Raw genomic sequence first — 57,671 nt, forward strand, 5'->3', positions numbered from 1 at the left:
GCTGACGATAATAAAAGTATAAATTTACGTCTAATGCAGGCTTTATTGTTTCAAGATAGCGGAGATGTGAATGCTAGCATTCAAGCTTACTCAAACATTTTTAAAGATACAAATCAAAAAGCTTATTTAAAAGAGGCGATCAAACTCGCCTTTGCTACAAAAAATGAAAATTTAGACGCTTTGATAAGTGAAGGCGAAAAAAGCTTAAAAGACGATAGCGATTTTATCCGTATAAAGGTGGCAAATTTAGTAAATCTTTCAAAGCTAAATGAGGCTAAAAGTTTAATGCAAGAGCTTGCTACAAAAGAGCCAAATGCTCAAAATTTACTCATGCTTGGCACTATTTGTATGATGCAAAATGAAACAACGACTGCGCTAAAATACTTTGAAGAGGCATACTCGCTAAAGCAAGAAGAAGAAAATTTGCTCCGTATCGTTGATATTTTGATAAATCGCATGGATAAGATAAAAGACGCTACAAAATATCTTGAGAAATTTAGAGATGAACAAGGCTGCACGCTAAAGACTTGCGAGCTTTTGGCTGAAATTTACTCCCAGCAAAGAAATTTCCCAAAGGTGATCGAACTCTTTGAAGAGCTTTATGAGCTAAATCACGATACTTCGTATATTGATAAGATCGTGCAGTTTTTTATCTATGATAAAAATTACAAAGCAGCAATTGAAATTTTAAAAAAATATAGCTACAACGATATAGCGCTTATGGATCTTTATGCGGCGACTAGTAATTTTGGTGACGCATACATACTTGCTGTTAAAATTTATAATGATAGCAGGGATTTAAATTTTTTAGCAAAAGCCGCGATTTACGAATACGAGATGAATAAAGACAACTTGAACGAACAAAAAATGGCTGAAATTTTAGATAAATTTGAAGCTAGCGTGCCAAAGCTAGAAAATGATATGTTTTTTAACTATTATGGCTACTTGCTGATAGATCATGATATTGATCCTAGAAAGGGTATAGAGCTTGTGCAAAAGGCACTTGCTATCTCTCCTGAGTCGCCTTATTATGAGGATTCGCTAGCGTGGGGATATTTTAAGCTTGGTGAGTGCAAAAAGGCAAAAAGCATTATGCAGCACGCAATGAAAGATGTTGATTTTAGGACTTCAAAAGAGGCAAAAGAGCATTTGCACCTAATAGAGCGCTGTATAATAAATCTAAATAAAAGGCTTAAAAAATGATACTTGATGAGATAATAAAAAAAACTAAAGATGATCTTGAAAAAAGAAAAGCAGACTTCCCTGAGGAGTGGCTTGGCCGCTCGCTCGCGTACAATCCATACGTGCCAAGAGATGTTTTAAATGCTCTTAGAGCAAGTCAAAATGAGCCTATAAAAATCATAGCCGAGATCAAAAAAGCAAGCCCTAGTAAGGGCGTGATAAGAGAGGATTTTGAGCCTATAAAAATCGCTCAGGAATACGAGCCATACGCAAATGCTTTTAGTATCTTGACTGAGCCACATTGGTTTAAAGGCGACATCGAGTACATCACGCAGGTTCGTCGCTACGCATCAAGGCCGATCCTTAGAAAAGATTTTATCGTTGACAAGTATCAAATTCTAGAAGCTCTTGTTTATGGGGCGGATTTTATCTTGCTCATCGCAAAAGCATTAACTCAAAACGAGCTAAAAGAGCTTTTAGACTACGCTCATCATTTAGGGCTTGAAGTTTTGGTTGAAACTCACGACGCGAGTGATGTGAAAAAGGCTATCTTTGCAGGAGCAAATATAATAGGCATAAATCACAGAAATTTAGATGATTTTACGATGGATATGAGCCTTTGTGAGAAGCTCATACCACTTTTGCCAAATGGCAAGATAATAGTCGCTGAAAGTGGTCTTTACGAGCATGAACAGCTTAGAGAGCTAAGCAAAATAGGCGTAGATGCTTTCTTGATAGGAGAGCATTTTATGAGACAAGATAATATAAAAAATGCCGTCAAAAAGATAAAGGAGGGCGAGTGATGCAGCACCTTTGTGCCCCTTGGAGAAGCGAATACTTTAGCGCTAAAAAAGATAGCTGTGTTTTTTGTGATGTTATAAACTCAGATGATGATGATAAAAATGGTGTGCTTTTTCGAGCTAAACATTGTTTTGGGATTATGAATTTATATCCGTACTCTCCAGGTCATTTTATGATAATACCAAATCAGCATACCGACAAGATCGAAGAGCTTGATGAGCAGACTTGGTTTGAGATGAGTAAATTTGTAAGGCTTGGAGTTGAAATTTTAAAAAAAGAGCTTTATGCTAATGGCGTAAATATAGGTATGAATTTAGGCAAGGCTGCAGGAGCTGGCATAGCTGAGCACGTGCATTATCACCTTGTGCCAAGGTGGAGCGGGGATACAAATTTTATAACCACCATCTCTGATGTGAGAGTAAATGGCACGCCATTTCATCCACTTTTTGAGAAACTAAAAAAGGCATTTAGTGCCGTTATTTGAGCTTGATGTAGAGCAGTGGCTAGAGAAAAGAAGCTCTTTTGAAATTTTAATAGACGCAAGATCGCCACATGAATTTTTATATTCACACATAAAAGATGCCATAAATTTATATGCTTTAAATGACGCGGAACATAAAGAGGTAGGCACGATCTATAAAAGCGATAGATCCCTAGCAAAGAGTCTTGGTGCAAAGTATATCTGCAAAAATTTACAAAATATCATTGATGAGGTTTATAAAAGAGCCAAGGTTGGTTCAGCTATTGGCATCTACTGCGCTAAAGGTGGGCTTAGATCAAATTCTGTTGGCTATGTGCTTAGCATGATAGGATATAGAGTTTTTAGACTTAGTGGTGGCTATAAAGCTTATAGAAATCACGTTTTAGAATTTCTAAATCGACCTTTGAGCACAAAATTTATCACTCTTTTTGGAAATACTGGCTGCTACAAAAGTAAGCTCATAAGGGCTTTAAGTCCATCAATAGACCTTGAAGCTATGGCAAATCACCTAGGCTCTGTCTTTGGAGCGATAAACGGCGCGCAGCCAAGCCAAAAAAGCTTTGAAGATGCGTTATTTGAAAAGCTCATCACGCTAAAAGATAAAATTTGCTTTATTGAGGGTGAGAGTAGAAGGATAGGCTCATTAAGCTTGCCAAAAAGTCTTTATGAGGCGATGCGTAGTGGCATAAATGTCGAAGTAAGTGCAAGTTTAGAAAAAAGAATTTCTTGTATAGTAGATGACTATAAAAGTGTGGATAAAGCCTTTTTTGACGAGTGTATGAAGAAAATTTCACCATTTATCGATAAAAAAGTTAGAGATGAAGCTGTGGCTAAATTTAATGAAAATGACATTGCTAAAGTAGCTGAAATTTTACTCACAAAATACTACGATAAAGTCTATAAGAAAAATGAAAATATTAATGTTTTCATAAATTCTGATAACTTTGACGAAGCCGTTAAAAAGCTAAATGATATAAAAAATGAAGCAAAATTTTAGGCTTATTTTAATTAAAAAATTAAGCCTAAAATTTATACAAATGAGTTTTAGCTCTTAAAATTTTATAGCCTTTGCTCATTTAAATTTATTAATTTTACTAAAAATAGTGTGTTTAATTTTATGTAAAATATTTTGTATTATTTTCCTAAAATAGTTAAAAATTTTTCAATAAAATCAAAGCAATACCTAAAATTCGCTAGAAAGTTAAAATGGATTTAAAATGCTTTGGGATATAATCTGCGATAAATTTATCAAAAGGCTAAAGTGATGATAAAACAGATTTCTGGTTCACAGATGATAAGCGAGGCCTTGCACGAAGAGGGCGTTGAGATAGTTTTTGGCTATCCTGGCGGTGCAGCTTTAAATATCTACGACGAAACATACAAGCAGACTTATTTTAAACACGTTTTGGTTCGCCACGAGCAAGCAGCCGTTCACGCGGCCGATGGATACGCTAGAGTTAGTGGTAAAGTTGGCGTTGCTTTTGTGACAAGCGGCCCTGGCTTTACAAACGCGGTCACTGGTCTTGCCACAGCTTATAGCGACAGCATCCCAGTTGTGCTTATAAGCGGTCAAGTACCAACATTTATGATCGGCACAGATGCTTTTCAAGAGATCGATGCGGTCGGCATTTCACGCCCCTGTGTTAAGCATAACTTTTTAGTTAATAGCGTTGAAGAGCTACCTCGCATCATAAAAGAGGCGTTTTATATCGCAAGATCAGGCCGCCCAGGACCAGTTCATATCGATATCCCAAAAAATATCACATCAAGACTTGGAGATTTTGTATATCCAAAAGAAATTTCTATTCCAAGTTACAAACCGACCTATAAGGGCAACTCAAAACAGATAAAAAAAGCAGCAGTTGCGATAAATGAAGCTAAAAGGCCGCTTCTATACATCGGTGGTGGTGCGATAGCATCAAATGCAAGCGAGATCATCCGTAAATTTATGAAAAAAACTGGTATTCCAGCGGTTGAGACGCTGATGGCTCTTGGCGTGCTTGACGCAAAAGATGAGCTAAATTTAGGCATGGCAGGCATGCATGGTAGCTACGCTTCGAATATGGCACTTAGCGAGTGCGACCTTCTCATCTCGCTTGGAGCTAGATTTTGTGACAGGATCACTGGCAGGACAGACGAGTTTGCCAAACATGCAAAGATTATCCACATCGATATCGATCCAAGCTCTATATCAAAGATCATAAATGCTCACTATCCAATCGTTGGTGATCTTACAAACGTGCTAACCGAGCTTTATGACGAAGTCAATGCAAAGCCTGAAAACTACGCACCTTGGAGAGAAATTTTAGATAGATATTCTAAACTAAATCCACTTGGCTACACAGATAGCGACAAGGTCTTAAAACCACAATGGGTCATCAAAGAGACCGCAAAGATAGCAGGAGCTGATGCGATAATCTCAACAGACGTCGGTCAGCACCAAATGTGGGTGGCGCAGTTTTATCCGTTTAACCGAGCAAGACAGCTTGTTACAAGTGGCGGACTTGGCACAATGGGATTTGGCCTCCCTGCAGCGATCGGCGCAAAATGTGCAAAACCAGAAAATCTTGTTATAAATTTTACAGGTGATGGCTCGATACTTATGAATATCCAAGAGTTAATGACGGCTCATGAGATAAATATGCCTGTTATAAACATCATTTTAAACAACAACTTCTTAGGCATGGTTCGTCAGTGGCAGACATTTTTCTATGAAAAACGCTACTCATCGACTGATCTTAGCTTGCAGCCTGATTTTGTAAAGATCGCTGAAGGATTTGGCGGAGTTGGCTTTGTTTGCAAGAGTAAGGATGAGTTTAGAAAGGCTTTAAAAGAAGCGATCGATAGCAAAAAATCAGCGATGATCGATGTTAGGATCGACCGCTTTGAGGACGTACTTCCTATGGTTCCAGCTGGAGCTGCGATTTATAATATGATATTAAAGAGCAAGGAAGAAAAATGAGCAGTATAAGAAGAACGATATCAGTTATAGTTTTAAATGAACATGGTGTTTTGGCTAGAATTTCTGGGCTTTTTGCGGGCAGAGGCTACAACATCGACACGCTAACCGTTGCTCCAATACCTGAGAGCAACTTCTCAAGGCTAAGTATCGTAACAAGCGGTGACGAGAGAGTTTTAGAGCAGATCGTAAAACAGCTTCATAAGCTCATACCAACGTATAAAGTCATAGAAAGTGGCGAATTTGTCGAAAAAGAGATGGCTCTTGTGAAAATTCCGCTTGGTGAAAATTTTGCTGGTCTTGAGGCGATACTAAAGTCGTACAACGGTATCGTCACAAATACAAACGAAAACTACATCGTTGTCATGGTGGCTGACGATGCGAGTAGGATCGAGAGCTTTTTAAAATCGATAAAGAAATTTAACCCAGTTGACGTCGTACGCGGCGGATCTGTGATAATGGATATATGATGAAACTAAGTGAAATAGCCTCAAAAGTAGATGCTACTTTTAGTGGAGAAGATATAGAAATTTTTGCTCTAAATTCTTTAAAAAATGCAAATAAAGCCGAGCTAACATATTGTGACGGCGAGAAAAATGCAAAATTTATAAGCAACTCAAATGCTGGAGCCATATTGGTGACAAAATCGCTTTTAGACTTGGTGCCACTTGGCATGGTCGCACTTGTCTGCGATAATCCGCACCTTGCATTTGCCTTGCTTAGTAAAGATTATGCTAAGCCACTTTTTTGTGAGCCAAAGCCATCAAATATCGCCAAGAGTGCAAAGATAATGCCAAATGTCTACATAGGCTCAAATGTGAGCATTGGTGAAAATACGATAGTCATGGCTGGAGCATTTTTGGGCGATAACGTAACTATCGGTAAAAACTGCATCATCCATCCAAATGTCGTCATCTACAACGACTGCGTCATCGGCAATGAGTGCCATCTGCTGGCAAACTGCGTTATAGGCAGCGATGGCTTTGGCTATGCACATACAAAAACTGGCGAGCATGTAAAAATTTATCACAATGGCAATGTTGTTTTAGGTGATTTTGTCGAGATCGGTGCTTGTACGACGATAGATCGTGGTGTTTTTGAAAGCACAATGATCGCAAGCTACACAAAGATAGACAATCTCGTTCAAATAGGCCATAACTGCGAGCTTGGAAATGGCTGCCTAATAGTCTCACAAACTGGACTTGCTGGCTCAACAGTGCTAGGCAGAAACGTCGTAATGGGCGGACAAAGCGGCTCAGCTGGTCATGTAAAAGTGGGTGACTTCGCGCAGATCGCTGCACGTGGAGGCGTTAGCAAAGATCTGCCTGGTGGCAAAAAATACGCTGGAGCTTATCCGATAATGGAGCTTTCAGATCAGTTTAAACTCCAAGCAAAAATTTTGAGATTTTTTAAGAAAAATTGATTGTAAGCTTTTGCGAGCTTAAAATCGCAAAAGCTTTTTATCTCGTAGCCTAAAAATGCTAATTCTATTTTAAAACGAGTTAGGTTTAAAATTTATATGTTAAGTTTGGCAAAATACAAATTAGCTATTTTATTTTAAATTTCTATTTATTTGGCTTTGTTCTCTTTTATTACTCTAGCCGTTTCTATCGCGATTTCTAGCTCTTCATTTGTTGGGATGATAAGTGTTTTTATCTTAGCGTCATCCCCGTCTATGCATCTTTCGCCTCGCATGTCTTGGAAATTTAGATCGTGATTTATGTGAATGCCAAGATGTTTTAATTCATCACAAATTTTTTGCCTTGTATTTGGTGCGTTTTCGCCAATACCGCCGGTAAATATGAGCGCATCAACGCGTCCTAAAATGGCGTAGTATGAGCCGATATATTTTTTTACTCGGTAGCAAAACATCTCAAAAGCAAGCTTTGCTCGCTCATCGTTTTGCATTTTAGCCACAACCTCTCTCATGTCGCTTGAGCCACAAATCCCAAAAAGTCCGCTTTTTTTATTTAAAAAGTTATCGATCTCGTTCCACTTTAAAACGCCGATATTTAGCAAGTAAATGACCACAGCTGGGTCCATATCGCCGCTTCTTGTACCCATTATGAGTCCTTCAAGCGGGCTAAGACCCATTGAGGTATCGATACTTTTGCCATTTTGTACCGCACAGGCTGAGGCGCCGTTACCTAGATGAAGTGAGATAGCGTTAAATTTATCAAATTCTATGCCAAGCATTTTGGCTGCTTGCTTGCAAACATATCTGTGTGATGTGCCATGAAAGCCGTATTTTCTGATGTGATGAGTCTTGCAAACGTCATAAGGTAGAGCGTAGCGGTAGGCGTACTCTGGCATACTTTGATGAAATACCGTGTCAAAAACGACCACGTGAGGTACATTTTTGCTCTCTTTCATCGCGTTTTTAATGCCAGCAAGATGCCCTGGATTGTGAAGTGGGGCAAGAGGGCTTATCTCCTCGATCTTTTTGATGACGCTTTCATCAACGATCATTGAGCTAAAAAAGCTCTCGCCACCGTGAACTATCCTATGTCCGATACCATCAAGCTCGCTTAGATCGTGCAATGTGTGTGAAGTGACAAAAAGCTCATTCATCGCCTCAAGTCCGTCATGGTGGTCTTTTATGAAGCGTTTTATCTCATAGGTTTCGCTATTTGCTTTTAGTACCGCTCTTGAGCTAGAGCTACCGATTTGCTCGACTAGACCGCTTGCTAGACTGGTTTTGGTATCCATTGCAAAAAGTTGAAATTTTATTGAGCTACTACCCGAGTTTAAAACCAAAATTCTCATATTATTCTCCTGCTTGTATGGCACTTATTAAGATAGTATTTACCACGTCTTCAACGAGGCAACCGCGGCTTAGGTCATTAACCGGCTTTTTTAACCCTTGAAGTATCGGACCCACAGCTAGAGCGTTTGCGCTTCGCTGAACTGCCTTGTAGCAGATGTTTCCGCAGTTTAAATTTGGAAAGATAAAGACATTTGCATGCCCAGCTACCTCTGAGTTTGGCATCTTTTTACTAGCCACGCTTAGATCAACTGCTGCATCAAACTGAATGGGTGCTGCGATCTTTAAATTTGCATCAAGCTCGCTCGCCTTTTTGGCAGCTTCTTTTACAAAATTCACATCAGCCCCGCTACCACTATCAGCCGTAGAGTAGCTTAGCATAGCGATCTTTGGACTAATACCAAAGGCACTTGCCGTTTGAGCACTGCTTAGAGTAATACTAGCTAGCTCATCTGCGCTTGGATTTGGCGTGACGGCGCAGTCGGCAAAGAGTAAAATTTCCTCTTCAAGCGCCATAAAAAATGCCCCACTTACCACACTTACATTTGGCTTTGTTTTTATGATCTGCAAAGCTGGGCGGATCGTATCAGCCGTACTCATCGTAGCGCCACTTACCAAGGCATCGGCTAAGCCTTCATGAATTAGCATCGTAGCAAAGTAAATTTTATCTTTTGCAAGCGCATTTGCCTTGGCTTCGTCCACGCCTTTATGCTTTCTAAGTTCATAAATTTTCTTTGCAAATTTATCTGTCAGCTCGTTTTGTGCTGGGTCGACCACTTTGGCTTTGCTTAAATTTAGCCCCAAAGTGGCCGCTTTTTTTGAAATTTCATCTTCAAGTCCTAGCAATATGATATTTGCCGCGTCTTTTTCTAGTACGATGTGAGCCGCTTTTAAAATTCTCTCATCGTCGCTCTCTGGTAAAACGACGGTCTTGTTTGCCGCTTTAGCTCTTTTTAGAAGCAAGCTTTGAAATTTAAATGGTGTGATGATGTCAGCTTTGTAGCTCAAAATTTCATCAAATTTATCGGTGATTAGAAGCTTTGAGTTTAGATTTAGTGCTTTTAGCTCGCTTGCGTTTTCGTCAAAGACTGGAGCGTTTAAATTTCTAGCTAGCTTTAAATTTAGCTCGCTTTTGCCAAAGACACTAAAGCTCTCACAGCCAAGAACTATGACAAAGTCGCTTTTGGCTTTTAACTCTTCAAATTTATCTATAAATTTTAGAAAAAACTCTTTTTCGTTTGAATTTATTAAGTTATTTTTATCGTTTTCATCTGGGATTATCTTAAAAATCTCAACTTTTTTGAATTTTGTAGCTATAATTTCTTGCAGATGTGCTAAATTTTTGTCTGTAAAAACGTAACAACTTTTCATTTGCGACCTTTTTAGGAACTTAAATTGCTTAATTTTAGCACAAAGATACTTATTTTAAGGCATTTTTTATGAATCATAAAACGATTTGGCTCGTCTTATCTGCGGGCATTATTTGCACTGGCTGCACACCAAGTGCTGATCCTCATATCAATATGAAACCCCCGGTTTATGTCGAGCAACTCCCTTCAAAAGATAGTGGAACCGGACAAAGCAATGCTGGCAGCCTCTTTGGAAAGGGCGAAAATCCGCTATTTTCAGATAGAAAAGCGATGAATGTAAATGACATCGTGACTATCGTTATCTCAGAAAATGCAAGTCAAACTTCAACTGGAAGTAAAAGTACAAATAAAGATAGCACTATCTCGCTTGGTGGCGGTGTTTTCACAGCTGGGGCTGCACCGCTTTCAACTGTGGCTGATAATCTAAACAAATACGGTGACATCGGCTTTAAAGCAGGTGGTGGCAATAAATTTACAGGAAGTGGCACGAGCAATAGAAGCGAGAAATTTACCGCAACCATTTCAGCCAGGATCATAAAAATACTAAATAACGGCAATTACTTTATCGAGGGTAGCCGCGAGCTACTTATAAATGGTGAAAAGCAGATCATGCAAGTAAGTGGTGTCATCAGACCTTACGACATCTCACAAAACAACGAAATCGACTCAAAATACATAGCTGATGCCAAAATTTTGTATAAAACCGAGGGCGAGCTAGACAAATCTACCAAAAAACCTTGGGGTACAAGACTTATGGAGGCTATCTGGCCATTTTAATGCAACTTTAAAAGCCTAAAATTTAATCAATTTGGGCTTTTAAAAATTTATATCTCAAAAATTTATCTCGCCTTAAATATGCTAATTTTTTAAAAATCATTAAAAATTATAGTTGATATTTACTTTCAGAATAATATGCTTAAAATATTGAAAATTCATCAAAACAAAATAAAATTTTTCAAAATATTATTTTTTATATTTTGAAAATATATCGCAAAAAAGGGATTTTAAATTTTTTAGTTAAAATTTATTTAATTATAAATATTAATTTTATAAAATAATTTTTTACTTATTTAAACAAAGATATTATTAACAAAAGTAAAATTTTCAAGCAAAGGAGCTTATATGAATAATGACTTGCGTCAAAAGATAGATAGACGCTTAAGTGAGCTTAGTGCGTTACCTAAGATGAAAAGCAACTCAAGTATTGCGCAGCTTTTAAAAGAGAAGGGCTTTACGAGGCGTGATTTTATGAAGTGGGCTGGTGCGATGACAGCTTTTATGGCTCTACCAAGTGCGATGACACCGATGGTTGCTCGTGCTGCTGAGCTTAGCGATAGGCTTCCTGTGATATGGCTTCATATGGCAGAATGCACAGGCTGTAGCGAAAGCTTACTAAGAACCGATGCTCCAAGCATAGATAGTCTTATATTTGACTACATAAGCCTTGAATACCACGAAACTATCATGGCAGCTTCTGGTTGGCAGGCTGAAGAAAATTTAGAAAGCGCGATCGAAAAATACAAAGGTAGATACATCCTGCTAGTTGAGGGCGGTATCCCAACTGGTGCGACTGAAAATTTCTTAACTGTTGGACCTCATGGCACAACAGGTAAAACTCATGCTATAAATGCTTCAAAAGATGCAGCTGCTATCTTTGCGATCGGCACCTGTTCTAGCTTTGGTGGCATTCAAGCTGCAAGGCCAAACCCATCAAATTCAGTGGGACTTTCAAAGGTAACTGATAAACCAGTTATTAATGTTGCGGGCTGTCCACCAAGTGAGAAAAATATCGTTGGCAACGTGCTTCACTTCTTGCTTTTTGGCACACTTCCAGCACTTGATGTTTATAATAGACCAAAATGGGCTTATGGCTTAAGAATTCACGATCTTTGCGAAAGACGTGGTCACTTTGACGCTGGCGAGTTTGTCCAAAACTTCGGCGATGAAGGCGCAAAAAATGGCTACTGCTTATACAAAGTAGGTTGCAAAGGTCCATATACATTTAATAACTGCTCACGCGAGAGATTTAACCAACACACATCATGGCCAGTTCAAGCAGGTCACGGCTGTATAGGCTGCTCAGAGCCAGACTTCTGGGATACGATGGGACCATTTGAAGAGCCTATGGCAGATAGACTCTTTGATACTGTTTTAGGTCTTGGAGCTGATAATGTCAGCGATAAAGTTGGCATTGGAATTTTAGCTCTTACAGGCATTGGCATAGCAGCTCACGCTGTTATAGCTTCTATGAGTAAAGATAAAGAATAAGGCGAAAAAATGAGTGAAAAAAGAATAGTAATAGACCCTATAACACGTATCGAGGGACACTTAAGAATAGAAGTTGTCGTAGATGAAAATAATGTCGTAAAAGAGGCTTACTCTGGCTCAACTCTTTGGCGTGGCTTAGAGCAGATCGTAAAAGGCAGAGACCCAAGAGATGCTGGCTTTTTCATGCAAAGAATTTGTGGCGTTTGTACATACTCACACTACCGAGCAGGCATCATCGCGGTTGAAAATGCTCTTGGCATCAAGCCTCCGCTAAATGCAGAGCTAACTAGAACGCTTATGAACGCAGCTTTATATCTTCATGATCACATTGTGCACTTTTATCAACTTCACGGCATGGACTGGGCAGATGTGGTCTCTGCACTAAGCGCAGATGTGCATAAAGCTAGCGAAGAGGCGTTTAAATATACTGATCTTCCGTTTGCCACGGGAGCTGACAAGCTAAAAGAGGTAAAAGAGAGGGTTGAAGCCTTTGTTAAAAAGGGCAACCTTGGACCATTTGCTAACGCATACTGGGGACATAGCACATATAAATTTACGCCAGAGCAAAATTTAATCGTCCTCTCTCACTACTTAGAGTGCTTAAGGATTCAAAGAACAGCGGCTCAGATGATGGCTATCTTTGGTGCGAAAAACCCACATCCACAAAGCCTAACAGTAGGTGGTGTGACCTGCGTGATGGACCTTATGGATCCAGCTAGAATGGGCGAATATATGAGCAAATTTGCCGAGATTAAAGAATTTGTAGATAGAGCTTACTATCCAGATATCTTGATGGCAGCTAAAGCTTATGGTAATGAGCCAAGCGTTCTAAACGATGTTGGTGTGGCAAATTTACTTTGCTACGATGAGTTTTTAATAGGCAAAAATGATCATCTATTTAAAGGTGGCTATATCTTAAATGGCGATCTTAATAAGGTTTATGATATCGATGAAAATAAAATCACCGAAGAAGCTACTAGGTCTTGGTATAAAAACGACAAAGCGCTTCATCCATACGACGGTGAGACTGAGGCAAACTACACAGGTCTTATTGACGGTGAGAGCATAGATGCCGAGGGTAAACTAGCTCACAGTAAGCTTTTTGATACAAAAGGCAAATATAGCTGGATCAAAGCACCAAGATATGATGGCTTGCCTATGCAAGTAGGACCGATTGCTAGCATCGTCATAAACTACGCTAAAGGCAACGAGAGAGTTAAAAAGGTGGTTGATGAGTTTTTAGCAAAGAGTGGCTTGCCACTAAGCGCAGTTTTCTCAACTCTAGGCAGAACCGCTACTCGTATGCTTGAGGCAAAAGTAGTCGCAGAGCACACAATGGACGCATTTAATGCCTTGGTAGAAAATTTAAAATCAGATCAAGAGACTTGCGCAAAATATGTAATCGATAACAAAAAAGAGTACAAAGGAAATTTTCAAGGCAATGCTCCAAGAGGTGCGCTTAGCCACTGGTGCCGCATAAAAGATGGTGTTATCACAAACTGGCAAGCAGTCGTGCCAAGCACATGGAACGCCTCTCCAAAAGACGCACAAAATCAAATGGGAAGCTACGAAGCGTGCTTAGTTGGTTTAAAGATCGCTGATCTTTCAAAGCCACTTGAGATAATACGAAAAATTCACTCTTATGATCCTTGTATCGCATGCGCTGTGCATGTTATGGATACAAAGGGAAATGATTTGAGTACTTATAAGATAAATCCAAATTTGTAAGGAGAGAATATGTCACATAAAAATGCTGACAGGATCAGCGAATACGAATTCTCCATCGGCGTTAGGCTGACACACTGGATTAGATTTGCAGCGATCACACTTTTGGTTGTGAGCGGCTACTACATCTCATACGTTTTTGTGAGTCCAGAGATCACGAGCGAGCCTACAAATTTTATGCAAGCAAAGTGGCGTATGGCTCACCAGATCGCTGGCTTTGTGCTAATAGCGGCGTTTATCTTTAAATTTTATCTATTTGTCTTTGATAAACATAGTAAAAAAGAGTGGATGAGTGTGGTTGATTTTCTAAATCCAAAAATTTGGATCGCACAGATTAAGTATTATCTTTTTATGGGGCCACATCCGCATTTAAGGGGCGTTTATAATCCTTTGCAGTTTGCCTCATACTTTTTCTTTTATCTTATTTTGACTCTTATTTGCCTAAGCGGTCTTGTGCTTTATGTTCATGTTTATCATGAGGGACTTGGCGGAGCGCTTTATGAGCCAGCGAGATTTTTTGAAGAGCTTATAGGCGGACTAGCAAATGTCAGAACGATACATAGAATTTGCATGTGGGTCATTATGATTTTTGTGCCTATTCATGTTTATATGGCGGTATTTAACGCTGTTAAAGGCAAAAATGGAGCGATGGACGCTATCGTTAGTGGCTATAAATTTGTAAAAGAACACTGATGAGAGTGCTGGTTCTTGGTATCGGCAACGTGATGTTTGCCGATGAGGGCATAGGTGTTCATTTTGTAAATTTGATGGCTAAAAACTATAAATTTACAAGTTCTAAAAATGAGCTTACTCTAATGGACGGGGGCACTTTAGCCCTCGCTCTAACTCACATCATAAGCGAATTTGACTATCTTATCGTCGTTGATTGCATTAGCGCAAATGGTGCAAGCGTAGGCGATGTTTATTTTTTCGACTTTCTAAACGTACCAAATTTTATCAGCTGGGACGGCTCGGCTCACGAGATAGAGATGCTTCAGACCCTTCATCTAATGGAGCTTGCAGGCGATAGGCCTACGACTAAAATTTTAGGCATCGTGCCTAGTCGCATAGAATCATCGAATTTTAGCCTCTCAGATGAGGTTATAAACGCTTCTACAATTTTAGAAAAAACGCTGCTTGATCGCTTAAAAGAGCTTGATTTTAAGTGTGAAAAGGTGGCAAATTTTACACTAAATGATATCGTTGATGAATATGCTAAAAAAGGTTTAAAATGATACTTGCTTTTAAATTTACTTGCTACAAGGACGCTTCGTTTCTAGCGCCATTTTTACGCTTGCTTGCTGGCGATCTAGCTCATAGTCTAAAGTGCAAAGATGATGAAATTTGTCTAAAGGTAAGTGGAGACGCCAGTGAGCTTGAGAGCGTGGCAAATAAAGCAAGTACGCTCTTGCCTTTTAGTCTTTTTATAAAGCACAGTGAGGTCTTGGCTGTAAGTGAGCTTGATGAAGATAGCAAGATAAATGAGATAAAATTTGGCGGCCTAACTCCGACTCAAGCGAGCGCTTTTTTGGCTAGCGAAAAGGCTATCTTAAATGAAAGTGGCGTGCTATGTGAGAGTAAATTTGATGGTGAGATAACGCTTGATAATTTTAATGAAAAGCTCAAAGCTTGCCTAAATTTATTAAAAAACGGCAAGGGCGTTTGCGTAGAACAAGATAAAAATTTATATGAAATTTCTCTTGGGGTAAAATTTGATTCAAATTTCTTAATGCCTGTAAATTTAAAGCAGCTACCAAAAATTTTTATCGCCGATGATAGAGCTTTGACATTTTTAGCTAGCTTTGAAAAGCCACTTTTGGCTCTAAAGACGACAGCCATTTATAGGCAAAATCACGAGGACGCACCGCTATTTTTTGACGTGATGGCACCAAATGACCTTTTTCTTTACGCCCTTTGCGAGCAGCTAAATAAAGAAAATTATAGCTTTTTAAGCATTAAAGTAAAGGAGCAAAAAAATGCTCTTTCAAGGCTTACTTTGCTTGAAAGTAGCGCAGTTTTAAGCCCATTTTTCTATGCAAAAAACGAGGAATTTGAGCTTAGTAATTTTAGCGATATAGCTTTGGGGCTAAAATTTAGCAAATTTAGCGATGATGAAATTTGCCTGCTTTCAAAATCAAGCAAAACGCAGCTTCTATTTTTACCAAAATTTAGCAGCTTTGAAGAAATTTATGAGCTTATAAGAGCCGATGAGGGCGGCAAAAGGCTACTTGAAAACTTCAGTAAAGAGCATACTTTACCAAGTGGTAAATTTAGCTCAAATGCTAGCTTTTTCTCGCTATTTTGCATAGCTGGGCGTATACTTGGCTTAGGCGATGACTTTAAAAAAGCAGGGGAGAATTTGCTTCTTATGGCAGCTGATTTTAGTGGTCAAAAGGGCGTTAGGATCGATTACAAGATGAAAGATGACTTTGGTTTAGACGGGGTTAAGTTTGTAAAAAGTATCATTTCATTCATCCTTGCTGGCGCTGGAGAGAAGAATATCAGCTTTGGTTGCACCGAGTCTTTGGCACACTTTTTGAGCGATTTTAGCTATGAAAAACGAGATAAATTTAATATCAAAAATATTATTTTAAGCGGGGATTTATTTTATAATAAGGTAGTTAGCAACTTGATAAAAAAACACCTAAACCCAAATATAAAAACAAATTTTGACCCCGGATTTGGCGTTGAGATCAAGCTTTAGATATGAGATCAAAGGTTTAGTTCAAGGCGTTGGTTTTAGACCTTTTGTCTATACTTTGGCGCATAAATTTGCCCTTGTTGGTGAAATTTACAACGACGATGAGGGTGTGAAGCTAAATTTTAGCGGCGAAGAGGCTAGCTTTTTGGCTTTTGAAAAAGAGCTTTATGAGAAGTTGCCAGCCCTTGCTAGGATCGATGAGCTAAAGAAATTTAAGATAGATAAAATTTATGAAAAGCTTGAGATCATCGCTTCAAAGTCGGCAACCAAACAAGCGCCTATCTTGCCTGATTACGCACTTTGCGATGACTGCTTGCGTGAGTTTTATGACCCCACAAATCCACGCTACAAATACCCTTTTATAAACTGCACCAACTGCGGGCCGAGATTTTCTATCATCAAAGCATTGCCCTACGACAGGATAAATACGACGATGAACGAGTTTAAAATGTGTGAATTTTGCGGTGGCGAGTATAAAGACCCGCTTAATCGCCGCTACCACGCAGAGCCTATCTCTTGCCCAAACTGCGGGCCAAAGCTATATTTGAAAGATAAATTTGGTAAAGTCTTGGCTAGTGGGAACGAAGCGGCCAAAGAGGCGGCTACGCTCATAAATGAGGGCAAAATTTTAGCCATTAAAGGGCTTGGCGGCTTTCATTTGGTTTGTGACGCGACAAATGAAGCCGCAGTTTACGAGCTAAGAGCTAGAAAGCACCGCCCAAGCAAGCCCTTTGCTCTGATGAGTAAAAATTTAGAGAATGCTAGAGAGATAGCACAAATTTCAGAGGCGGAGGCGAAGCTACTTAGTTCAAATTTAAAGCCGATCGTCTTGCTTGAAGCAAAAAATGGCTCAAATATCGCAAAAAGTGTCGCTCCAAATTTAAACAAGCTTGGCGTCATGCTCGCATTTAGTGGCATACATCTTTTGCTTTTTGACTATCTTGAGCACGACATCATCGCAACTAGCGCAAACATCTCAGGCGAGGTTGTGATAAAAGACGAGAGCGAGCTAAGAGAAAAGCTAGGTGACGTCATAGACTTTTACCTTGATCACGACCGAGAAATTTACTCGCCAAGTGACGATAGCATCGCATTTTGCGTTGGCGATGAAGTGGTTTTTACAAGAACGAGCCGTGGGCTAAATCCAAATTTTATCCATACAAATTTCAAGCAAAAAGGGACATTTTTAGCTCTTGGTGCGGAGCTAAAAAGCTCATTTTGTATCTACAAAGGCGGACTTTTGATGATTAGCCCATATATCGGCGACCTAAAAAACGTGGCGACTTTTGATAGATTTAAAGATATTTTTACCCTTTTTGAAAAGACCTACAACCTAAAAATCGACAAGGTCATAGCCGATCTTCATCCAAATTTTTTAAATACAAAATGGGCAAAGGATCAGTGCTTTGAGCTAGTTCATTTGCAGCACCACTATGCGCATTTGCTAAGTGTGATCTTTGAAAATGATCTAGCAGATAAAAAGTACCTTGGCTTTTGCTTTGATGGCACTGGATACGGGGAGGATGGCAAAATTTGGGGTGGCGAGGTCTTTAGGCTAGATAAAAAGAGTTACGAGCGAGTTTATCATTTTGATAAATTTAGCCTATTTGGGGGCGAAAACAGCATCAAAAATATTTATCTAATCGCATATTCTATTATTTTAAAATACTCTCTTGAGGACGAAGCTAGTAAATTTTTAGTAAATTTTGATGAAAAAATGCTTGCAAATTTTAAAAAAATGGAGCAAAAAGGATTAAACTTAATAAAGACTAGCTCAGTTGGTAGGATATTTGACGCATTTGGAGCGATTATTTGTAGACTTTTTCACTCAAGTTTTGAAGGTGAGAGTGGTATGAGGCTTGAAGCCCTTTATGATAAAAATTTAGATGCGTGTTATAAATTTAGCCTAGATGATGGAGTGATCGGCTTTAAAGAAGCTTTTAAAAGTGCTTTAAAAGATGAGCCAAGAGTGGCTGCAACGGCATTTATAAATGGCTTGGCTGATATTATTTTTGAAATTTCAAAAAAAGAAAAAATGGAAATTTTACTAAGCGGCGGAGTTTTTCAAAATAAGACTCTACTCGAACTTATTTACAAAAAATTTACTAAAGCAAATTTGAAATTTTATATCAATAAAAAATTCTGTAGCAACGATTCTAACGTAAATTTAGGGCAAATTTATTATTATTTATCCACATTTTCTAATAAGTGATGTATAATGATTATAAACGGTAATCAAACGAGAAAGGAGCAGAAAATGGATAGTGTTATACGTTTTAGTGTTTCTTTACCTAGTCAGTTACTTGACGAACTAGATAAAAAGGTTAGCGAACAAGGCTACGCTTCTAGGAGCGAATTTACGAGGGATTTGATACGCGAAAAGATCGTAAGTGATAGCTGGAAGGACGCTAGTGAGGAGTTGATCGGGGTTTTGACGCTCATTTATATGCATCATCACAACGATTTGGTGAATAAAAAGATGGATATAGAGCATAGCTCTGATGTGAAAATCATCTGCACAAACCATGTTCATGTCGATCACCATAACTGCTTAGAAACGATTTCAATAAGAGGCGAGGCTGGCAAAATTGAACGCTTTGCTGAAAGGATCGCCGGCTTAAAGGGTGTAAAATTTTCTAAACTCACAAGGGCAGCTATTCCTAGGTTTTAGTTTTTTAAGGGTCTTTATGGGTTTTAGGAATTTTTGGGATTTTTTTATAGGTGAAGCTAGCGGTGGTATCTTTCTTATCGCTGCTGCTTTAGTGGCATTTATCTTTGAAAATATTTTTTTAAGCAGTTTTTATAACTCATTTTTACAAATCGATACAAGGCTAAATTTTGGTAAATCGCCGATACAAAAGCCCCTTATCCTTTTGGTAAATGATAGTTTGATGGCCGTTTTTTTCTTTTTACTTGGGTTTAGACTTAAGCGAGAAATTTTTAAAGCAGAGCTTAGGAGTCTGGCCCAAGCTACCTTGCTAAAAATTTTTATCATCGGTAGCATTTTAGCTTCTGTATTTTTTTATATTTTAAATCACAATTATATTTTTTGTTGAAAGACTAAGGCAGTGTCAATGGACATAAATACGGCATTTAAGACACTGGTTAGAAATTTGGTGTTTTGTATATCTTATAAAAGAGAGTGTGAATAATGAACTTTTTAAATAGAATTTTTCTAACAAAAGAGCTGGATCGGTGGCAAAGTGACGGAATAGTCGATAAAGAGACCGCTATAAAAATAGCAAATTTATATGACATCGACCCTGACGCTCATAGTGACAAGATAAGTTTTGTCCTAAAGCTCGTAGCATATCTTTTTTTTGCGCTAGCCTTTTTTACGCTCGTTGGTGCAAACTGGGAAGAGATACCAAGACTAGGACGTTTAGCACTTGTGTTATTTGTACTTGGGCTTGTAAATTTTGGTGGAATTTACTATCTCACAAAGGGAAAGGAAAATCTATCAACAGCGATGTTTTTTCTTGGAAATTTCTGCTTTGGTGCGGCGATTGCGCTTATTGCCCAAATTTATAACATTAGCGATGAGCCAAGCGGTGGTATTTTACTTTGGAGTATCGGGGCGTTTGCGGTTTCTTTTGCTAGCAAAAAAGGTGTGTTGGTAGCCCAAAGCCTTATCTTTGCGACAGTTTGGTTTTTTATGATAGCTTATCAGGGCGACTTTGGCTTTGGCTTTATCATTTTTATAGCACTTGGCGCATATACGCTTTACAAAGACGATTCAAAATGGCTTGCTTTTGTGCTTTTTATAGATATTTTTATATACATCATTTCATTTTGCGGCTACATTAGTGGTTTTAGAGCGATATTTGATTATGGATTTTTGTTTGGACTTCCGATGGTTGCGATCGTATCGCTATCTTATGCACTTTTACTTATTAGCATTTCGCCGCTACTAGATAAATTTAGAGTAGGGCTTGGCGCATTTACAAAAGAATTTGGTAAAAATTTTGGCGTTTTTGTGTTGTTATTTTGTCTATTTTTATTTGAAGAAAGAAATTTATTTGAGCTTTACGATGAAGAGCTTTGGTTTGTGAAGTCATTTTTTAAAAGCAATTTTGGCTTTGTCTTTATTTTATTTAGCGTTGCTTATTTTGCACTGTTTTTTAAAGAAAAAAACAAGAGCGGTTTGCTGCTTGGGGCACTGCTCGTGTCGTTGCCATTTGTCTTTAGCTACGGTCCTGGCTACGCAAATATATTTTTTTCGCTCGCAAATATCATAACAGCTGCGGTCCTTATCAAAAAGGGTGAGTTAAAACTTGGTCTTTGTATGATATTTTTGGTTGCAGCCGTGAGGTATTTCCAACTCATAGGTGATTATATCGGTGCTACGGCGCTATTTATTGTGTTTGCTTTCATAGTGCTAGTTATCGCTAGAAAAGGACGTAAAAAATGAAGATAAAAGTATTAATAGTAGCTGTAGTTTTTCAAATTTTGCTTATTGGCATTATGCTTGGCTACGCACTTATGCCACTTTATTTTGGACAAGAGGTAAGAGTAAGGGTAAATCTTTACGATCCAAGAGATCTTTTTCGCGGAAACTATGTTGATTTAAACTATGAATTTTCAAATTTTCATTCAAGAAATTTTGACGAAAATGATAAAGATGACCGCTATATCGACCAATATGATGAGAGAGTAAGAGATGGGGCTAGAGTTTATGCTGTTTTAAAACCAGATGTTAATGGCACTTACGGCTTTGCAAAATTTAGTGCAAGCAAGCCAGAAAATGGAGTATTTTTAGCTGGTAGATATGATGGCTACTCACTCGTAAAATACGGCATAGAGCACTTTTATATGTCACCTGATAGTGCAGCTAGTACCGAAGATGAAATGAGAGAAGAGGATGTTGAAGCGTATGCTGTTTTGATGGTGATGGATAATGGCAAAGCTAGACTAAAGGATCTAATAATCCAAAAGAATGCCCAAAAAAATAGTAAAAAACTACTCGGTGATGAAAATTTTGATAAGTTGGATGAGATTAGACAAAAAGAGTAAAGCAAATTTAGTAAAAATGCTTGAAAATTTCATTTATATTTTTAAATTTAAATAAAAATTTAAATAAATTAATTAATTTTGATCTATTTGCAAAAAACTCCTAAATTTTAATTTTATTTTTAAATTTAAGAGTTAAAATCTCCATAAATTAATAAAAAAGGATGAAAAAATGTGTAAAGATTGCGGTTGTTCAATGGGTAATCACGCCCACGTTCACACTCACGCTGATGGTACTACTCACTCGCACTCACACACTCATGATGGGCATACAGATCACGCTCATGACGCGCACGAACATAGCCACGAGGCTCACGCACACCCTGTGCTAAACGAGAGTAAAACCATAGACGTGATAGAGAAAATTCTCTCCGAAAACGACAAAGAGGCTGCTCACAACAGAGCTCATCTTGATGAGAAAAAGATACTTTGTGTAAATTTAATGAGTAGCCCAGGCGCTGGCAAGACTACGCTTTTAGAGGCTACGATAAAGGCTGGTAAATTTAAAATAGGCGTTGTTGAGGGCGATTTGGAGACAAATCAAGATGCTGATCGCATAGTAAAAGCTGGTGCAAAGGCTCATCAGATAAGCACAGGTCAGACCTGTCACTTGGACGCATTTATGGTGCATGAAGGGCTTCATCATTTGCCGCTAAACGAGCTTGATCTAGTCTTTATAGAAAATGTTGGAAATTTAGTTTGCCCTGCAAGCTACGACGTTGGCTCGCATTTTAACGCTGTGCTTCTTTCGGTGCCAGAGGGTGATGATAAGGTGAGTAAGTACCCAGTGATGTTTAGGGCTGCTGACGTGCTTCTCATCACAAAAGCTTCGCTTGTGCCGCACTTTGACTTTGACATCGAGCGAGTGAAAAGCGACGCTAGAAAGCTAAATCCAAAGGTTGACATCTTTGTGATAGATAGCAAAACTGGTGAGGGCATTGATAAGTGGATAAGTTATTTGGAATTTAAAAAAGAGCTAAGATAATGTGCCTCTCGATCCCTTCAAAAGTAATAGAAATAGATGAAAACAACGTTGCTACCGTTGAGACTCTGGGTGTTACTAGAAAGGTAAGCCTAGATCTCATCTCTGAAGAGGTAAAAGTTGGCGAATATGTGCTGATCCACGTTGGTTACGCTATGCAAAAGATCGATACGCAGTTTGCGCTTGAGAGTTTAGAGGTCTATCAAAAGATCGCTGATGATATGAACGCGGGGAAAATTTAATGGATCTTATCAATGACTTTCGCGATAAAAATTTAATCCTAGCCCTTTCAAAACTGATACAAAAAGAGAGCGTAAAACCACTAAATATCATGGAAATTTGCGGCGGCCACACGCATAGCATTATGAAATTTGCACTGCCAAGCTTGGTTGGAGAGCATATAAATTTCGTCCATGGCCCAGGCTGTCCAGTCTGCGTGATGCCAAAGAGCCGCATAGATGAGGCCTGTAAGCTTGCTAGTATGGATAATGTGATCTTTTGCACGCTAGCTGACATGCTAAGAGTGCCTGGCTCAAAGACAAGCTTGCAAAAGCTTCGCGGAGAAGGGCACGACATAAGAGCACTTTACACGCCACTTGATGCGCTAAATATAGCTAAGCAAAATCCAGACAAAAAGGTTATATTTTTTGCCATTGGCTTTGAGACAACGACGCCAATGAGCGCAAATTTGGTTGAAAAAGTGGTGCAAGGGGGCATTAAAAATTTATACTTTCATATAAATCACGTAACCGTCCCAGCACCAGTTAGAGCCATAATGAGCGATGAAAACGTGAGGATAGATGCATTTTTAGGCCCAAGCCATGTGAGTGTCATCACTGGAAGTAAAATTTACAAAGAGCTAGCGAGCGAATTTAAAAGACCGATCGCCATTAGTGGTTTTGAGCCGCTTGACATCATGGCAAGTGTGCTAAATTTAGTCCGTCAGCAAAATGAAGGAACATATGAGGTTTATAACGAGTACGCAAGGGCTGTCAAAGAAGAGGGCAACGTCAAGGCAAAAGAGCTCATAGCTAAGTACTTTGAGCCGTGCGACTTTGTTTGGAGAGGCCTTGGCGAGATAGCGCGAAGCGGCATGAAGCTAAAAGATGAGTTTGCCTATCTTGACGCTAGAGTGCAGTTTGACTGCAGTGTAGAGAGCGCTGGAGAGAGCAAGGCTTGCATTTGTGGGCAAATTTTAAGAGGGCTAGCAAAGCCAACAGAGTGCAAAGTCTTTGGCAAGGTTTGCAACCCGCAAAATCCGATAGGATCGTGCATGGTCTCAAGCGAGGGCGCTTGTGCGGCATATTTTAAATATGCAAGAGTTGGTTAAGGAATTTAATGAAAAAGATAATGCTAAGCCACGGCGGCGGCGGCGAGGAGATGAACTCGCTCATAAACGAGACGATATTTAAAATTTTTGATAACGAAATTTTAAGGCAGAGCAATGACTCGGCGATATTAAATTTAAACGGCAAGATCGCATTTAGCTCTGATAGCTTTGTGGTAACTCCCATTTTTTTTAACGGTGGCGACATCGGCAAGATCGCGGCTTGCGGCACGATAAACGACCTAGCGATGGTTGGAGCAAGCGCTAAATACTTAAGCTGCTCGCTCATCATTGAAGAGGGGCTAAGTATAGAGGAGCTTGAGCGCGTGCTTGGCTCGCTTGCAAAAACTTGCAAAGAGAGCGGCGTGAGCGTGGTTTGCGGCGATACAAAGGTCGTGCCAAAGGGCAAATGCGATAAAATTTTCATAAACACAGCAGGCATCGGCGAGATAGTTTGCGAAGGTGTGGAGCTTAAAAATTTAGAAGCAGGGGCAAAAATCTTAATCTCTGGAGATGTTGGCAGACACGGTGGAGTGGTGCTAGCAGCAAGAGAGGAATTTGAGCTTGGGCTTGATCTAAAAAGTGACTGCAAGAGCCTAAAAGAGGTTGCTTTAAGGCTATTTAGCGCTGGCATAAAGCCGCAAACTATGCGCGATGCGACAAGGGGCGGACTAAGTGCGGTGCTAAACGAGTGGGCTAAATTTAGTAAATTTGACATCTTAGTTTTTGAAGAAAATATCAAGGTCGCAGACGAAGTGATGGGTGTTTGTGAGCTATTTGGGTTTGAACCTTATGAGCTCGCAAATGAGGGTACTTTTGTGATGGCGGTTGATGAGAGCCAGGCCGAGGACGCGCTTAAAATTTTAAGAGAATTTGATAAAAATGCGATGATAATAGGCGAAGTAATGGAAGCTAAAAATGAGCGTGTCATCATCGAAAATGCCTATAAATCAAGAAGATTTCTCGAGCCGCCAAAGGGCGAGCTACTACCAAGGATCTGCTAATGCACGAGCTTAGTATCGTTCAAAATTTAGTTAGCCTTTGCGAGAAAAATGCCGCCAAAGAAAATGCCAAAGAGATAAGCAAGATTGAGATAAAGGTCGGCCGTTTAAGCGGGGTGGAGCCTCATTATTTGCAGAGCGCTTTTGATGTTTATAAGGCTGGTACGATCTGCGAAAACGCCGAGCTTGTCATAAATTTACAAGGTATTGTTGTAGAGTGTTTGGATTGCGGATTTGGCGGAGAGCTTAATGAAAATGACTTCACCTGTCCAAAGTGCAAAAGCCAAAATTTAAAGGTAACTGACGGCGAGGATATGTATCTGATGCGCCTTGAGATGAAGTAAATTTTACATATTTTTATATGTAAAATTTTATGTTTTTTGTCAAAATATTTTAATAACACTAGTATCAAAAAATAGCTATCAAAGCCTTGATCTTTAGCTTTTGATATCTTTTGACTAGTTAAATTTAAGCATTGTGCGCTTGCGAGCTGAGGATAATAAAAATAATCAAAAATGAGCGCCACTCTTGGCTTTAGAAGCAGCCAATAATTTTTCTATAATTTCTGTGTGTTGCAGATTTAAACTACTCAAATATCAAAAACGGAGCCTGAATCACGTTTCTTATTATCTTTAGTGGCGAGAGCAGGGCGTCTTGCAGGATCTGCGTCGAGTACTCAGGCTTATCGGTAGTGCCTCGTATGGCGATGACAGTTGAGAGCGAGCGGTCCTTGCCAAGGATTATTTGATTTACCAGTGGAATTTTATCAATGATACTGCTAGCGTCTTTTAGTAGCTTTAGCTCAAGGTCGATATTTATCTTTTTGCTCTTTAGATCGATCGTACCACGTCCACCGATATCAGCGCTTGTGCCTATCATTTCAATCGCTAAAAACTCGATCACGTCGCCCTTTCTGGTAAGTAAAATTTTGCCGTTTTTAACAGTAAAGCCTTTGTCGTTAAAGTCAGGCGTTTTAAAGCTAAGAAGCGATGGTACCGAGTTTAAAAAGCTTAAGAGCCTTTGATAAAAGATGTAGTCTTTTAGATACGTGCCAAAAAATCTCACCTCAGCCTTGAAATTTTTAGAGCTCTCCCCAAGCATTTTTAGGCGAAATTTACCGCCCTCAAAGCTCTTTATGCCAAAAAGGTCGTTGATAAATTCTCCGCTTATGTCGGTTGCGTCTAAATTTATACTTTTTTCATCATTAAAATAGCCAACTCTTCCTTGCTGCGCCAGCCCATTTAGCGAGGTGCTTTTGCCCTTTTTTTCGGCACTAAAGCTGGTAAATGGCAAAGTTTTGTTTAGATCCCTTAAAATGATATCGCCATTCTTTGCCAAAAGCTCAAGCGGCGTGCTTTGCTCGCTGGTTTTGTTATCGTCAAGTACTAGCAAATTTAGATCTTTAGTTTTTACGTTTATGGCTTTTTCTTTTATGTCTAGGCTTAGCTTTTTACTTGCACTATCTACCTTCACACCAGCTTTTGAGACCAAAATTTTAAGATCATCGTTTTCATATTTTGAGCCATTTTTATCTAAAAACGGCAAATCAAAGTTTGTTCCTTTGGCAAAAATTTCAAGATCAGTAAAATCCTTGCTTTTTATGCTAAGCTCATCAAAACTACGCACGCCGTTTTGCTTTAAAACAGGCGAGTTCTCTATGAAAAACTTACTATTTTTTGTTGATATTTTACTTTCGCTGCCAAAGCTCATATCAAGCCCAAATGGCTCTATCTTAAGCAAAGTTTCACCAGCCTTACTAAAGTCTAAAAATGCGCTAAATGGCTCATTTTTAAAGGTTAAAATTTCATCATTTTTCTCTTTTAGATCAAAGCTTTCTATTGTGCCTTTTATCTCGCCAGTACTTTTTTGTAAATTTATATCAGCCTTGGCATTTGCTTTAAAAAACTCAAGCCCAAAGCCAGTAGCATCGATGCTTAAATTTATCGTATTTATAAGCTTTACGAGAGCATTTTTAGTATTAAATTTACTTCCAGCAATCTCTAAAACTGTATCACTTAGCTTAAATTCTCCATTTGCAATGACGCTTTTTTCGTCAAAATTTTCTAAGTTTTTCTCGTCTAGTTTTATTAAAATTTTTAAGCTAGCATCCATTTTTCCGCTAAGCTGCCTTACTGGCACGATGATCTTATAGGCTTTTAATATCTCATTTATAGTTTCATCATAGATCGATTTTGTCTTTATAAAAAGCTCTAAATTTGCACTTTTTTCATCAAAGATATTATTTATCACAACGCTTGAGCCATCAAGTTTTTTGCCCTTGTAAATAGGCGAGAAAAGATCAAATTTAAGCTTTGAGTTTTTAAGCGTGATATTTGCCTCGCCTACATTTACGGCCGGCAAGTCTTTTTCAAATTTAATAAGCAAATTTTTAGTATTTGCGGTGGCATTTAGATCATTTAGATAAAAGTCATTTTTAGCTAGATCAGCCTTGCCATTTATCTCTTTTAGCTCGTAATCATCAGCAACGATGTATCCATATATCCAGTTTTTAACTTCACCATTTAGCTCTATGCGTCTATCAAGCTCATCAATGAAGTTTTTAATGCTTCCAGCCTCGACATCATAAGCCTTGTAAGTTAAAAATGTATCTTTTAGGGCAAAATTTAGCTTACCGTGCAGCTCATGAGAGGTGAAATTTCCTTCAAATTTATAGTCATTTTTATCAAAATCTGCACTCCCTTCGCCACTAATGCTGACGTTAAAATCCTTAAAGCTTAAATTTCTAACGCTAAAAAGATCTATTCCGTCTTGCTGTTCGTTTTGGAATTTGATATCTACATTTAAATAAGGACTATCAACAAAAAATATATCATCTAAAAATAGAATTTTTAGTTTAAAATCATCTCCTATTTGCACATTTTCAAGTGAAATTTCTTGAAAAATCGTATCTATAAAATCTACGCTTTTACTAAGGTTTAAAAGGCGCTCATCGCTGCTTTTTTGCTTGCTCTCTTTCTTAAAATTTGGAAGCCTTATCTGCTTTGCTCTTGCAATTATTTTTTTATCTAATTTTATATATAATTGCTCCAATTTTACGCCGTAAAACTCGAAATCGTTAATTTTTATGCCGTATTTTAAAAGTAAGATAAATGAAAGAATCAAGATGATAAAAAATTTTATGAAAAAGCCATATTTAGACATTTTTTTTGATATCGTAGCCATCATTTTCCTAAGTGTTTTTGTCTATTTGGCACGCCCTATAAACACAAGCAAGGTCGTTTTTATACCAAAGGGAAGTGTGGGCGAGATTATATCTTATTTAGCTAATCGCAACTTTAACTTAAGCGTGATAGACAAATACGCCATACTTTTTATCGGCTCTCCGCAATCTGGCTGGATAGAGATCGGTCAAGACAAAATTTCAAGGGTTGATTTTTTAAAAAAACTTGCAAAATCAAAAGCAGCTTTAACCGAGATAACGCTAATACCAGGCGAGACGACTATCGTTTTTTTAAACCAGATCGCCGCCCAGCTAGGACTTGATCCAGTTAAGCTAAATAGCGAATATAACGCCCTTGCTCCAGTGAGTGATGGCTTTTTGATGCCAAATACATATAAAATTCCAATAGGTATCAGCGAAAGGCACCTTGCTTTTTATCTTGTAAATTCATCAAGAAAGGCTCAAAGTGATATTAGCAATAAAATTTTTGGCGAATACAACGAGAAAAAATGGTTTAAAATTTTAACGATCGCCTCGATCATTCAAAAAGAAGCGGCGAATGATGCTGAGATGCCACTAGTTGCTTCAGTCATTTATAACCGCCTAAATAAAGGCATGAGGCTGCAAATGGACGGCACATTAAACTATGGAATTTATTCACACGATGTGATCACGGCTGAGCGCATAAGAAGTGATATGAGCGAGTTTAATACCTATCTAAACGACGGCATTCCGCCAAGTCCAGTCTGCTCGGTCTCGATAAGTGCGATCAAGGCGGCGATAAACCCTGCAAAGAGCGATTATTTATACTTTGTGCTTGACAAAAAGGCAAAAAAACACATTTTTTCAAAAACCTTAAGCGAACACAACCAAAATATAGGAAAATAGAGCTAGAATTTGCGGCAAATGCCTAAAATACAACGAGATTTAATAAAGAAAGTGATAAATTTTAAAAAACTAAAAGGGCTAAAATGAGTGACATTATCTGGACAAAAACTGACGAAGCACCGCTTTTTGCAAGCTACTCTCTCTTTCCTATCGTAAAGAGCTTTTTATCACGTGCCGGCATTAGCATAACTAGGGCTGATATTAGCTTGGCTGGGAGAATTTTATCTCTTTTTAGCAAAGAGCTTGGGCTAAACAAGGCTGACGAGCTAGAGCTTTTGGGCGAACTGACTGCGCACAAAGAGGCAAATATCATAAAACTGCCAAACATCTCAGCCACGCTCGTTCAGCTAAAAGCAGCCATTGAGGAGCTTAGAAGCAAGGGCATAAACGTGCCGTTTTACCCAGATGAGATCATCACAGACTACGACGAAGAGATCGCTAAAAAATACCAAAAAGTGCTAGGAAGCGCGGTAAATCCAGTGCTTAGACAAGGAAACTCAGATAGAAGAGCCTTGCCACCGGTTAAAGAATTTGCCAAAAAATATCCTCATAGCAACGGTGACTGGGATAAGGCAAATAAGACAAAAATTTGCTACATGCAAAAGGGCGATTTTTATGAGAATGAGCGCTCAATTATCGCTAATAAAGATGAGAAATTTTATGTAAATTTCATAAGTGCGGATGGCAAAAAAGAGCTTTTAAAAGAGCTTGCCGTACAAAGTGGCGAAATAGTTGATGCTACATATTTAAGCGTAAACGAGCTAGATAAATTTTATGAAAGCTGCTTTGATGAGGCAAAAAAAGAGAATTTGACCTTGAGTCTGCACCTAAAATGCACGATGATGAAAGTTAGCGATCCAGTCATCTTTGCTCACGCGATAAAAAGCTATTTTAAAGAGGTTTTTGAACTATTTGGTGAGGAGTTTAAAGCTCACGGCGTGGAGGCTAAAAACGGTTTAAAAGATATGTTTTCTAAAATTTCAACTCTTAAAAACAAAGATGAAATTTTGGCTAAATTTGATGAAATTTTGAGCAAAAAGGCAAAAATTTGGGTGTTAAATGAAAATGCCAGTAATTTTGACATACCAAATGACGTCATAATAGACGCCTCCGTACCAGCACTCATTAGAAACTCTGGCAAGGTAAAAGATAGAAGCGGCGAGCTAAATTTCTCGCTTTGCATGATCCCAGATAGGACCTACGCTAGGGTTTATGAGGCTTGCGTAGCGGACTTTAAAGAGCATAGCGCGCTTGATGTGAGCAGCATAGGCAGTGTAGCAAATGTGGGGCTCATGGCTAAAAAGGCCGAGGAGTACGGCAGCCACGATAAGACTTTTATAGCAAAAGAGGACGGAGAATTTGTTGTTTGTAACGAGGCGGGAGAGAGTGTCTTTAAATTTAGCGTCAAAAAGGGCGACATTTTTAGGATGACGCAGACAAAAGATGATGCGATAAATGCGTGGTTTGAGCTTGCTTTAAAAAGAGGCGAAATTTCAAAAGATGAGCTTATATTTTGGCTAGATAGTAGCCGTGCTCACGATAGAAATTTGATAGCTAAATTTGAAAGATTTAAAGAGAAATTTGCTAGGGCTGGTGTAAAATTTGAAATTTTAAACTACGAGCAAGCAACTACAAAAACGCTTGGGGCAATAAGAGCTGGCAAAAACGTTATAAGCGTAACTGGTAACGTTTTAAGAGATTATTTAACCGATCTTTTCCCGATATTTGAGCTAGGTGGCAGCTCAAAAATGCTCTCAGTTGTGCCGCTACTTGCTGGTGGAGCGATGTTTGAGACGGGCGCTGGCGGAACTGCTCCAACGCTTGCAAAAGAGCTAAAAGAGAAAAACCATCTACTTTGGGATAGTCTCGGCGAGTTTTTAGCGCTTAGTGCTTCGCTTGAACATCTAGCGTTTGCTAAGCAAAAAAAAGAGGCAAAAGAGCTAGGTGATGCGCTAAATAGAGCGGTTGCTAGCTATCTAGATGAAAACAAAACGCCAAATGCCACTCTTGACACCAGGGAGTCACACTTTTATCTGGCACTATTTTGGGCAAGAGAAATGGCAAAAAGTGGCGGGATTTTAAGCAAAATTTTTGAAAATTTAGTAGACGAGCTAGAGAAAAATGAGAGCAAAATTTTAAAAGAGATAAGACAAAATGATGGTGCTAGCGTGGAATTTGGCGGATATTATTTGCCAGATGAAGTGAGGGCAAATGAGGTCATGAGACCAAGTAAAATTTTAAATCAAATAATAGGATGAGAAAATGAAAATAAGTATAGTTGGAGCTGGAAACGTCGGTGCAAGCATAGCTTATGCGCTTTGCATGAGGGAAGTTTGCGATGAGATCGCGCTTGTGGATATATTTGGTGACGTGGCACGCGCAAAGGCTATCGATCTAGCGCAGTCAAGTTGCGTTTTTAACGCAAAAACTATCGTTTGTGGTGGCGATGATTTTATGCTAATAGAGGGCAGTGATATCGTAGTGGTAACTGCTGGAAGTCCAAGAAAAGAGGGTCAAACAAGAGAGGACTTGCTCCTTAAAAATGCCGTAGTCGTAAAACAAACAGCTCAAAATATCGCAAAATTTGCACCAAATGCGGTGATAATCGTCGTGACAAATCCGCTTGATGTGATGGTCTGGACGGCTCATAAATTTAGTGGTTTTAGCAAAAATAAAGTGATCGGCATGGCTGGTGAACTAGATGGGGCAAGATGCAGATATGAGCTAGCGCTTCTAAAAGATAAAGATGCAAAAGAGCTAAAGACAAAGATAATTGGCGCTCACAACGACGAGATGATCGTATCTGCTAGTAATATCAGCGAAAATTTAAACGAAAATGAGCTAGCAATTCTTAAAAAAGAGACAAGCACAGGTGGCGCAAAGATCGTTAAGCTTCTTGGCACTTCAGCTTACTACGCACCAGCGGCTGCAGTTGTGAAAATGTGTGAAGCGATCATGGGCAAGAGTGATGAAATTTTAAGTGCTAGCGTGCTTCTTGATGATGAACTAAGTTGCGGCAGGCTAGTAAGGCTTGGACGCGAGGGCTTAAAAGAAATTTTAGAGCTAAATATAAATGAAAGTGAGCAAGAGCAGCTAAGTAAAAGCGAAGCTGATATTAGAAAAAACATTAAATTTTTAAAAGAAAATTTGGATTAGGAATATAGATGATAATAAAAGAAAATGTCCCAGTTTGGGTCGATGAGAGCAGGTGTAAGGCCTGTGATGTCTGCGTGAGCTACTGCCCAGCAGGCGTGCTAGGTATGAGGCTTGAGCCAAAGGCGGTGCTTGGTAAGATGATAGAGGTCGTCTATGCTGACTCATGTATAGGCTGTCGCGACTGCGAGCTTCACTGCCCTGATTTTGCCATTTATGTGGCTGAAAAAGGCTTTAAATTTGCAAAGCTAACGCCTGAGAGCAAAGAGCGAGCTGCTGCCGTAAAGGCAAATAAATTTGCAAAGCTTGGAGAGAGCGCATGAGAGAGCTAGTATCAACTGGAAATGCCTTAGTGGCAAGGGCTGCGGTCGAGTGCGGCTGTAACTTCTTTGGCGGATACCCTATCACTCCAAGTAGCGAGATCGCCCACGAGCTAAGCGTGCTTTTGCCAAAACATGGCGGTACATTTATACAAATGGAAGATGAGATAGCTGGAATTTCAGTTTCTCTTGGTGCAAGTGCGAGTGGAGCTAAGGCGATGACTGCTAGCTCTGGACCTGGAATTTCCCTAAAGGCTGAGCAAATAGGCCTTGGCTTTATCGCTGAGATACCGCTTGTCATCGTAAATGTCATGCGCGGTGGCCCTTCAACTGGCCTACCAACCCGCGTCGCACAAGGTGATGTTTTGCAGGCTAAAAACCCAACTCACGGCGATGTAAATATGATAGTGCTAGCACCTAGCAGCTTAGAGGAGTGCTATACGCAGACAGTTCGCGCATTTAACCTCGCAGCTAGGTTTATGACGCCAGTTATGCTGCTACTTGATGAGACGATAGGTCACATGCAAGCAAGGGTGCGCCTACCAGAGATTAGCGAGCTTGAAATTTATAAAAGAAGAGAATTTAGCGGCGAGCCAAAAGAGTATAAACCTTACGAGGCCGCACCAGATGAGCCAGCCACGCTAAATCCTTTTTTTAAGGGCTATCACTACCATATAACTGGGCTTCATCACGGCGCTACTGGCTTTCCAACAGAAGATGGCAAGATCGTTGAATACTCTATGAATAGGCTGTTTGATAAGATAAATTTACACACTGATGAGTGCGAGAAATTTGAAGAGTTTATGCTTGATGACGCTGAAATTTGCATCATCGCCTTTGGTAGCGTGGCACTTTCGGCTAAGCAAGCGATCTTAAATTTACGTGAAAAAGGGCTAAAAGTAGGGCTATTTAAGCCACTCACACTTTTCCCAGCTCCAGCTAAAAAGCTAAAAGAGATATCAGATAAATTTAAGAAAATTTTGGTCTGCGAGCTAAATTTAGGCCAGTATAGTGGCGAAATTTCAAAGATCATCTTAAGAGATGACTTTGCAAAACTGCTAAAAGCAAACGGCAGACCGATAAGCCCAAGCGAGATCGAGGCGAAGATAGGAGAAATTTATGGCTTTTAATTATGATAAATATTTACGAACAGATAAAATGCCTACTCTTTGGTGCTGGGGCTGCGGCGACGGCGTCATACTAAAAGCGCTCATCCGTGCTATCGACACCATGGGCTGGGACATGAACGACGTTTGCGTGGTCTCAGGCATAGGCTGCTCTGGCCGCTTTAGCGGATATCTTGACTGCAACACCATCCACACAACTCACGGCAGAGCCGTAGCTTACGCGACTGGCGTAAAGATGGCAAACCCAGACAAGCACGTCATCGTGGTAACTGGCGACGGCGACGGACTAGCTATCGGAGGCAACCACACGATACACGGATGCCGCCGAAATATCGGGCTAAATCACATCTTAATCAACAACTTCATCTACGCGCTAACAAACTCGCAAACCAGCCCAACCACGCCAAAGGGCATGTGGACGGTCACAGCGCAGTATGGCAACATCGATCCTAGTTTTGACGCCTGTAAGCTCGCAACTGCCGCAGGTGCTAGCTTTGTCGCGCGTGGAAGCGTCATCGAGCCAGAGAAGCTTACAAAGCTCTTTGTAGAGGGCTTTAGCCACGATGGATACAGCTTTTTTGATGTATTTTCAAACTGCCATATAAATTTAGGCCGCAAGAACAAAATGGGCGAGGCGGTGAAAAATTTAGAGTGGATAAAGGGCCGCACGACGAGCAAGGTCAAATTTGACATGTTAAACGACGAGGAGAAAAAGGGCATTTTCCCACTTGGTGTGCTTCACAAAGATGAAGAAAAGATCGAATACACCAAGGCTTACGACAAGGTAAGAAGGGCTGCTATGAGCAATGAAGCGATAAATTTTGAGGAGCTAGCATGAAGTCACAACTAAGATTTGTCGGCGTTGGCGGACAGGGCGTCATACTAGCAGGCGAGATCCTCTCAGCTGCCAAGATAAAAGCAGGCGGATACGGCGTGAAGGCCTCTACCTACACATCTCAGGTGCGTGGCGGTCCAACGAAGGTCGATATCATACTTGATGAGAAAGAAATTTTATATCCTTATGCAAACGAGGGCGAGATAGACTTTATGCTTGCCACTGCGCAGATAAGCTACAATGCCTTTAAAAGTGGCGTGAAAGAGGGCGGAGCGATCGTTGTCGAGCCAAATTTGGTAAAAGTAAGCGACGAGGACAAAAAGCGCTGGAAAATTTATGAAATTCCTATCATCTCTATCGCAAAAGACGAGGTCGGTAACGTTATCACTCAAAGCGTCGTGGCTCTTGGTGTGGCTGTGGCGATGAGTGGGTGCATGGATGAAAATTTAGTGCGTGAAGAGATGCTAGCAAGCGTGCCAGCTAAGGTCAAAGAGGCAAATGCTAAAGCTTACGAGCTAGGTCTAAAATACGCAAAAGAGCTTTTGAAATAAATTTTTGGCTAAATTTAATTTAGCCAAAACCTCCCAAAATGGATCAGATAAAACTAGAAAATTTCCGCAAAGAATATGGCTTTGAGATGCCGATCGTTAGGAGCTTGTCGCTTGATGAGTGTTTAAAGATAAGAGAAAATTTACTTCATAAATTTAGCTTAAATAATATAGATGAGTTTTTTAAGATAGATAAATTTAGCAGGCTTGATGGCTTTAATGCGGACGAAGCAAATTTTGATCTCAAGACCGCTTTTAGCAAGCTTGGCATCGCCAAACCAAATGAAATTTGCATAAATTTTAATAAATTTGAGAGCATTGATATTTTGCGCTTCGATGATCTCTCTAAATTTTTAGCGATATCTGGTATCCATCACTTGATGATATTGAGATATTTGATATAAATTTAAGCTTTATTGTCTCGGTTAGACACTACGGCGAGATTTATTACTTTTTAACTAAAAATTAGCCTTATAAAAAACGCTTCATTATAAAAAAATAACTAAAAATCACACAAAATAAAACGATAAATTTATCTCATATTATTACTTAAATTCCCTATTTTACTTTTGTAAATTTAAATATAAATTTATATATTTAATAAATTAATAAATTATATTTAAGATTTGTTTTAGTAACATTTCAGATGTAAAATTTTTGTAAAAGGAGTAAAAGTTGAGTTACAAAATCTCAGTTGCAACATGTGCTGCACTTCTGATGTGCAGTGGTTTTTTAAGTCAAGTTTTTGCTGTGCAAACGACAAAGCTTGAGGGCGTTGAAGTAAATTCAGTCGGTGACAACATCAGTGAAAGTGGCATCGATGAGGGAATTTTAAACAAAAGAGTAGCCGCTGGTCCTTTGGCTGATAAAAAAGTTATAGATATGCCTTATCAAGTAAATACGATCTCAAAAGAGGTTCTTGATAACCAAGGTGTTCAAGGTTTTGAAGATGCAGTTAGATACTTCCCTTCAGCACAAATTCAATATCGTGGCGGTGGTGATGTTGGTCGTCCTCAAACTCGCGGTTTTCAAGGCTCAGTCGTAGGTAACGTTCTTTGGGATGGTTTTTACTCTACATCAACCACAGCTATACCTATGGCTATGTTTGAGAGCTTGCAAATCCAAAATGGACTTGCTGGCTCACTTTATGGTGGTGCTACACCTTCTGGATATTTCCTTTACTCTCGCAAGCGGCCAGTTCCACTTCAAAATATCATCTGGACTGATTACAGCTCAAGGTCAAATTTGGGCGTAGGTCTTGATACATCAAATAAATTTGAAAAAGTCGGATATAGAGGCGTCTTTTACTACTCAGGCGGAGAAAAGAATGCCAAAGATAGTAAATTTTCTCGTCGTTTAGCCTCACTTGGGCTTGATTTTTACCTTACAGAGAATTTGACACTTGAAACAAACTTTAGCCACTATGAGCATAAAAACTCAGGTATGCCAGGTAGTTTTAGTATGCCAATAAAAAACGGAGTGGCAAAATTTGATGTGCCAAGCCCTGCAAAAGATACTAAAAGAGGGCTCGAGCAAACATTTGGTGGCAATCACCTAAAAACAACGACAGCTAGTGTAAAACTAAAATATGCTCCAACAGACAACTGGTACTTTGAAGGTGGCTATCAGTGGCAAAAGGCTATCCGTGATATGTATGGCACAAGTGGTACATTTTCTAATCAAAATGGAGACTATGAAGTTGTTAAAAGTGGAGGCAGTGGCGCATCTGGTAGATTTGATGTAGATAGCTGGTTCTTAAAAGGTTTGACAAATTTTGAAACAGGTTCTTTATCGCATAATTTTGCCGTAGCTACAAATGGATATCGCTGGACTATTTATAGTGCTAGAAATAAAGGTGGTAGAAAAAAACTTGGCACGTCAAATTTGTATAATCCAAGAATCTTTAACGATCCACATGTGGCAAAAGGAAGTGGCAGATATAAAAGTAGTAGTAGTGATATGAAAAATATATCTGTTGTTGATGATATTAAATTTAATGACTACTTTAGCACGATCTTATCTGTCTCAAAAAGTTGGTTTGCAAATTATTCACTAGATCCGTCCAAAAAAACCAACTATGATGAAAGTGGTTTTAACTACGGTGTAAGCCTTGTCTATAAGCCAGTTGAAAACGTAAGCCTTTATACTACTTATGCAGATAGTATCTCAAATGAAGGAACTACTTATACATTTGACGATACTAGCTCTAGAGCGGGTGAAACTTTAACAGTAAAACCATTTAGAAGCAAACAATATGAGATCGGTGCAAAAGCTAGACTAGGTGAGCTTGATCTATCAGCTGCGATCTTTGAGATCAAACGCCCGATAGCATATCTAGTCGGTAGCGGAGCAAGTGAGGATTTTAAAATTCAAGGCACGCAAAGAAACCGCGGATTTGAGCTAACTACTGGCGGAAAGCTTGTTGATACATTAAGTATGTATGGTGGTTTTACACTTCTTGATGCTAAGATAAAAAATGCTAAAGATGGCGTGTCTGAGGGTAAAACAGTTATCGGTGAGCCAAAATTTCAAGCAAATGTCTTGTTTGACTATGCAGTTCCTAGCACAAACAAACTTGCATTTACAACAAATTTCCACTACACAGGCAAGCGCTACATAGACAATGCCAACGCTCATAGCGTAAATGGCTACTTCACAACAGATGTTGGAGCTAGATACACTACAAAAGCTTGGCTAGGCAAAGAGACAACTATAAGATTTAACATAAATAATCTCTTTGATAAAAAATACTGGGCTGGTATGTTCCCATCTGACGTAGATGGTGGAGGCGAGGGAAGACCTACAACTTCGCTTTTCTTAGGACAAAGCAGAACCTTCATGCTTTCAGCTCAAGTTAAATTCTAAAACCAAAACTAAAGCCAAATTTATTTTGGCTTTAGGCTCTTTAAATTTGCCCTTTTCGTAGGGTAAATTTAAATAACCAAAGGGAGAAAGATGCAAGGGCTGGTTGATTATCAAGCGATTTTGGAGCGAGTGTTTTTGCCTATTTTGCAAAAGGTAAAAGGCAAAGATGGCGGCGTAAACTGGGATGATTACGCAGATATGTATAACGAGATGACACGCATGGAGGCAGCTTCTACGCTAAATTTACTCTCAAATTTACCTATCACAAAAGATGATAGCGTGCTTGACGTGGGATGTGGTCCAGCAAGGCTTAGCGTGCCACTTGCAAAGCTAGCAAAGAGCGTAAGCGCGCTAGATCCGTTTGTAAAAATGCTTGAATTTGCCAAGAAAAATGCAAAAGAAGCTGGAGCGAAAAATATAAATTTCATCCAAAAAGACTGGAGCGATGAGCAGAGTTTAAAGGACTTACCAAAACACGACATCGTGCTAGCATCACGCTCAGTTGGGCTTTTTGATATAAAAAAGCTTTGCAAATTTGCTAAAAAATATGTCGTGATGACCTCGTTTTTGCCAGATCATCCAAGCCTAAAAGATATCTGGCAAGACTTCTTAAAAGGGATAAAAGATGAAAAAGAGGCAGGTTTTAGCGATAGGAGATTTGGCTACAACTTTATCTTTAACATCGCCTACGACATGGGAGCAAATCCAAATTTAAAGATAATCGACACCATTTTTGAGAGGGATTTTGCTAGCCTTGAAGAGGCGTTTTCTTATTTTAGATTTGTTGGTGAGATCACGCCTGAAAAAGAAGAAATTTACAAAGAAAATGTAAAAAGCTACCTCACAAAGACCAAAAGCGGTTTTAAATTTGAAAGAGAGACGAAGAGCTATCTCATCTGGTGGGACGTGCGGGGATGAAATTTGAGTAGCCAAAAGATCATTTTCGCATTATTTGCGCTTCTTTTGCTGGTACTCTTTTTTTCGCTAGGCATCGGACGCTACGAGATAAGCTACGCTCAAATTTTTGAGTTTATAAGATCAGCCATTTTAAACGAGCAGCCAAGCGACGAGCAAGGCTATACGGTCTTTACGCTCATTCGCTTGCCAAGGGTGCTTTTTGCCGTCCTTGTCGGTGCAGCGCTTGCTAGCTCTGGAGCTGTCTATCAAGGTCTTTTTAAAAACCCTCTAGTCTCGCCTGATATCCTTGGCGTCTCAAGTGGCGCAGCCGTGGGAGCGAGCGTGGCTATCATCTTAAATTTCAACTACATAGGCGTGCAGCTTAGTGCATTTGCTTGCGGTCTTTTTGCGGTTTTTGCTGTCGTTTTTATAAGCAGCGTCATCGCAAAGGGCAGACTAAATTTACTCGTGATGGTGCTAACTGGCATCGTCATCTCATCTCTTTTTGGAGCACTTAGCTCGCTTATAAAATTTCTAGCCGATAGCGAAGATAAGCTACCAGAAGTCACTTTTTGGCTGATGGGAAGCCTTGCAAGAAGTGGCGGATATAAAAATTTAGCTCTGCTTTTTTGCGTAGTTATGATCTGCCTTGTGCCACTTTTTATGCTTCGCTACAAGCTAAATACGCTTAGTTTTGGCGAAGAAGAGGCTAGGGCGATGGGGCTAAATGTGAAATTTTATAACATCATAATCATCATCGCTTCAACACTTCTAACCGCTACTTGCGTCTCATTTTGCGGTATCGTGGGCTGGGTGGGGCTTGTCATCCCTCACATCATGCGCTTTGTCGTGGGGGCAAATTTCATCACGCTATTTCCAGCTTCGCTGCTTGGCGGAGGGCTATTTTTGCTTATAGTCGATACCACTTCACGCAGTCTAATGGCAAGCGAGATCCCGCTTGGCGTCATCACTTCGCTAGTTGGTGCGCCTGTTTTTGTCTATCTGCTCTATAAGAGCAAAAAGGGTTTTGCGTGAAATTTGAGATAAAAAATTTAAGCTGCGGCTACGATAAAAAGGTCGTTATAGAAAATTTCAATGCAAATTTACAAGATGGCGACATCTTTTGCCTGCTTGGTAGCAATGGCGTTGGCAAAACGACGACGTTTAAGACGATACTTGGCTTTTTAAAGCCACTTGGAGGCGAAATTTTAATAGACGGCAAAGATGCGCTAAAAATGAGCGAGAAAGAGCGAGCAAGCTTTATAAGCTACGTCCCGCAAGCTCACACACCGCCATTTGCCTTTAGCGTTTTTGACGTGGTGATGATGAGTGCAAATGCAAGACTTGGTATATTTGAGCGGCCTAGCAAAGAGGATGAAAAGATAGCGCTAGATGCGCTAAAGACGCTAAATTTAGAGAGTTTTAAAGATAAAATTTACACCGATCTAAGTGGCGGCGAGCGGCAAATGGTGCTGATAGCTAGGGCTTTGGCGCAACGCTCAAAGGTGATGCTACTTGACGAGCCAACGGCAAATTTAGACTTTGGCAACCAAATGCGAGTTTTAAAAGAGATAAAAAAGCTCGCAAAGCAAGGCTACATCATCATCCTCACCTCTCATCAACCAGAGCAGGTCTTTTATCTAAACGCAAAGGTTGCGATGCTTGGGCGTGATAAAAACTACATCTACGGCGAGGCTAGTGAGGTGATGAATGGCGAAAATTTAAAGAAAATTTACGGCGTAGATATACGAGTTGTGAAAAATATCATCGATGAGCGCGAGCATTACTCTTGCGTGATGGTGGATTGAAAGGAGAAGATATGTTTAAGAAAATTTTACTTTTGGCTTTTTTACTTGTTAGTTTGCAAGCAAGAGTGGTGCTTGATAGCGACGATAAAAAGGTAGAAGTGCCTGATGTGATCGAGCGTGCGACGCCTTTGATAGGGGCTTTTGTGCAGGTCTCTGCGATGCTTGGCAACGAAGATCATATAATTAGCGGTGCGCCAAAACTGCCTGCGCTCATGTCTAAAATTTTTCCAAAGATAAAGAGCAACGACAACAAAAGTGGCATGCTAAGCAGTAGTGTCGAGACGATCATAGCGTCAAAAACGCAAGTTGTTTTTGGGCCAATTGGTATGATGTTTGATGAAAATAGCAAGGCTCAGTTAGAGAGCGCTGGCATCGCAGTTGTGAAGATAGATAAATTTCAAACTATCAAAGAGATACAAGATAGCTTTAGCAAGATCGCTGAAATTTGGGGCGAAAAGAGCGTAAAAAGGGCGCGTGAGTTTAATGACTATTTTAACGAGAACATAAAATTTGTAAGCCAAAAAGCAGCAAATTTAACGCCAAAAAAGAGAGTTTTGGTGCTTAACTACAACTCAGGAAACTTTAGCACCATTAGCTCAAAAGATATCGGCGCAGAGTATATTAGCGTGGCTGGTGGTATAAATTTAAGCTCAGGGCTAAGCGAAGGGGATTTTAAAATTTCAAAAGCAATAAACGAAGAGCAAGTCATCATCTTTAACCCAGACATCATCATCACAAATTCACAAAAAAGTGCCGATGCTATCGCCAAAAACGCATCATTTGCTAAGCTAAAAGCTGTGCAAAATGGAGAAATTTTTGTAGTGCCAAGTGGCGTTTATCTTTGGAGCGTAAGAAGTGCTGAAGGTGCGCTTTATTCGCTTTGGCTGGCTAAGACATTTTACCCAGAGCAATTTAGCGATCTAAATTTAGAGCAAAAAACAAGAGAGTTTTACGAGAGATTTTATAACTACAAGCTAAGTGATGGCGAGCTAAAAGAAATTTTGCACCCAAAGGGTGAATTTTGATAATAGGACAAAAATAAGGTTATTTATTATATTTAATATATTTATTTAAGTATAAAAGTAAATTCATCTTTCTAATATCCTGAAAAAGAGCTTCTAAAGCTTAAAAACTCAAAAATAAAAATAAACTTCAAATCGGTAGAAATTTTTATGTATCTTATAAAATTTCTACCGCTAAATTTATATAAACCATCTCAAAAAAGCCCATATTGTCCTTTTTGATTTTAATATCAGCTCTCATTTCTTAATCTAAAATAAATCTTTATGTTTCTTTTAAGTAAATTTAATGTAATCTTTCATTATTAATTATTTAATTAATATAGTTATTTTAAAAAATATTAAGAAAATAAACTGGCGGTGCGTTTTAAGCGCTAAAAATTTACTAAGATAGGAAGTTATCAATGAGTGAAAAATTTACCAGAAGAGAATTTCTACAAAGTGCCTGTATTAGCGTAGGTGCGCTAGCTACAACAGCTGGTGCGACCAATGTTTTTGCTGGTGAGTTGCCAAAAGGTAATGAAAATGGCTTACCATCTGTTGATGTGCTAATAATCGGCTCTGGTGGTGCTGGACTTCGTGCAGCAACAGCCGTTCGCAAGCAATATCCAAACTCAACCGTTGTTGTTGCTACAAAGATGATGCCATCTCGCAATGCGACCTGTATGGCGGAGGGCGGAATAAACGGCGTTACTGACTTTAGTAATGGCGATAGCTTCAAGCTTCACGCTTATGACACAGTTAAAGGTGCGGCTTATCTTGCTGATCAAGATGCAGTCGTGAAATTTTGCGAGGCAGCAGGCGCAGTCATCCATGAGCTAGACCACAACGGCATGCTCTTTTCTCGTATAGACAATGGCGACGTGTCCCGTAAAGATAATGGTGATGTTGCGTTTCGCTTCATGGGTGGCGCTAGCAAAAAGCGCTGTAACTACGCAGCTGATAAAACTGGTCACGTTTTGATGCACGCCTGTCTTGACGACGCTATCACAGCTGGTGTTAAATTTCTAATGGACCATGAGCTACTTGAGATCGGTCTTGAGGATGGCAAGGTCGAAGGCGTCGTTCTTCGCAACATCCAAGATGGTCAAATTTACCCAGTTCTTTGCAAATCTCTTGTTATCGCAACTGGCGGATACACTAGAATTTTTTATAACCGCACATCAGTTCCATTTATAGCAACTGGTGATGGCATCGCTGCTGCGCTTAAAGCAGGTCTTGGTTTTGAAGACCCTGAGATGCTTCAGTTTCACCCAACTGGCGTTCAAAATGGTGGCACACTAATCACAGAAGCTGCTCGCGGCGAGGGCGGATACTTGTTAAACAACAAGGGCGAGCGCTTTATGAAAAACTATCACGAAAAGATGGAGCTAGCTCCTCGTGACGTCGTCGCTCGTGCGATCGAGACAGAAATTCGTGAGGGTAGAGGCTTTGGTGAGGGTATGAGCGCTTATGTGCTTTGTGACGTTCGCCACCTTGGCAAAGATACCATTATGAAAAAGCTTCCAAAAATTCGCCACACAGCGATGCTTTTCCAAGACATCGACCTTATCGAGCAGCCAGTTCCTATCCGCCCAACAGCTCACTACTCAATGGGTGGCATAGAGGTAGCAAAATTTGATGATATGAGCACAAAAATTCCTGGAATTTATGTAGGTGGCGAGGCTTCATGTGTGTCTATCCACGGTGCAAACCGCCTTGGTGGAAACAGCCTAACTGACGCAGTTGTGACTGGCGATCTAGCTGGCAAGGGTGCTGGAGCATATGCGCAAAATGCAAAATTTGCAAGCGGCAAGAAAACTTCTGAGCTAGCAAAAATGTGGCAAGATAAATTTAAATCTATCGCAACAGGCGAGGGCGGCGTAAATGATATGTATGCTCTTCGTGAAGAGCTTGGTAAAAACAACTGGGATCTAATGGGTATTTTTAGAACTGGTGCAAAACTAGATCAGCTCTCTAAAAATTTAGAAGCTATCCAAGCAAAATATGACACCCTTAAAGTGCCAAATCAAAACACAGTCATGAACACAGCATTTACTGACTATGTCGAGCTTGGCAACCTTATACTTCTTTCTCGTGCAGCATGCCTTGCAGCTCAAAATCGTCTTGAGAGCCGTGGTGCTCACACAAGAGAGGACTATCCAAAAAGAGATGATGTAAATTTCTTAAAACACAGCATAGTCACACTAAAAGATGGCAAGCTTGAACTTAGCTACAAAGACGTTGTGACAGGCATATTTTCACTTGACGGCAAGAAGCCAGAGTAAGGAGCTAGGATGAAAATTATTATCGACCGCTTTGATGGAACTAAAAAATATGAATCAACTTATGAGCTAACAAATGAAGAGATCAAAGGCAAAACTCTTTTAACAGTGCTTCTTGATATCAAACAAAAAAAAGATGCGACGTTAAATTTCACAGCATCTTGCCGCTCAGCGATATGTGGAGCGTGTGCTGTTAGAGTAAATGGTCACTCATATCTAGCCTGTGATACAAAGATGAACGAGCTTTTAGCTGAGTATGACAACCCAGAAAGTATAAGAATTTCTCCACTTGGAAATTTCAGGGTCATCTCTGATCTTATGGTGGACTGGGAGCCAAGTATCGAAAATTTACGCAAGATTAGGCCTAGCATCACTGCTAAGTCAGAATTTAGCGCAGAAAAAGGCTGTAAGCAAAGTCAAAAAGAGTATGAAAAAGTAGCGCTTGAATGGGACTGCATACTTTGTGGAGCGTGCGCTAGTGAGTGTAATAAGTTTGAAGCTGATGCGAGCGATTATATGCAGCCATTTGTATTTGTGCATGCTTATAGAGCGGCCTTTGATTCACGTAGTAAAGATCCTATGCCGCACCTAAAACCAGCTATAGATAATGGGCTTTGGATGTGTGTAAAATGCCAAGAGTGCGCTGATCGCTGTCCAAAAGGCATAAGCGCATGCAAAGATATAACTGATCTTCGCATTATGGCTATACAAAAAGGCTTTGATGATGGTATGGGACCAGATCATGCTGAGGCGTTTTTAACCGATCTAGTTGATGGCTCAGGCAGACTAAATGAGATCAAGCTTGCACTTCGCTCTGAGGGAGTGTTTAGAAATATGGGCAAAATGGATATCGCTGCAAATTTAATGCTTGCAGGTAAGATGAATCCGCTTCATATTTTCGGCGAAGAGGACATTGAAGGACATGATGATCTAGTAAAAATGATAAATGCGGCTCGCAAAGCTGCTAGTAAGGAGTAATTATGCAAAACGAATTCGCTTTTTTCCCAGGATGCGTACTCTCTCAAGCAGCTAAAGAGGCTAAGATGTCGCTTGAGGCTATCGCTCCGATACTTGGCTGGAAGCTTCACGAGATAAAGGGCTGGAGCTGCTGTGGGGCTCAACAAGCACAAGACGTCGATCCTATCGCTACACTTGTGGCAAATGCTAGAAACATAGCGCTTGCAGAGCAGATGAATATGCCTATGCTTACGACATGCTCAACTTGTATGCTAACTCTAACAAGAGCTAAAACTACGCTTGATAAGGGTGCAAAGGATCGTATAAATACTTTCTTGGCTGAGGGCAATATGAAATATAATGGCTCAACTGAGATCACAAGCCTTCTTTGGGTGCTTTATCAAAACGTAGAAACGCTAAAAGCAAAGGTTGTTAAACCACTTAGTGGGCTAAAAGTAGCGCTATTTTACGGCTGCCATAGCCTAAGACCTGAAAAAGATCTACACAACAGAGAAAGCTCAGTCAATCCAAAGAGCTTTGAAACTGTTGTAAGCGCACTTGGTGCTACTATCGTGCCATTTGAGAAAAGACTTGACTGCTGCGGCTTCCACGCTAGCTATCCAGCTGGAAAGTCAGTAAGAAAAATGTCAAGTCAGATCGTAAATAACGCCGATGAAAACGGCGCTGACGTAGTTGTCACACCATGCCCACTTTGTCAAATGCAACTTGACATCTACCAAGAGAGATATCAAGATGAAAACCATTCAAACGTGAGAAAGCCAATCATTCACCTATCTCAGCTTGTAGGTCTTGCACTTGGACTATCTGTTGAAGATCTTGGACTTGATCTAAACATCATCGATGCTACCAAGATAGCGTAAATTTATCCCACGTCTTTTGGCGTGGGAAATTTAGCTTACACAATTAAATTTTTACCGTAATAAAGATAATAAATATAGGAAATTAAATTTATAGAAGTAGGTTAAAGCCCAAAATTTCTCTTGGGCTTTATGAAATTAGATAGCTTTTATCATCACTTTCGTTAGTAGCTCTGAAAATTTAGCTGGATTTTCTAGGCTCATGCCCTCATTTAGCCTTGCCATATCAAGAAGTAAAGGCGCTATGTCATAAACCATCGCCTCATTTTTCTCAAGTTTTGCAAAAATTTCATGATCTGCATTGATCTCCAAGATCGGTTTAACTTTTGGAGCGTTTGCGCCTTGTCCCATTTGTTTTAGCATCTCTTGCATAGCATAATCGGGATCGTTTTTATCATATATTAACACAGCGGCCGAGCTTGAGAGTCTTGAGCTTAGTCTTACATCCTTTACCTCGTCTTTTAAAATTTCTTTCATTTTAACAAGCGTGTTTGCAACCTTGCTCTCATCGATCTTCTCACCACTTTTAATCTCATCATTTATATCAGCGTGTGAGACTGATTTTAGAGGTGTTTTGTCAAATTCATTGACCATTGGCATCACGATCGTGTCGATCTCTTCGTCCATAATAAGCACCTCAATATCATTTTTCTTAAAGCTCTCAAGAAGCGGCGAATTTCTTAGCATATTTTCGTTGTTGCCGCTGATGTAGTAGATTGACTTTTGATCCTCTTTCATTGCCTCTTTGTACTCTTTTAGGCTGATAAGCCCATCTCTTTTTGAGCTTTTAAATAGACAAAGATCTAAAATTTGCTCTTTTTCAGCGTTAAATCCATAAAGCCCCTCTTTTAAAACCTTGCCAAATAGTTTGTAAAATTTTATGTATTTTTCGCGGTCGTTATCTTTTAACTTTGCAAGCTCGCTTAAAATTTTCTTTACGCTTTGCTCTTTGACACTTCTCATGATCGCATTTTCTTGTAAAATTTCACGGCTAACGTTTAGCGGCAAGTCTTCAACATCGATTACGCCTTTGATAAATCTTAAATATGGCGGCAAAAGCTCTTTTGCATCATCTGTGATAAAAACCCTTTTTACATAAAGCTTTACGCCACTTTGATAATCAACCCTAAAGAGATCAAACGGCTCGGTGCTTGGCACATAAAATAGAGTTGAGTACTCGATCTTACCCTCAGCTTTTGTGTGGATGTAAAGGAGCGGGTCGCTGCTATCGTGAGAAATTTGCTTATAAAAGTCGTTGTAGTCTTGCTCTTTTAGGCTGGCTTTATTTAGCCTCCAAAGCGCATTTGCTTTGTTTATCTGCTCGTTCTTGGTCTCATACGTGCCCTCTTTTTCGCCTTCTTTTGGAGCGACATAGCTTTGTTTATCCATAAATATAGGATAAGGAATGTGATTTGAATACTTCTTGACTATCTCTTCGATACGCCAAGAATTTGCAAACTCATCGTCATTTAAATGTAAGATGATGTCCGTTCCAAAGCTCTCTTTTTGGGCATCTTCGATCTCATAGTTTTTTGCATCAGATGTCCATTTATAGGCTTTGTCGCTAAGTGCTCGTTTGCTTATGACCTCGATCTTGTTTGCCACCATAAATGCTGAGTAAAAGCCAACACCAAACTGACCGATCAATGAGCTATCTTTTTTAGCATCACCACTTAAATTTTTCATAAAACCTTTTGTGCCGCTTCTTGCTATCGTGCCTAAATTTGCGATAAGCTCGTCCTTATCCATGCCGATACCATTGTCGCTGATGGTTAAAGTCTTAGCCTTATCATCTACTTTGATGTCGATCCTTGGAGTGTAGCTTAGACTTTTATACTTTTCATCGGTCAAGCATAGGTAGTTTAGCTTATCAAGTGCGTCGTTTGAGTTTGAGATGAGCTCTCTTAAAAATATCTCTTTATTTGAGTAAAGAGAGTGGATCATCAAATTTAAAAGGTCATTGACCTCGGTTTGAAATTCAAATTTATCTGCCATTTTTCTTTTCCTTGTTTTAAAATTTTTGGCAGATTATAACACAAAGTGATAAAAATATACTTAACATTGATAGTATTACTATCAAGGTTTTTAAATTAAATTTTTAAAATGGTTTTAAAAAAGTTATAATTTATGAATAAAATAATAATGATAATTTATTAATTGTTATTAATTATGCATTCTTGTATAAAGTTTATTTAAAATAGTGCTATAATCAAGGCGAAAATTTTTAGAAAAAGGAGACAAAATGAATTTACGAAGCATTTTGGTAAAAGTTTCAGCAACGATTGCTACGGTTTTGGCAGTATCTATGACATGTTTTGTTGTATATACATCAAATATTTTAGAGCGCGAGATAAAAGATGGTGTGCTTACAACAGTAGAACAAAACGTCCAGCTTGCTATGAATACGGTTAAATTATTTGAAAAAGATAATGTAAGTAGTGCAGAGCTAATAATGAGTGTTTTTAAAGAGATGATTGGAAAAATTTCAACTAATCACCAGATGAGCAAGACTGACAAATACGAGGCGATAGATCTAATATCTCAAAATGGTATTTTAAACAACAACTACGATATTCTGGATAAATTTAATAAAGCTACAAAAGGTGGAATTTCAACGATTTTTGCAAAATCGGGTGATAATTTTTTAAGAGTTAGTACATCGGTGACGAAGGCTGATGGTAGTAGAGCTGTTGGTACGATGATTGACAAAAACGGTCAAGCCTATAAAAATATCATGAATAAAGAGAGGTATATAGGCGTTGTAAATTTATTTGGACGCAACTATATGAGCATTTATGATCCTATTATTGAAAATAACGAGGTAATAGGAATTTTATTTGTTGGTTATGATCCTACCGAGGGATTAAACAATATGAAAAAGACTTTTTCTGAGATGAAACTTGGTAAGCATGGATATTTTTCTCTTTACAATACTAAAACTGGAAAATTTGACTTCCATCCAACTAAGGCAAATCAAGAGCTAAGTAGTGAATTAAAAACTACTATGGATAATATTGTTAAAAAAGGAAAGGGTATTGAGCCTATTATAATTGATGGGGTTGACTGCATAGTTGCTTTTGAGTCATTTGATAAACTAGACTGGATGGTTTTAGGTTCAGCTGTGACTGATGATTTTTTAACACCATTAAAAGTAGTTAGTAAAAATTTCATCATAGCAAGCGTCATAGTTACCTTACTCGATGTTCTTGCTTAAGAAGATGGTTGCAAATCCTATCGATAGACTAGGAACAAATTTAAATGCGATAACATCTGATTTTACAATTAAAATTCCTATTTATGGTAAAGATGAAATAGCTAAAATAAGTAAAGATATAAATGATTTTATTGAAAGAATAAGAATACTAATAAGTGATACAAAGCACCTTTCAAGTGAAAATAGCTCCGTTGCAAATGAGCTTAGTTCTACATCTCTTCAGACAGGCAAACGTGTAGAAAAATCAACCGAAATAGTGGAAGAGACAAATCAAAGATGTAAAGTAATGCAAGAAAATATGAAAGAATCTTTAGCAGTAGCTCAAGCTGGCAAAGATGACCTTCAAAAGGCTAGCACACATATAAAAACGGCAACTGAAGCTATAAGATCGCTATCAGCGCAGATTATTGATTCTGCTAATGTAGAAAATCAAATGGCTGATAAGATCGATCAGCTTAGCCGTGATGCCGAGCAGGTAAAATCAGTCCTTGTTGTTATCAATGATATAGCTGATCAAACAAATTTGCTTGCACTTAACGCAGCTATCGAGGCTGCAAGAGCTGGTGAGCATGGACGTGGCTTTGCTGTTGTTGCTGATGAAGTTAGACAGCTAGCTGAGAGGACTCAAAAGAGTTTAACTGAGATAAATGCTACTATTAACGTCATTGTCCAAGCGATCAATGATAGTAGCGAGCAAATGGGTATCAACTCTAAACAGATCCAAGAGCTAACTCACGTGGCAAGCGACGTTGAAAAAACTATAAATGTTATGAGTGAGACAATGAATAACGCTATAGCAATGTCTGATAAGACTATGCAAGACTACATCGTAACTGGCAAAAATGTAAATGAGATCATGGAAGGTATCTCAAATATCAACCAAATTTCATCTGAAAATGCTAGAAGTGTCGAAGAGATAGCTTCAGCGGCAGAACATCTAAACAAGATGACAGATGCATTAAATTCAAAACTTAGTGTTTTTAGAACTTAAGAACTTATCTACAAAACTAATATTTTTAGGTCTAGCTCTCCACTAGACCTTTTTAAATTTATTGATAAAAATTTCTAGTATATAAAATCAAATTTTTATAGATAATGATATAGAGCAGGGGGGACTTTGTAAATTTGCAAAGCCAAATTTATTTTCTATTTTCGTCTAGGACTTTTTGCATACTCTCTCTAGTAGCCTCTAGCCAGTTTTCTTTTGAAGTATCGACTAAATCAAGGCAAAAGAGCTTGATATCTGCTTTTTTAAAGCTAAATTCTTTTACTTTCATCGCATCGCTTCCTACGATAACTATAGGCTGGACTTTTAAATTTAGTTTTTCAACTAATATCTTTGCACCGCCCTTAAAAGGTAAAAGCTTATTAGTTTGAGATCTAGTTCCTTCGGGAAATATAGCTAAGACGCGACCATTTTCAACTCTATCTTTTGCTTCGCTTAAAAGCTTTATAAGTGAGTGTTTATTTTCACGTTCAACCGCTATCATTTTTGGCAGGCTCAAAATTTTACCAATTATAGGAATTTTGCCGATTTGTGCCTTTGCTATCCAGCAAACATTTTTTGGGTGAAGCTCTTCGATGACGATGATATCAAGCATGCTTTGGTGGTTTATGAGTAAGATATTTGCTTCATCACTAAAATCGCCTATCACTTCAAGTTTATATCCACCAAAAAACCTTTGCGACCTTCCCCAAAATTTTCTTATGGCTCTATTTTTATCATTAAATAGCCACATAAAAAAGACGACTAGAATAACGCTGATAACAAACTCAATAGCAAAAAATAAAGCTCTAATTTTTGACAAGATTATCCTTTTTTACCCAGCCAATCTTACCATCAGCAAATAAAATTTTTGAGTAGTCGCCTTTTGTGTCTAAAATTTCTACATTTTCATTTTTACGGGATGTGTAAAAGATAGTTGAGTTTTTTGTAGGCAATATAGAAACGCTAATATCTGGTTTTAGAACGGCCTTGCCAAAAGGGTTGTAGGTATAAATTCCAAGTGCTATAAAAATGGCTGCTATGAAAAAGTAGCTAAGCCTTCTGCGCCAAATAGCTAATAATATAAAAATTACTGCACAAGAGTAGATCGTGACATCTTTATAGGTGCTAAACTCGCTTTGTTTTGGGTTTAGTCCGATCTGTGTGCTGACATCGTCATCTTCGACACTCACTGGCAAAGAAAAGCTTTCAAATTTAGCCTTTTTTAGGTTGTAGTAGTTAAAGTCAAGCGATTTTTTGTTTGGCTTAAATACTGCAAAATAATATGCACTTTGTGAGTTAAAATCGCCATTTATCGTATCTACGCCTTGCTTTAATATCGTTTTATTTTCAATATTAAAAGCACTTAGATCGACATTGTTGCCATAAATTTCTACAACCATGATGTTATTTATATCATCAAATTTTGTTGTCTTAAATTTCTTAACTTCAAGATTATCAGCCACGATGTGGTTGTAGTTCTCATCGCTTCTAAGCTCTTTTAGCTTTGGTAAAAAGATATTTATGCTAGAGTTTTGATAGTTCTCGCCATTTCTTTTTAGATCCAAGCTAACTTTTAAAGTCTTTGCATCAATGCTTGTTGCCTCAAGATAAAAAGTACCTACATATTTGTTGTCTTCACTTTTTACCCATTGAAAATTTTTCTTATTTAGCCATTTGATATTTGTTTCATCAAGCTGTGTCTCAAACTCAAACTCAAAGTCATTTTGTGTATCAGCCACTATCTCAACACTAAAAATTTCTCCTATAACAACATTTTTTGGTACATTTGTGGCTTTTAAAAGAAGCTCTTTTACTTTGATCTTGTCATATACTTGATTGTCTGGGACGCTAATATCTGGCTCGTTTGTTGGCACGATGTTTCGCATCTGCTCTGGAGTGATACGCTCTGGCTGTGGTGACACAAATTTTCTTGAAAAATCTTGTTCTTTTGGTGGTTTTTGAGTTTTTGGATTTGAAGTAGGGCTATTTACAAATTTATCCTCCCTAGCTTCGTCCATCATGTCAAAAACGCTTACTTCGTCGGTATTTACAGCAAATAAATTTAGTACGAGCAGGGAAATAAAAAGAAAATGTTTTACCAAACTAGACCTTTTAGCATCTTCATGCCATCATCTGTGCCTAAAATTTTCTCACAAGCGCGCTCAGGATGAGGCATAAGACCAAAAATCTTTTTGTTCTCATCACAAATTCCTGCTATGCTATCGACTGAGCCGTTTGGATTTATTTCGTTACCTTTAGCATCACAGTATTTTAGTAATACTTGATCGTTGTCGTAAAGGCCTTTTAGAGTGGTTTCGTCAGTATAATAGTTGCCCTCGCCGTGAGCGATAGGTATATTTACTATTTCATTTTTGGCTAAATTTACTAAGAATTTATTGTTATTTGAAATCACCTTTAAGTGATGATATTTTGAGACGAAATTTAAATTTTCATTTCTTCTCATTGCACCCTTTAAGAGCCCAAGCTCAAGCAGCATCTGAAAACCATTGCAAATTCCTAAGATATAGCCGCCTTTTTTTGCATGCTCTTTTACAGCTTGCATAGCTGGGCTAAATTTAGCTATCGCAGCTGTTCTTAGATAATCTCCATAGCTAAAACCGCCCGGAAGTACTACTAGATCAGCTTCTATTTTATCTTCTTTGTGCCAGATTATTTGTGTTTGGCATCCAAGTAATTTAAATGCGTGAGCTGTATCTTCTTCGCAGTTTGTGCCAGGAAAAAGTATGATCGCTACTTTCATAACACGATCTCATAGTCTTCGATAACGGTATTTGCTAAAAGTTCTTCACACATCACTTTTAGCTGCTCGTTTGCTTTAGCTTTATCGTTCTCGTCTATGTCTAAAACAATTTGTTTGCCTATTCTGACATTTGATACACCGCTAAATCCAAGAGAATTTAAAGCATGCTCCACTGCTTTGCCAGCAGGGTCAAGGACCCCACTTCTTAATGCTATATTTACAACAGCTTTCATCTTTGTCCTTAAGAAAGAATTCTTCTTAAAACTTCTTCGTAAGCGACTTTTACGCTACCAAGGTCTTGTCTAAATCTATCTTTGTCAAGTTTTTCATTGGTTTTAGCATCCCAGAATCTACAACTATCAGGGCTTATTTCATCAGCTAGAATGATATTGCCGTCTTTGTCGATACCAAATTCTATTTTAAAATCAACTAGTTTTAGATCTCTTTCGGCAAAAAATTTAAATAATATAGAGTTGATCTCTCTTGCTGTGTGTCTTAGAGTTTGAAGATCTTTTTCGCTCTTTACTAATCCCATAATAATACAGTGCTCATCGGTTACTAATGGATCGTGTAAATCGTCGTTTTTGTAGTAAAACTCAACAAGTGTAAAAGGTAGAACTGTGCCTTCTTTTATGCCAAGCCTTTTGCTAAGTGAACCAGTTGCGATATTTCTAACAACAACTTCAAGAGGTATGATCTCGCATTTTTTGACTACTTGCTCAGTGTCGCTGATAGTCTCAACTAAGTCAGTCACGATGCCTTTACTCTCCAAAAGCTTAAAAAGCTGTGTTGAAATTTTATTATTTAATGCGCCTTTACCAGCTTCGTTACCTCTTTTTTGAGCATCAAATGCTGTTAGATCGTCTTTAAATTCAGCCACAAGCAGATTTGCATCGTCTGTGGCATACATTTTTTTACCTTTTCCCTCGTAAATAAGCTCTCTTTTTTGCATGGAGATCTCCTTCTAATTTATTGTTTTATTTTTAAAATTTTGATCGTATCAATTGCTGTTTTTAATTGAATATCTTCATCAACTTTTTTTTGCGTGATTATCTTTTTATCATCTTTTGCTTCAGTTTTATTGCCCTCGCTTGTAGGATTTATCTTATTTAGCTCGCTTTTTAGGTGTGCTTTTAGCTCGCTCTCTTTGATGCTAAATGCACTATCGTCACTTTGCGGCACTTTGCCAGGATGCACGACTACATCAGGCGTTACGCCAACTGCTTGGATAGTTCTGCCACTTGGCAAGTAGTATCTTGCGATGGTTAGCCTTAATGCTTCTGTATCGTCTATTGGAAGGATTACTTGAACACTTCCTTTGCCAAAGGTATTTTCGCCAATTATTACAGCACGTTTATGATCTTGAAGTGAGCCACTTACGATCTCGCTAGCACTAGCACTTCCGCCATTTACTAGTGCAACAAGCGGTAGTTTTGAAAGAGTTTTACTCGCACTTGCTTTATACTCTACATTTTCAGATGCATCGCGGCCTTTTTGAGAGACGATGACGCCGTTATCTACAAAAAGATCAACTAGATCGACAGCTTGATTTAAAAGTCCGCCAGGATTGTTTCTAAGATCAAGTATGATGCCACTTGCTTTTGGATACTCTTTGATTGCTTCTTTTACCTTTGTAACAACATTTTTGTCAAAATTTGTAACACGCACGTAAAGAATGTTGTCATTTTCTATCATTTTTGCATAGACAGACTCAACTTTTATAAGATCTCTTATGATCTTTACGTCAAATGGTTTTTGCTCACCTTTTCGCAAAATTGTGATAGTTATTGGAGTTTTTGGCTTGCCGCGCATTTTATTTACTGCCTCATCTATCGTTGTACCAATAGTTGAGTTGCCATCTATTCTTAAGATAATGTCGCCTGATTTTATACCTGCTTTATCAGCTGGGGTATCTTCTATCGGTGAAATAACGGTTAGTGCGCTATCTTTCATGCCAACTGTTATGCCAAGGCCACCAAATTCTCCACTTGTTTGCACCTGCATATCTTTGTAAGCTTTTTCATTTAAAAAGCTTGAGTGGGCATCTAAATTTTGCATTAAACCAGCAATGGCTTTATCGATGATCTCTTTAAATTTAATGTCATCAACATAGTATTTTTCAACGGTTGAAATTGTTTTTGTAAGTTTTGAAAGTGCTTCAAGTTTCGCACTCGCCTCATCTTCAGTTTTAGCAAAAAGCGCATTTACTGCTACGCTTGAGATGAGTAGGGCGCCTGTTATTTTTAGCGCAAAAGATCTAGTAAATTTGTTCAAAATATCTCCTATATTTTTTGGCTCAATTTTATTAACATTTGGCTAAAAAAAGCATAAATTTAGCCTTATATTTTTAGCTTTTGTCTATTTTTAACACAAATTTATAACAGCAAATTTTAGCAATTAAATAAAAAGAGTGACAAATGTTATAAAAATACTTGACAATATAAGACTAAAGTTATATAATGCCGCCATTATAAAATAACTTAAGGAGCTTTAATGGCTGACATAACAGAAAATTTAACAGCGCAGATGCAAGAGACACTTGAAAAAGGCGTTAGCTTAGCGATATTTTCTAAAAATCCGCAAGTTGTGCCACTTCACGTCTTTTGGGCTTTGCTCGCTGATAGTAATTCTATTTTAAATCAAGTATTTAATAAGATGAACATAAGCAAAGACGCAGTCGAGCTTGAGATAAAAAGCAAGATCTCATCACTCCCAAGCAGCTCAAACGTCACAAAAGATAACGTTTCAGTTTCGAGAGAGCTTATAAATTCGCTTGAAAATGCAAAAGCTTTAATGGTAAGCATGGGCGATAGCTACATAGCTGTTGATACATGGATCATCTCGGCTCTTGAGCTTAGTGAGATCAAACAAATTTTAAGCAAATTTTGCGATATCTTAGAGATCAAAAAGAACCTTGAGAGCATAAGAGGTGGTAAAAAGATAGATAGCCAAACTGGCGATGATACCCTTGATAGTTTAGAGAAATTTGGTATCGATCTAACGCAAAAAGCGCTAAATAAAGAGCTTGATCCAGTCATCGGCCGTGATGAAGAGATCACTAGGATGATGCAAATTTTAATAAGAAAGAGCAAAAACAACCCTATCTTGCTCGGTGAGCCAGGTGTTGGTAAAACAGCCATCGTTGAGGGGCTAGCTCAAAAGATAGTGGCTCGCGATGTGCCAACAAGCCTTGCAAACAAGCGTGTCATCGCGCTTGATATGAGCGCAGTTGTAGCTGGCGCAAAGTATAGAGGTGAGTTTGAAGATAGACTAAAAGCTGTCATTGACGAGGTCAAAAAAGCTGGTAATATCATACTTTTTATAGATGAAATTCACACCATAGTTGGAGCTGGTGCGAGCGAGGGCGGAATGGACGCTGCAAATATCCTAAAACCAGCTCTTGCACGTGGCGAGCTTCACGCTGTTGGTGCTACGACATTAAAAGAGTATAGAAAATACTTTGAAAAAGATGCGGCGCTTCAAAGGCGTTTTCAACCAATAGATGTTAAAGAGCCAAGCGTAAATGAAGCTTTGCAAATTTTACGTGGTATAAAAGAGCGTCTTGAAGTTCATCACGGCATCACGATAACAGATAGTGCGCTAGTTGCCGCTGCAAGACTAAGTGACCGCTATATTGCAAACCGCTTCTTGCCAGATAAAGCGATCGACCTTATAGATGAGGCAGCAGCTGAGCTTAAGATGCAAATAGAGAGCGAGCCATACGAGCTTTCAAAGATAAAACGCGAGATCGTAACGCTTCAAGTAGAAAAAGAAGCTCTAAAGATGGAGGATGCGGATAAAAATAAAGAAAGACTTGGCGAGATCGAAAAAGAGATAGCTGACCTAAATGAGAAAAAGCTAGCACTTGATACAAAATTTGAAAACGAAAAGGCAGTTTTCGGCGGAATTTCAAAAGCAACAAAAGAGATTGATAGTCTAAAATCACAAGCTGAGATAGCAAAAAGAAATGGCGATCTTCAAAAGGCTGCCGAGATAGAATACGGCAAAATAGCTGACGCTAAAAAGCACAAACACGAGCTTGAAGAAAAATGGGAGAGTATGAAAAAAGAGGGCGTGCTTCTTAAAAATCAAGTCGATGAAGAGCTTGTGGCTGAAATTTTGAGCAAATGGACTGGAATTTCAGTTAAGAAAATGCTAACAAGCGAAAAAGAAAAGTATCTGCATATCGAAGAGCATCTAAGAGAGAGCGTTGTCGGTCAAGATGACGCATTACACGCACTTGCGCGTGCTGTTAAGAGAAACAAAGCAGGGCTAAATGAAGGTCAAAGGCCTATTGGTTCGTTTTTATTCCTTGGACCAACAGGCGTTGGTAAAACTCAGTCTGCTAAGGCTTTGGCTAAGTTCTTATTTGATGATGAGAAGGCGCTTATCCGCTTTGATATGAGCGAATATATGGAGAAACATAGCGTGAGTAGGCTTCTTGGTGCGCCTCCAGGATATGTGGGCTACGATGAGGGCGGTCAGCTAACAGAGGCAGTTCGCAGAAGACCTTACTCAGTCATACTTTTTGACGAGGTTGAAAAGGCTCATAAGGATGTATTTAACATACTTCTTGGCATACTTGATGATGGACGTGCGACTGATAACAAAGGCGTAACGGTTGATTTTAAAAACACGATCATCATTTTAACTTCAAACATCGCTTCAAATTTAATAATGGAGCTAAAGGGCGAAGACCGTGACGTAGCTGTTAAAAACGAGCTTAAAAACTACTTTAAACCTGAGTTTTTAAATAGACTAGATGATACTATCATCTTTAATCCTTTAAACGAGCAAGGCTTGATATCTATCGTTGAGATCATGTTTAAAGAGCTTGAAAAAACTCTTCACAACCGCGGTATCAAGGCAGTTTTAAGCGAAGAGGCTAAGAAATTTATCGCAAAAGCTGGCTTTGACATAGTTTATGGCGCAAGGCCTCTTAGAAGAGCGCTTTACGAGCTAGTTGAAGATAAGATTGCTGATATGATCTTAAAAGATGAGCTTGAAAGTGGCGATGAGATCACCATTGATAGCGATGGTGAGAAGATCATCATTAAGAAAAAATAACTTCAAATTTACTTGGCAGGTTGGAACAACTTGCCAAGCTCTCATATAAATTTTATACAAAAATTATCTAAAAAATAGGGCGGTTTAGCTATTTAAAAATATGACTAAACGCCTAAAAATTTAGCAAGGGCAAAATAAAATATAGCTGATGAGATAGCAGCTGCTGGAAGCGTGATGAGCCAAGCAAGGATGATTGGTCTTACCATTTTCCAGTTTGCATTTTTATTTACGATACCGATACCCAAAACTGCGCCTATTAGGATATGCGTAGAGCTAACTGGTATACCAAGCTTTGTAGCTAGAAGTATGACGATACTTGAGGCAAGCTCC

The 57,671-nt window shown here is 38.9% G+C and carries 52 protein-coding genes and 1 pseudogene (2 of these 53 cut by a window edge); 42 read left to right on the forward strand and 11 right to left on the reverse strand.

What is annotated here, in order from left to right:
* From F3G66_RS03075 to lpxD, 7 genes are all read left to right on the forward strand, one after another.
* Positions 1 to 1,203 carry the 3' portion of a tetratricopeptide repeat protein gene (locus F3G66_RS03075; RefSeq protein ID WP_107696357.1) on the forward strand. The gene continues 63 nt to the left of window position 1, outside the view, so 1,203 of the gene's 1,266 nt are visible here — the last part of the coding sequence; its start codon lies beyond the left edge, outside the window; the stop codon is at positions 1,201 to 1,203.
* Complete coding sequence (gene trpC, locus F3G66_RS03080) at positions 1,200 to 1,985, forward strand: indole-3-glycerol phosphate synthase TrpC (RefSeq protein ID WP_149707092.1); 786 nt, start codon at positions 1,200 to 1,202, stop codon at positions 1,983 to 1,985. Before F3G66_RS03075 ends, trpC begins: the two co-directional genes overlap by 4 nt.
* On the forward strand, positions 1,985 to 2,467 hold the full coding sequence (locus F3G66_RS03085) for an HIT family protein (protein ID WP_021091390.1): 483 nt from the start codon (positions 1,985 to 1,987) through the stop codon (positions 2,465 to 2,467). The genes trpC and F3G66_RS03085 overlap by 1 nt, the downstream gene beginning before the upstream one ends.
* Entirely contained in the window at positions 2,454 to 3,461 is a 1,008-nt protein-coding gene (mnmH, locus tag F3G66_RS03090) for a tRNA 2-selenouridine(34) synthase MnmH (protein ID WP_149707093.1), read from the forward strand. Before F3G66_RS03085 ends, mnmH begins: the two co-directional genes overlap by 14 nt.
* A gap of 270 nt (positions 3,462 to 3,731) precedes the next feature.
* Positions 3,732 to 5,426 carry an acetolactate synthase large subunit gene (locus tag F3G66_RS03095; RefSeq protein WP_223154203.1) on the forward strand — a complete coding sequence of 565 codons (1,695 nt, stop codon included), beginning with the start codon at positions 3,732 to 3,734 and terminating at the stop codon, positions 5,424 to 5,426.
* A 5-nt stretch (positions 5,427 to 5,431) separates the two neighbouring features.
* Positions 5,432 to 5,893, forward strand: a complete 462-nt coding sequence (gene ilvN, locus F3G66_RS03100; RefSeq protein ID WP_223154204.1) for an acetolactate synthase small subunit — start codon at positions 5,432 to 5,434, stop codon at positions 5,891 to 5,893.
* Positions 5,893 to 6,846: a UDP-3-O-(3-hydroxymyristoyl)glucosamine N-acyltransferase gene (lpxD, locus tag F3G66_RS03105; RefSeq protein WP_149707095.1), complete on the forward strand. Its 954-nt coding sequence runs from the start codon at positions 5,893 to 5,895 to the stop codon at positions 6,844 to 6,846. The genes ilvN and lpxD overlap by 1 nt, the downstream gene beginning before the upstream one ends.
* Positions 6,847 to 6,992: 146 nt before the next feature.
* Here the strand turns inward: lpxD and F3G66_RS03110 are convergent, their stop codons facing one another.
* Both F3G66_RS03110 and pta read right to left on the reverse strand, forming a co-directional pair.
* On the reverse strand, positions 6,993 to 8,189 hold the full coding sequence (locus F3G66_RS03110) for an acetate kinase (protein ID WP_149707096.1): 1,197 nt from the start codon (positions 8,187 to 8,189) through the stop codon (positions 6,993 to 6,995).
* A 1-nt stretch (position 8,190) separates the two neighbouring features.
* The gene (gene pta, locus F3G66_RS03115; protein ID WP_149707097.1) at positions 8,191 to 9,558 is read right to left on the reverse strand and encodes a phosphate acetyltransferase; all 1,368 of its coding nucleotides are present in this window, start codon (positions 9,556 to 9,558) and stop codon (positions 8,191 to 8,193) included.
* A 68-nt stretch (positions 9,559 to 9,626) separates the two neighbouring features.
* Between pta and flgH the strand changes: the two genes are divergently transcribed.
* The 16 genes from flgH (at position 9,627) to hypA (ending at position 24,915) form a co-directional block, all read left to right on the forward strand.
* A complete protein-coding gene (gene flgH, locus F3G66_RS03120; RefSeq protein WP_021091364.1) occupies positions 9,627 to 10,334 on the forward strand; it encodes a flagellar basal body L-ring protein FlgH in 708 nt (235 codons plus the stop codon).
* Positions 10,335 to 10,679: 345 nt separating this feature from the next.
* The gene (locus tag F3G66_RS03125; protein ID WP_149707098.1) at positions 10,680 to 11,825 is read left to right on the forward strand and encodes a hydrogenase small subunit; all 1,146 of its coding nucleotides are present in this window, start codon (positions 10,680 to 10,682) and stop codon (positions 11,823 to 11,825) included.
* A 9-nt stretch (positions 11,826 to 11,834) separates the two neighbouring features.
* Positions 11,835 to 13,553: a nickel-dependent hydrogenase large subunit gene (locus tag F3G66_RS03130; RefSeq protein ID WP_149707099.1), complete on the forward strand. Its 1,719-nt coding sequence runs from the start codon at positions 11,835 to 11,837 to the stop codon at positions 13,551 to 13,553.
* Positions 13,554 to 13,562: 9 nt separating this feature from the next.
* On the forward strand, positions 13,563 to 14,243 hold the full coding sequence (cybH, locus tag F3G66_RS03135) for a Ni/Fe-hydrogenase, b-type cytochrome subunit (protein ID WP_149707101.1): 681 nt from the start codon (positions 13,563 to 13,565) through the stop codon (positions 14,241 to 14,243).
* Positions 14,243 to 14,785, forward strand: coding sequence for a HyaD/HybD family hydrogenase maturation endopeptidase (locus tag F3G66_RS03140; protein ID WP_149707102.1), 543 nt, complete (start codon positions 14,243 to 14,245; stop codon positions 14,783 to 14,785). The genes cybH and F3G66_RS03140 overlap by 1 nt, the downstream gene beginning before the upstream one ends.
* The gene (locus tag F3G66_RS03145; RefSeq protein ID WP_149707104.1) at positions 14,782 to 16,254 is read left to right on the forward strand and encodes a hypothetical protein; all 1,473 of its coding nucleotides are present in this window, start codon (positions 14,782 to 14,784) and stop codon (positions 16,252 to 16,254) included. Before F3G66_RS03140 ends, F3G66_RS03145 begins: the two co-directional genes overlap by 4 nt.
* The gene (hypF, locus tag F3G66_RS03150; protein ID WP_149707105.1) at positions 16,238 to 18,463 is read left to right on the forward strand and encodes a carbamoyltransferase HypF; all 2,226 of its coding nucleotides are present in this window, start codon (positions 16,238 to 16,240) and stop codon (positions 18,461 to 18,463) included. The genes F3G66_RS03145 and hypF overlap by 17 nt, the downstream gene beginning before the upstream one ends.
* A gap of 45 nt (positions 18,464 to 18,508) precedes the next feature.
* Positions 18,509 to 18,922, forward strand: coding sequence for a nickel-responsive transcriptional regulator NikR (gene nikR / locus F3G66_RS03155; protein WP_021091291.1), 414 nt, complete (start codon positions 18,509 to 18,511; stop codon positions 18,920 to 18,922).
* A 16-nt stretch (positions 18,923 to 18,938) separates the two neighbouring features.
* Positions 18,939 to 19,307: a Na+/H+ antiporter NhaA gene (locus F3G66_RS03160; protein WP_149707106.1), complete on the forward strand. Its 369-nt coding sequence runs from the start codon at positions 18,939 to 18,941 to the stop codon at positions 19,305 to 19,307.
* Positions 19,308 to 19,402: 95 nt separating this feature from the next.
* A complete protein-coding gene (locus F3G66_RS03165) occupies positions 19,403 to 20,662 on the forward strand; it encodes a DUF2157 domain-containing protein (protein WP_149707107.1) in 1,260 nt (419 codons plus the stop codon).
* On the forward strand, positions 20,659 to 21,264 hold the full coding sequence (locus F3G66_RS03170; protein WP_149707108.1) for a GDYXXLXY domain-containing protein: 606 nt from the start codon (positions 20,659 to 20,661) through the stop codon (positions 21,262 to 21,264). Before F3G66_RS03165 ends, F3G66_RS03170 begins: the two co-directional genes overlap by 4 nt.
* Positions 21,265 to 21,433: 169 nt before the next feature.
* Positions 21,434 to 22,246 carry a hydrogenase nickel incorporation protein HypB gene (gene hypB / locus F3G66_RS03175; protein ID WP_149707109.1) on the forward strand — a complete coding sequence of 271 codons (813 nt, stop codon included), beginning with the start codon at positions 21,434 to 21,436 and terminating at the stop codon, positions 22,244 to 22,246.
* A complete protein-coding gene (locus F3G66_RS03180) occupies positions 22,246 to 22,485 on the forward strand; it encodes a HypC/HybG/HupF family hydrogenase formation chaperone (RefSeq protein ID WP_054196671.1) in 240 nt (79 codons plus the stop codon). Before hypB ends, F3G66_RS03180 begins: the two co-directional genes overlap by 1 nt.
* On the forward strand, positions 22,485 to 23,573 hold the full coding sequence (hypD, locus tag F3G66_RS03185; RefSeq protein WP_149707110.1) for a hydrogenase formation protein HypD: 1,089 nt from the start codon (positions 22,485 to 22,487) through the stop codon (positions 23,571 to 23,573). The genes F3G66_RS03180 and hypD overlap by 1 nt, the downstream gene beginning before the upstream one ends.
* Before the next feature lie 8 nt (positions 23,574 to 23,581).
* A complete protein-coding gene (gene hypE / locus F3G66_RS03190; protein ID WP_149707111.1) occupies positions 23,582 to 24,574 on the forward strand; it encodes a hydrogenase expression/formation protein HypE in 993 nt (330 codons plus the stop codon).
* Positions 24,574 to 24,915 (forward strand): hydrogenase maturation nickel metallochaperone HypA, encoded by a 342-nt coding sequence (gene hypA, locus F3G66_RS03195; protein WP_103593337.1) that lies wholly within the window; start codon positions 24,574 to 24,576, stop codon positions 24,913 to 24,915. The genes hypE and hypA overlap by 1 nt, the downstream gene beginning before the upstream one ends.
* A gap of 241 nt (positions 24,916 to 25,156) precedes the next feature.
* On the opposite strand, the gene F3G66_RS03200 is transcribed toward hypA, so the two are convergent.
* Positions 25,157 to 27,622 (reverse strand): YhdP family protein, encoded by a 2,466-nt coding sequence (locus tag F3G66_RS03200; RefSeq protein WP_149707112.1) that lies wholly within the window; start codon positions 27,620 to 27,622, stop codon positions 25,157 to 25,159.
* Between the two features lie 73 nt (positions 27,623 to 27,695).
* Between F3G66_RS03200 and mltG the strand changes: the two genes are divergently transcribed.
* From mltG to sdhE, 16 genes are all read left to right on the forward strand, one after another.
* Positions 27,696 to 28,640 (forward strand): endolytic transglycosylase MltG, encoded by a 945-nt coding sequence (mltG, locus tag F3G66_RS03205; RefSeq protein ID WP_149707113.1) that lies wholly within the window; start codon positions 27,696 to 27,698, stop codon positions 28,638 to 28,640.
* A gap of 83 nt (positions 28,641 to 28,723) precedes the next feature.
* Positions 28,724 to 30,898, forward strand: a complete 2,175-nt coding sequence (locus F3G66_RS03210) for an NADP-dependent isocitrate dehydrogenase (RefSeq protein ID WP_149707115.1) — start codon at positions 28,724 to 28,726, stop codon at positions 30,896 to 30,898.
* A gap of 4 nt (positions 30,899 to 30,902) precedes the next feature.
* Positions 30,903 to 31,796 carry a lactate/malate family dehydrogenase gene (locus tag F3G66_RS03215; RefSeq protein WP_103649000.1) on the forward strand — a complete coding sequence of 298 codons (894 nt, stop codon included), beginning with the start codon at positions 30,903 to 30,905 and terminating at the stop codon, positions 31,794 to 31,796.
* An 8-nt stretch (positions 31,797 to 31,804) separates the two neighbouring features.
* Positions 31,805 to 32,116, forward strand: coding sequence for a 4Fe-4S dicluster domain-containing protein (locus tag F3G66_RS03220; RefSeq protein WP_107930473.1), 312 nt, complete (start codon positions 31,805 to 31,807; stop codon positions 32,114 to 32,116).
* Positions 32,113 to 33,243 (forward strand): 2-oxoglutarate synthase subunit alpha, encoded by a 1,131-nt coding sequence (locus tag F3G66_RS03225; protein WP_149707116.1) that lies wholly within the window; start codon positions 32,113 to 32,115, stop codon positions 33,241 to 33,243. Before F3G66_RS03220 ends, F3G66_RS03225 begins: the two co-directional genes overlap by 4 nt.
* Positions 33,233 to 34,078: a 2-oxoglutarate ferredoxin oxidoreductase subunit beta gene (locus F3G66_RS03230; RefSeq protein ID WP_103569539.1), complete on the forward strand. Its 846-nt coding sequence runs from the start codon at positions 33,233 to 33,235 to the stop codon at positions 34,076 to 34,078. Before F3G66_RS03225 ends, F3G66_RS03230 begins: the two co-directional genes overlap by 11 nt.
* Positions 34,075 to 34,626, forward strand: a complete 552-nt coding sequence (locus F3G66_RS03235; protein WP_021085834.1) for a 2-oxoacid:acceptor oxidoreductase family protein — start codon at positions 34,075 to 34,077, stop codon at positions 34,624 to 34,626. The genes F3G66_RS03230 and F3G66_RS03235 overlap by 4 nt, the downstream gene beginning before the upstream one ends.
* A 38-nt stretch (positions 34,627 to 34,664) precedes the next feature.
* Positions 34,665 to 35,027, forward strand: coding sequence for a heat-shock protein (locus tag F3G66_RS03240; protein WP_223154191.1), 363 nt, complete (start codon positions 34,665 to 34,667; stop codon positions 35,025 to 35,027).
* A 271-nt stretch (positions 35,028 to 35,298) separates the two neighbouring features.
* The gene (locus F3G66_RS03245) at positions 35,299 to 37,488 is read left to right on the forward strand and encodes a TonB-dependent receptor (RefSeq protein WP_149707117.1); all 2,190 of its coding nucleotides are present in this window, start codon (positions 35,299 to 35,301) and stop codon (positions 37,486 to 37,488) included.
* Positions 37,489 to 37,578: 90 nt separating this feature from the next.
* The gene (locus F3G66_RS03250) at positions 37,579 to 38,406 is read left to right on the forward strand and encodes a class I SAM-dependent methyltransferase (RefSeq protein ID WP_149707118.1); all 828 of its coding nucleotides are present in this window, start codon (positions 37,579 to 37,581) and stop codon (positions 38,404 to 38,406) included.
* Between the two features lie 3 nt (positions 38,407 to 38,409).
* Entirely contained in the window at positions 38,410 to 39,420 is a 1,011-nt protein-coding gene (locus F3G66_RS03255; RefSeq protein ID WP_149707119.1) for a FecCD family ABC transporter permease, read from the forward strand.
* Positions 39,417 to 40,193 (forward strand): ABC transporter ATP-binding protein, encoded by a 777-nt coding sequence (locus F3G66_RS03260; RefSeq protein WP_107858746.1) that lies wholly within the window; start codon positions 39,417 to 39,419, stop codon positions 40,191 to 40,193. Before F3G66_RS03255 ends, F3G66_RS03260 begins: the two co-directional genes overlap by 4 nt.
* 11 nt (positions 40,194 to 40,204) lie before the next feature.
* Complete coding sequence (locus F3G66_RS03265) at positions 40,205 to 41,218, forward strand: ABC transporter substrate-binding protein (protein ID WP_149707120.1); 1,014 nt, start codon at positions 40,205 to 40,207, stop codon at positions 41,216 to 41,218.
* Positions 41,219 to 41,616: 398 nt separating this feature from the next.
* A complete protein-coding gene (gene sdhA / locus F3G66_RS03270) occupies positions 41,617 to 43,479 on the forward strand; it encodes an 8-methylmenaquinol:fumarate reductase flavoprotein subunit (RefSeq protein ID WP_149707121.1) in 1,863 nt (620 codons plus the stop codon).
* 9 nt (positions 43,480 to 43,488) lie between these two features.
* A complete protein-coding gene (gene sdhB, locus F3G66_RS03275) occupies positions 43,489 to 44,454 on the forward strand; it encodes an 8-methylmenaquinol:fumarate reductase iron-sulfur subunit (protein WP_149707122.1) in 966 nt (321 codons plus the stop codon).
* Positions 44,455 to 44,456: 2 nt separating this feature from the next.
* The gene (gene sdhE / locus F3G66_RS03280; protein ID WP_149707123.1) at positions 44,457 to 45,314 is read left to right on the forward strand and encodes an 8-methylmenaquinol:fumarate reductase membrane anchor subunit; all 858 of its coding nucleotides are present in this window, start codon (positions 44,457 to 44,459) and stop codon (positions 45,312 to 45,314) included.
* A gap of 135 nt (positions 45,315 to 45,449) precedes the next feature.
* On the opposite strand, the gene htpG is transcribed toward sdhE, so the two are convergent.
* Entirely contained in the window at positions 45,450 to 47,306 is a 1,857-nt protein-coding gene (gene htpG / locus F3G66_RS03285; protein ID WP_149707124.1) for a molecular chaperone HtpG, read from the reverse strand.
* Positions 47,307 to 47,616: 310 nt separating this feature from the next.
* Here htpG and F3G66_RS09415 point away from each other — a divergent pair, with 310 nt between their 5' ends.
* Complete coding sequence (locus F3G66_RS09415) at positions 47,617 to 48,525, forward strand: Cache 3/Cache 2 fusion domain-containing protein (protein WP_410470309.1); 909 nt, start codon at positions 47,617 to 47,619, stop codon at positions 48,523 to 48,525.
* Positions 48,509 to 49,516: pseudogene (locus F3G66_RS09420) on the forward strand (methyl-accepting chemotaxis protein); the annotation flags it as partial. The gene F3G66_RS09415 and the pseudogene F3G66_RS09420, both read left to right, overlap by 17 nt.
* A gap of 148 nt (positions 49,517 to 49,664) precedes the next feature.
* Here the strand turns inward: F3G66_RS09420 and F3G66_RS03295 are convergent.
* From F3G66_RS03295 to F3G66_RS03320, 6 genes are read right to left on the reverse strand one after another with little or no spacing between them, the layout of a single operon-like run.
* Positions 49,665 to 50,339, reverse strand: a complete 675-nt coding sequence (locus F3G66_RS03295; protein ID WP_223154205.1) for a lysophospholipid acyltransferase family protein — start codon at positions 50,337 to 50,339, stop codon at positions 49,665 to 49,667.
* Positions 50,320 to 51,615 (reverse strand): SH3 domain-containing protein, encoded by a 1,296-nt coding sequence (locus tag F3G66_RS03300; RefSeq protein WP_149707126.1) that lies wholly within the window; start codon positions 51,613 to 51,615, stop codon positions 50,320 to 50,322. Before F3G66_RS03300 ends, F3G66_RS03295 begins: the two co-directional genes overlap by 20 nt.
* Entirely contained in the window at positions 51,609 to 52,274 is a 666-nt protein-coding gene (gene purQ / locus F3G66_RS03305) for a phosphoribosylformylglycinamidine synthase I (RefSeq protein WP_149707127.1), read from the reverse strand. The genes F3G66_RS03300 and purQ overlap by 7 nt, the downstream gene beginning before the upstream one ends.
* A complete protein-coding gene (purS, locus tag F3G66_RS03310) occupies positions 52,271 to 52,507 on the reverse strand; it encodes a phosphoribosylformylglycinamidine synthase subunit PurS (protein WP_085657331.1) in 237 nt (78 codons plus the stop codon). Before purS ends, purQ begins: the two co-directional genes overlap by 4 nt.
* Positions 52,508 to 52,515: 8 nt before the next feature.
* Positions 52,516 to 53,226, reverse strand: a complete 711-nt coding sequence (gene purC / locus F3G66_RS03315; RefSeq protein WP_021091373.1) for a phosphoribosylaminoimidazolesuccinocarboxamide synthase — start codon at positions 53,224 to 53,226, stop codon at positions 52,516 to 52,518.
* A gap of 17 nt (positions 53,227 to 53,243) precedes the next feature.
* Entirely contained in the window at positions 53,244 to 54,515 is a 1,272-nt protein-coding gene (locus F3G66_RS03320; protein WP_223154206.1) for a S41 family peptidase, read from the reverse strand.
* Positions 54,516 to 54,767: 252 nt separating this feature from the next.
* Here F3G66_RS03320 and F3G66_RS03325 point away from each other — a divergent pair, with 252 nt between their 5' ends.
* Positions 54,768 to 57,341, forward strand: a complete 2,574-nt coding sequence (locus F3G66_RS03325; protein ID WP_149707129.1) for an ATP-dependent Clp protease ATP-binding subunit — start codon at positions 54,768 to 54,770, stop codon at positions 57,339 to 57,341.
* Positions 57,342 to 57,445: 104 nt separating this feature from the next.
* Here F3G66_RS03325 and F3G66_RS03330 read toward each other — a convergent pair whose 3' ends face one another.
* A protein-coding gene (locus tag F3G66_RS03330) for an inorganic phosphate transporter (RefSeq protein ID WP_149707130.1) crosses the window boundary here: on the reverse strand, positions 57,446 to 57,671 show its end. Its footprint extends 1,313 nt past the window's final position; the window shows 226 of its 1,539 coding nt (coding positions 1,314–1,539); its start codon lies beyond the right edge, outside the window; the stop codon is at positions 57,446 to 57,448.

Origin of the sequence: Campylobacter concisus (assembly GCF_902460665.1) — a bacterium.
Lineage (GTDB): Bacteria > Campylobacterota > Campylobacteria > Campylobacterales > Campylobacteraceae > Campylobacter_A > Campylobacter_A concisus_AL.

Bases quoted from the DNA above. Each gene is read 5' to 3' on its own strand.
- trpC (WP_149707092.1), top strand. From the start codon at position 1,200: ATGATACTTGATGAGATAATAAAAAAAACTAAAGATGATCTTGAAAAA.
- F3G66_RS03085 (WP_021091390.1), top strand. From the start codon at position 1,985: ATGCAGCACCTTTGTGCCCCTTGGAGAAGCGAATACTTTAGCGCTAAA.
- lpxD (WP_149707095.1), top strand. From the start codon at position 5,893: ATGAAACTAAGTGAAATAGCCTCAAAAGTAGATGCTACTTTTAGTGGA.
- F3G66_RS03110 (WP_149707096.1), bottom strand. From the start codon at position 8,189: ATGAGAATTTTGGTTTTAAACTCGGGTAGTAGCTCAATAAAATTTCAA.
- pta (WP_149707097.1), bottom strand. From the start codon at position 9,558: ATGAAAAGTTGTTACGTTTTTACAGACAAAAATTTAGCACATCTGCAA.
- flgH (WP_021091364.1), top strand. From the start codon at position 9,627: ATGAATCATAAAACGATTTGGCTCGTCTTATCTGCGGGCATTATTTGC.
- F3G66_RS03125 (WP_149707098.1), top strand. From the start codon at position 10,680: ATGAATAATGACTTGCGTCAAAAGATAGATAGACGCTTAAGTGAGCTT.
- F3G66_RS03130 (WP_149707099.1), top strand. From the start codon at position 11,835: ATGAGTGAAAAAAGAATAGTAATAGACCCTATAACACGTATCGAGGGA.
- cybH (WP_149707101.1), top strand. From the start codon at position 13,563: ATGTCACATAAAAATGCTGACAGGATCAGCGAATACGAATTCTCCATC.
- F3G66_RS03140 (WP_149707102.1), top strand. From the start codon at position 14,243: ATGAGAGTGCTGGTTCTTGGTATCGGCAACGTGATGTTTGCCGATGAG.
- F3G66_RS03145 (WP_149707104.1), top strand. From the start codon at position 14,782: ATGATACTTGCTTTTAAATTTACTTGCTACAAGGACGCTTCGTTTCTA.
- nikR (WP_021091291.1), top strand. From the start codon at position 18,509: ATGGATAGTGTTATACGTTTTAGTGTTTCTTTACCTAGTCAGTTACTT.
- F3G66_RS03160 (WP_149707106.1), top strand. From the start codon at position 18,939: ATGGGTTTTAGGAATTTTTGGGATTTTTTTATAGGTGAAGCTAGCGGT.
- F3G66_RS03165 (WP_149707107.1), top strand. From the start codon at position 19,403: ATGAACTTTTTAAATAGAATTTTTCTAACAAAAGAGCTGGATCGGTGG.
- F3G66_RS03170 (WP_149707108.1), top strand. From the start codon at position 20,659: ATGAAGATAAAAGTATTAATAGTAGCTGTAGTTTTTCAAATTTTGCTT.
- hypB (WP_149707109.1), top strand. From the start codon at position 21,434: ATGTGTAAAGATTGCGGTTGTTCAATGGGTAATCACGCCCACGTTCAC.
- F3G66_RS03180 (WP_054196671.1), top strand. From the start codon at position 22,246: ATGTGCCTCTCGATCCCTTCAAAAGTAATAGAAATAGATGAAAACAAC.
- hypD (WP_149707110.1), top strand. From the start codon at position 22,485: ATGGATCTTATCAATGACTTTCGCGATAAAAATTTAATCCTAGCCCTT.
- hypE (WP_149707111.1), top strand. From the start codon at position 23,582: ATGAAAAAGATAATGCTAAGCCACGGCGGCGGCGGCGAGGAGATGAAC.
- hypA (WP_103593337.1), top strand. From the start codon at position 24,574: ATGCACGAGCTTAGTATCGTTCAAAATTTAGTTAGCCTTTGCGAGAAA.
- mltG (WP_149707113.1), top strand. From the start codon at position 27,696: ATGATAAAAAATTTTATGAAAAAGCCATATTTAGACATTTTTTTTGAT.
- F3G66_RS03210 (WP_149707115.1), top strand. From the start codon at position 28,724: ATGAGTGACATTATCTGGACAAAAACTGACGAAGCACCGCTTTTTGCA.
- F3G66_RS03215 (WP_103649000.1), top strand. From the start codon at position 30,903: ATGAAAATAAGTATAGTTGGAGCTGGAAACGTCGGTGCAAGCATAGCT.
- F3G66_RS03220 (WP_107930473.1), top strand. From the start codon at position 31,805: ATGATAATAAAAGAAAATGTCCCAGTTTGGGTCGATGAGAGCAGGTGT.
- F3G66_RS03225 (WP_149707116.1), top strand. From the start codon at position 32,113: ATGAGAGAGCTAGTATCAACTGGAAATGCCTTAGTGGCAAGGGCTGCG.
- F3G66_RS03230 (WP_103569539.1), top strand. From the start codon at position 33,233: ATGGCTTTTAATTATGATAAATATTTACGAACAGATAAAATGCCTACT.
- F3G66_RS03235 (WP_021085834.1), top strand. From the start codon at position 34,075: ATGAAGTCACAACTAAGATTTGTCGGCGTTGGCGGACAGGGCGTCATA.
- F3G66_RS03240 (WP_223154191.1), top strand. From the start codon at position 34,665: ATGGATCAGATAAAACTAGAAAATTTCCGCAAAGAATATGGCTTTGAG.
- F3G66_RS03250 (WP_149707118.1), top strand. From the start codon at position 37,579: ATGCAAGGGCTGGTTGATTATCAAGCGATTTTGGAGCGAGTGTTTTTG.
- F3G66_RS03265 (WP_149707120.1), top strand. From the start codon at position 40,205: ATGTTTAAGAAAATTTTACTTTTGGCTTTTTTACTTGTTAGTTTGCAA.
- sdhA (WP_149707121.1), top strand. From the start codon at position 41,617: ATGAGTGAAAAATTTACCAGAAGAGAATTTCTACAAAGTGCCTGTATT.
- sdhB (WP_149707122.1), top strand. From the start codon at position 43,489: ATGAAAATTATTATCGACCGCTTTGATGGAACTAAAAAATATGAATCA.
- sdhE (WP_149707123.1), top strand. From the start codon at position 44,457: ATGCAAAACGAATTCGCTTTTTTCCCAGGATGCGTACTCTCTCAAGCA.
- htpG (WP_149707124.1), bottom strand. From the start codon at position 47,306: ATGGCAGATAAATTTGAATTTCAAACCGAGGTCAATGACCTTTTAAAT.
- F3G66_RS09415 (WP_410470309.1), top strand. From the start codon at position 47,617: ATGACATGTTTTGTTGTATATACATCAAATATTTTAGAGCGCGAGATA.
- purQ (WP_149707127.1), bottom strand. From the start codon at position 52,274: ATGAAAGTAGCGATCATACTTTTTCCTGGCACAAACTGCGAAGAAGAT.
- purS (WP_085657331.1), bottom strand. From the start codon at position 52,507: ATGAAAGCTGTTGTAAATATAGCATTAAGAAGTGGGGTCCTTGACCCT.
- purC (WP_021091373.1), bottom strand. From the start codon at position 53,226: ATGCAAAAAAGAGAGCTTATTTACGAGGGAAAAGGTAAAAAAATGTAT.
- F3G66_RS03325 (WP_149707129.1), top strand. From the start codon at position 54,768: ATGGCTGACATAACAGAAAATTTAACAGCGCAGATGCAAGAGACACTT.